The 56050-nt window shown below is 53.2% G+C and carries 61 protein-coding genes, 3 tRNA genes and 1 pseudogene (2 of these 65 running past the window's edge); 47 read left to right on the forward strand and 18 right to left on the reverse strand.

The features are described from left to right. On the reverse strand, positions 1-409 hold the beginning of the coding sequence (epmB, locus tag ACLJRH_RS14035; RefSeq protein WP_023136357.1) for an EF-P beta-lysylation protein EpmB. The gene continues 620 nt to the left of window position 1, outside the view; 409 of the gene's 1029 nt are visible here — the first part of the coding sequence; it begins with the start codon at positions 407-409; its stop codon lies off the left edge, out of view. Positions 410-449: 40 nt separating this feature from the next. Here epmB and efp point away from each other — a divergent pair, with 40 nt between their 5' ends. From efp to ecnB, 3 genes are all read left to right on the forward strand, one after another. Further along, positions 450-1016 carry an elongation factor P gene (gene efp, locus ACLJRH_RS14040; RefSeq protein ID WP_000257282.1) on the forward strand — a complete coding sequence of 189 codons (567 nt, stop codon included), beginning with the start codon at positions 450-452 and terminating at the stop codon, positions 1014-1016. A gap of 60 nt (positions 1017-1076) precedes the next feature. Then, complete coding sequence (locus ACLJRH_RS14045) at positions 1077-1211, forward strand: entericidin A/B family lipoprotein (protein WP_000977686.1); 135 nt, start codon at positions 1077-1079, stop codon at positions 1209-1211. A gap of 107 nt (positions 1212-1318) precedes the next feature. Then, positions 1319-1465, forward strand: coding sequence for a lipoprotein toxin entericidin B (gene ecnB / locus ACLJRH_RS14050; RefSeq protein WP_000239598.1), 147 nt, complete (start codon positions 1319-1321; stop codon positions 1463-1465). A gap of 30 nt (positions 1466-1495) precedes the next feature. On the opposite strand, the gene ACLJRH_RS14055 is transcribed toward ecnB, so the two are convergent. After that, entirely contained in the window at positions 1496-2083 is a 588-nt protein-coding gene (locus tag ACLJRH_RS14055; protein WP_000912959.1) for a helix-turn-helix transcriptional regulator, read from the reverse strand. Between the two features lie 256 nt (positions 2084-2339). Between ACLJRH_RS14055 and sugE the strand changes: the two genes are divergently transcribed. Continuing rightward, on the forward strand, positions 2340-2657 hold the full coding sequence (sugE, locus tag ACLJRH_RS14060; protein ID WP_000118469.1) for a quaternary ammonium compound efflux SMR transporter SugE: 318 nt from the start codon (positions 2340-2342) through the stop codon (positions 2655-2657). 16 nt (positions 2658-2673) lie between these two features. On the opposite strand, the gene ACLJRH_RS14065 is transcribed toward sugE, so the two are convergent. The 5 genes from ACLJRH_RS14065 to frdA all read right to left on the reverse strand — a co-directional run bounded on the left by ACLJRH_RS14065 (position 2674) and on the right by frdA (position 6611). Next, the gene (locus tag ACLJRH_RS14065; protein WP_001221670.1) at positions 2674-3207 is read right to left on the reverse strand and encodes a lipocalin family protein; all 534 of its coding nucleotides are present in this window, start codon (positions 3205-3207) and stop codon (positions 2674-2676) included. 110 nt (positions 3208-3317) lie between these two features. Then, positions 3318-3677, reverse strand: coding sequence for a fumarate reductase subunit FrdD (gene frdD, locus ACLJRH_RS14070; RefSeq protein ID WP_000609650.1), 360 nt, complete (start codon positions 3675-3677; stop codon positions 3318-3320). 10 nt (positions 3678-3687) lie between these two features. Continuing rightward, positions 3688-4083, reverse strand: a complete 396-nt coding sequence (gene frdC / locus ACLJRH_RS14075; RefSeq protein WP_000208749.1) for a fumarate reductase subunit FrdC — start codon at positions 4081-4083, stop codon at positions 3688-3690. Positions 4084-4093: 10 nt separating this feature from the next. Beyond that, entirely contained in the window at positions 4094-4828 is a 735-nt protein-coding gene (gene frdB / locus ACLJRH_RS14080; protein ID WP_000829509.1) for a fumarate reductase iron-sulfur protein, read from the reverse strand. Next, on the reverse strand, positions 4821-6611 hold the full coding sequence (frdA, locus tag ACLJRH_RS14085) for a fumarate reductase (quinol) flavoprotein subunit (RefSeq protein ID WP_001192952.1): 1791 nt from the start codon (positions 6609-6611) through the stop codon (positions 4821-4823). The genes frdB and frdA overlap by 8 nt, the downstream gene beginning before the upstream one ends. A 322-nt stretch (positions 6612-6933) precedes the next feature. Between frdA and epmA the strand changes: the two genes are divergently transcribed. Then, complete coding sequence (gene epmA / locus ACLJRH_RS14090; RefSeq protein WP_000004797.1) at positions 6934-7911, forward strand: elongation factor P--(R)-beta-lysine ligase; 978 nt, start codon at positions 6934-6936, stop codon at positions 7909-7911. A gap of 225 nt (positions 7912-8136) precedes the next feature. Then, positions 8137-9639, forward strand: coding sequence for a glutamate/gamma-aminobutyrate family transporter YjeM (gene yjeM, locus ACLJRH_RS14095; protein WP_000149872.1), 1503 nt, complete (start codon positions 8137-8139; stop codon positions 9637-9639). 61 nt (positions 9640-9700) lie between these two features. Here the strand turns inward: yjeM and mscM are convergent, their stop codons facing one another. From mscM to rsgA, 3 genes are all read right to left on the reverse strand, one after another. After that, positions 9701-13027 carry a miniconductance mechanosensitive channel MscM gene (gene mscM, locus ACLJRH_RS14100; RefSeq protein ID WP_001236755.1) on the reverse strand — a complete coding sequence of 1109 codons (3327 nt, stop codon included), beginning with the start codon at positions 13025-13027 and terminating at the stop codon, positions 9701-9703. A gap of 18 nt (positions 13028-13045) precedes the next feature. Then, positions 13046-14014, reverse strand: a complete 969-nt coding sequence (gene asd, locus ACLJRH_RS14105; protein WP_000934949.1) for an archaetidylserine decarboxylase — start codon at positions 14012-14014, stop codon at positions 13046-13048. Positions 14015-14105: 91 nt separating this feature from the next. Then, entirely contained in the window at positions 14106-15158 is a 1053-nt protein-coding gene (rsgA, locus tag ACLJRH_RS14110) for a small ribosomal subunit biogenesis GTPase RsgA (RefSeq protein WP_000041988.1), read from the reverse strand. A gap of 106 nt (positions 15159-15264) precedes the next feature. Here rsgA and orn point away from each other — a divergent pair, with 106 nt between their 5' ends. Beyond that, positions 15265-15810, forward strand: coding sequence for an oligoribonuclease (gene orn, locus ACLJRH_RS14115; protein WP_001271546.1), 546 nt, complete (start codon positions 15265-15267; stop codon positions 15808-15810). A 61-nt stretch (positions 15811-15871) separates the two neighbouring features. On the opposite strand, the gene ACLJRH_RS14120 is transcribed toward orn, so the two are convergent. Further along, on the reverse strand, positions 15872-16612 hold the full coding sequence (locus ACLJRH_RS14120; RefSeq protein ID WP_001527435.1) for an arginine ABC transporter substrate-binding protein: 741 nt from the start codon (positions 16610-16612) through the stop codon (positions 15872-15874). A 275-nt stretch (positions 16613-16887) separates the two neighbouring features. On the opposite strand from ACLJRH_RS14120, the gene ACLJRH_RS14125 reads away from it, so the two are divergent. The 3 genes from ACLJRH_RS14125 to ACLJRH_RS14135 all read left to right on the forward strand — a co-directional run bounded on the left by ACLJRH_RS14125 (position 16888) and on the right by ACLJRH_RS14135 (position 17425). Then, a tRNA-Gly gene (locus ACLJRH_RS14125) sits at positions 16888-16963 on the forward strand. Between the two features lie 155 nt (positions 16964-17118). Continuing rightward, positions 17119-17194, forward strand: a tRNA-Gly gene (locus tag ACLJRH_RS14130). A 155-nt stretch (positions 17195-17349) separates the two neighbouring features. After that, a tRNA-Gly gene (locus tag ACLJRH_RS14135) sits at positions 17350-17425 on the forward strand. A 269-nt stretch (positions 17426-17694) separates the two neighbouring features. On the opposite strand, the gene queG is transcribed toward ACLJRH_RS14135, so the two are convergent. Then, positions 17695-18834 carry a tRNA epoxyqueuosine(34) reductase QueG gene (gene queG / locus ACLJRH_RS14140; RefSeq protein WP_001670426.1) on the reverse strand — a complete coding sequence of 380 codons (1140 nt, stop codon included), beginning with the start codon at positions 18832-18834 and terminating at the stop codon, positions 17695-17697. On the opposite strand from queG, the gene nnr reads away from it, so the two are divergent. The 22 genes and pseudogenes from nnr to ACLJRH_RS14250 all read left to right on the forward strand — a co-directional run bounded on the left by nnr (position 18833) and on the right by ACLJRH_RS14250 (position 40880). Beyond that, positions 18833-20380, forward strand: a complete 1548-nt coding sequence (gene nnr / locus ACLJRH_RS14145; protein WP_000968674.1) for a bifunctional ADP-dependent NAD(P)H-hydrate dehydratase/NAD(P)H-hydrate epimerase — start codon at positions 18833-18835, stop codon at positions 20378-20380. The genes queG and nnr overlap by 2 nt on opposite strands. After that, positions 20352-20813 carry a tRNA (adenosine(37)-N6)-threonylcarbamoyltransferase complex ATPase subunit type 1 TsaE gene (gene tsaE, locus ACLJRH_RS14150; RefSeq protein ID WP_000981984.1) on the forward strand — a complete coding sequence of 154 codons (462 nt, stop codon included), beginning with the start codon at positions 20352-20354 and terminating at the stop codon, positions 20811-20813. The genes nnr and tsaE overlap by 29 nt, the downstream gene beginning before the upstream one ends. A 16-nt stretch (positions 20814-20829) precedes the next feature. Beyond that, complete coding sequence (gene amiB / locus ACLJRH_RS14155) at positions 20830-22149, forward strand: N-acetylmuramoyl-L-alanine amidase AmiB (protein WP_000640362.1); 1320 nt, start codon at positions 20830-20832, stop codon at positions 22147-22149. A 9-nt stretch (positions 22150-22158) separates the two neighbouring features. Continuing rightward, positions 22159-24015, forward strand: coding sequence for a DNA mismatch repair endonuclease MutL (mutL, locus tag ACLJRH_RS14160; RefSeq protein ID WP_001122562.1), 1857 nt, complete (start codon positions 22159-22161; stop codon positions 24013-24015). After that, positions 24008-24958, forward strand: coding sequence for a tRNA (adenosine(37)-N6)-dimethylallyltransferase MiaA (miaA, locus tag ACLJRH_RS14165; protein ID WP_001000734.1), 951 nt, complete (start codon positions 24008-24010; stop codon positions 24956-24958). Before mutL ends, miaA begins: the two co-directional genes overlap by 8 nt. A gap of 82 nt (positions 24959-25040) precedes the next feature. After that, the gene (hfq, locus tag ACLJRH_RS14170; protein ID WP_001051875.1) at positions 25041-25349 is read left to right on the forward strand and encodes an RNA chaperone Hfq; all 309 of its coding nucleotides are present in this window, start codon (positions 25041-25043) and stop codon (positions 25347-25349) included. Positions 25350-25420: 71 nt separating this feature from the next. Then, complete coding sequence (gene hflX, locus ACLJRH_RS14175; protein WP_000460338.1) at positions 25421-26701, forward strand: ribosome rescue GTPase HflX; 1281 nt, start codon at positions 25421-25423, stop codon at positions 26699-26701. A gap of 214 nt (positions 26702-26915) precedes the next feature. Beyond that, on the forward strand, positions 26916-28175 hold the full coding sequence (gene hflK, locus ACLJRH_RS14180; RefSeq protein ID WP_000312505.1) for an FtsH protease activity modulator HflK: 1260 nt from the start codon (positions 26916-26918) through the stop codon (positions 28173-28175). 2 nt (positions 28176-28177) lie between these two features. Further along, positions 28178-29182, forward strand: a complete 1005-nt coding sequence (hflC, locus tag ACLJRH_RS14185) for a protease modulator HflC (RefSeq protein ID WP_001232417.1) — start codon at positions 28178-28180, stop codon at positions 29180-29182. A gap of 78 nt (positions 29183-29260) precedes the next feature. After that, positions 29261-29458 (forward strand): DUF2065 domain-containing protein, encoded by a 198-nt coding sequence (locus ACLJRH_RS14190; protein WP_001089290.1) that lies wholly within the window; start codon positions 29261-29263, stop codon positions 29456-29458. Between the two features lie 102 nt (positions 29459-29560). Continuing rightward, the gene (gene purA, locus ACLJRH_RS14195; RefSeq protein WP_000527976.1) at positions 29561-30859 is read left to right on the forward strand and encodes an adenylosuccinate synthase; all 1299 of its coding nucleotides are present in this window, start codon (positions 29561-29563) and stop codon (positions 30857-30859) included. Between the two features lie 219 nt (positions 30860-31078). Next, positions 31079-31504 carry a nitric oxide-sensing transcriptional repressor NsrR gene (gene nsrR / locus ACLJRH_RS14200; protein WP_001177632.1) on the forward strand — a complete coding sequence of 142 codons (426 nt, stop codon included), beginning with the start codon at positions 31079-31081 and terminating at the stop codon, positions 31502-31504. Positions 31505-31541: 37 nt separating this feature from the next. Continuing rightward, positions 31542-33980, forward strand: coding sequence for a ribonuclease R (gene rnr / locus ACLJRH_RS14205; protein WP_023136356.1), 2439 nt, complete (start codon positions 31542-31544; stop codon positions 33978-33980). A 90-nt stretch (positions 33981-34070) separates the two neighbouring features. Then, on the forward strand, positions 34071-34802 hold the full coding sequence (rlmB, locus tag ACLJRH_RS14210; RefSeq protein WP_001293274.1) for a 23S rRNA (guanosine(2251)-2'-O)-methyltransferase RlmB: 732 nt from the start codon (positions 34071-34073) through the stop codon (positions 34800-34802). A gap of 131 nt (positions 34803-34933) precedes the next feature. Beyond that, positions 34934-35338, forward strand: a complete 405-nt coding sequence (locus tag ACLJRH_RS14215; protein WP_001527172.1) for a YjfI family protein — start codon at positions 34934-34936, stop codon at positions 35336-35338. Between the two features lie 14 nt (positions 35339-35352). Then, positions 35353-36051, forward strand: a complete 699-nt coding sequence (locus tag ACLJRH_RS14220; protein ID WP_000511981.1) for a PspA/IM30 family protein — start codon at positions 35353-35355, stop codon at positions 36049-36051. Beyond that, positions 36051-36138: pseudogene (locus ACLJRH_RS14225) on the forward strand (hypothetical protein); the annotation flags it as partial. The gene ACLJRH_RS14220 and the pseudogene ACLJRH_RS14225, both read left to right, overlap by 1 nt. Before the next feature lie 121 nt (positions 36139-36259). Further along, on the forward strand, positions 36260-36943 hold the full coding sequence (locus ACLJRH_RS14230; protein WP_000090294.1) for a YjfK family protein: 684 nt from the start codon (positions 36260-36262) through the stop codon (positions 36941-36943). Between the two features lie 17 nt (positions 36944-36960). Next, the gene (locus ACLJRH_RS14235; RefSeq protein WP_000547736.1) at positions 36961-37359 is read left to right on the forward strand and encodes a DUF350 domain-containing protein; all 399 of its coding nucleotides are present in this window, start codon (positions 36961-36963) and stop codon (positions 37357-37359) included. Between the two features lie 9 nt (positions 37360-37368). Then, the gene (locus tag ACLJRH_RS14240) at positions 37369-38007 is read left to right on the forward strand and encodes a DUF1190 domain-containing protein (RefSeq protein ID WP_023136355.1); all 639 of its coding nucleotides are present in this window, start codon (positions 37369-37371) and stop codon (positions 38005-38007) included. A gap of 2 nt (positions 38008-38009) precedes the next feature. After that, positions 38010-39173: a glutathionylspermidine synthase family protein gene (locus ACLJRH_RS14245; RefSeq protein WP_000943947.1), complete on the forward strand. Its 1164-nt coding sequence runs from the start codon at positions 38010-38012 to the stop codon at positions 39171-39173. Between the two features lie 84 nt (positions 39174-39257). Continuing rightward, positions 39258-40880: an isovaleryl-CoA dehydrogenase gene (locus ACLJRH_RS14250; protein WP_023136353.1), complete on the forward strand. Its 1623-nt coding sequence runs from the start codon at positions 39258-39260 to the stop codon at positions 40878-40880. Between the two features lie 44 nt (positions 40881-40924). Here ACLJRH_RS14250 and yjfN read toward each other — a convergent pair whose 3' ends face one another. Both yjfN and bsmA read right to left on the reverse strand, forming a co-directional pair. Next, on the reverse strand, positions 40925-41200 hold the full coding sequence (yjfN, locus tag ACLJRH_RS14255; protein WP_001518964.1) for a DUF1471 family protease activator YjfN: 276 nt from the start codon (positions 41198-41200) through the stop codon (positions 40925-40927). A 130-nt stretch (positions 41201-41330) separates the two neighbouring features. Beyond that, positions 41331-41660 (reverse strand): biofilm peroxide resistance protein BsmA, encoded by a 330-nt coding sequence (gene bsmA, locus ACLJRH_RS14260; protein ID WP_000586836.1) that lies wholly within the window; start codon positions 41658-41660, stop codon positions 41331-41333. Between the two features lie 183 nt (positions 41661-41843). On the opposite strand from bsmA, the gene yjfP reads away from it, so the two are divergent. Beyond that, entirely contained in the window at positions 41844-42593 is a 750-nt protein-coding gene (gene yjfP, locus ACLJRH_RS14265) for an esterase (protein WP_023136352.1), read from the forward strand. Here the strand turns inward: yjfP and ulaR are convergent. Together ulaR and ulaG are read right to left on the reverse strand one after the other, a co-directional pair. Then, the gene (ulaR, locus tag ACLJRH_RS14270; protein WP_000133618.1) at positions 42590-43345 is read right to left on the reverse strand and encodes an HTH-type transcriptional regulator UlaR; all 756 of its coding nucleotides are present in this window, start codon (positions 43343-43345) and stop codon (positions 42590-42592) included. The two genes, yjfP and ulaR, sit on opposite strands and share 4 nt — an antisense overlap. A 104-nt stretch (positions 43346-43449) precedes the next feature. Further along, positions 43450-44514, reverse strand: coding sequence for an L-ascorbate 6-phosphate lactonase (gene ulaG, locus ACLJRH_RS14275; RefSeq protein ID WP_000049161.1), 1065 nt, complete (start codon positions 44512-44514; stop codon positions 43450-43452). 362 nt (positions 44515-44876) lie between these two features. On the opposite strand from ulaG, the gene ulaA reads away from it, so the two are divergent. From ulaA to ACLJRH_RS14310, 7 genes are all read left to right on the forward strand, one after another. Then, the gene (ulaA, locus tag ACLJRH_RS14280; protein WP_000404876.1) at positions 44877-46274 is read left to right on the forward strand and encodes a PTS ascorbate transporter subunit IIC; all 1398 of its coding nucleotides are present in this window, start codon (positions 44877-44879) and stop codon (positions 46272-46274) included. Positions 46275-46289: 15 nt separating this feature from the next. After that, on the forward strand, positions 46290-46595 hold the full coding sequence (ulaB, locus tag ACLJRH_RS14285; RefSeq protein WP_000218358.1) for a PTS ascorbate transporter subunit IIB: 306 nt from the start codon (positions 46290-46292) through the stop codon (positions 46593-46595). Positions 46596-46604: 9 nt separating this feature from the next. Next, positions 46605-47069 carry a PTS ascorbate transporter subunit IIA gene (ulaC, locus tag ACLJRH_RS14290; RefSeq protein ID WP_000776531.1) on the forward strand — a complete coding sequence of 155 codons (465 nt, stop codon included), beginning with the start codon at positions 46605-46607 and terminating at the stop codon, positions 47067-47069. A gap of 13 nt (positions 47070-47082) precedes the next feature. Then, on the forward strand, positions 47083-47733 hold the full coding sequence (gene ulaD, locus ACLJRH_RS14295; protein WP_000056761.1) for a 3-keto-L-gulonate-6-phosphate decarboxylase UlaD: 651 nt from the start codon (positions 47083-47085) through the stop codon (positions 47731-47733). A gap of 9 nt (positions 47734-47742) precedes the next feature. Then, positions 47743-48597, forward strand: coding sequence for an L-ribulose-5-phosphate 3-epimerase UlaE (ulaE, locus tag ACLJRH_RS14300; protein WP_023136351.1), 855 nt, complete (start codon positions 47743-47745; stop codon positions 48595-48597). Continuing rightward, a complete protein-coding gene (locus ACLJRH_RS14305; RefSeq protein WP_001609814.1) occupies positions 48597-49283 on the forward strand; it encodes an L-ribulose-5-phosphate 4-epimerase in 687 nt (228 codons plus the stop codon). Before ulaE ends, ACLJRH_RS14305 begins: the two co-directional genes overlap by 1 nt. A gap of 87 nt (positions 49284-49370) precedes the next feature. Continuing rightward, complete coding sequence (locus ACLJRH_RS14310; RefSeq protein ID WP_000026293.1) at positions 49371-49928, forward strand: YagU family protein; 558 nt, start codon at positions 49371-49373, stop codon at positions 49926-49928. Between the two features lie 52 nt (positions 49929-49980). Here the strand turns inward: ACLJRH_RS14310 and yjfY are convergent, their stop codons facing one another. Then, entirely contained in the window at positions 49981-50256 is a 276-nt protein-coding gene (yjfY, locus tag ACLJRH_RS14315) for a DUF1471 family protein YjfY (protein WP_000466077.1), read from the reverse strand. A gap of 386 nt (positions 50257-50642) precedes the next feature. Here yjfY and rpsF point away from each other — a divergent pair, with 386 nt between their 5' ends. The 5 genes from rpsF (at position 50643) to ACLJRH_RS14340 (ending at position 53156) form a co-directional block, all read left to right on the forward strand. After that, positions 50643-51038, forward strand: coding sequence for a 30S ribosomal protein S6 (gene rpsF, locus ACLJRH_RS14320; RefSeq protein ID WP_001216673.1), 396 nt, complete (start codon positions 50643-50645; stop codon positions 51036-51038). Positions 51039-51044: 6 nt separating this feature from the next. After that, the gene (gene priB / locus ACLJRH_RS14325) at positions 51045-51359 is read left to right on the forward strand and encodes a primosomal replication protein N (protein ID WP_001519453.1); all 315 of its coding nucleotides are present in this window, start codon (positions 51045-51047) and stop codon (positions 51357-51359) included. Between the two features lie 4 nt (positions 51360-51363). Further along, complete coding sequence (gene rpsR, locus ACLJRH_RS14330; protein ID WP_000135199.1) at positions 51364-51591, forward strand: 30S ribosomal protein S18; 228 nt, start codon at positions 51364-51366, stop codon at positions 51589-51591. 41 nt (positions 51592-51632) lie between these two features. After that, positions 51633-52082: a 50S ribosomal protein L9 gene (gene rplI, locus ACLJRH_RS14335; protein WP_001196065.1), complete on the forward strand. Its 450-nt coding sequence runs from the start codon at positions 51633-51635 to the stop codon at positions 52080-52082. Between the two features lie 147 nt (positions 52083-52229). After that, entirely contained in the window at positions 52230-53156 is a 927-nt protein-coding gene (locus ACLJRH_RS14340) for a DMT family transporter (RefSeq protein ID WP_000381075.1), read from the forward strand. Positions 53157-53205: 49 nt separating this feature from the next. Here the strand turns inward: ACLJRH_RS14340 and ACLJRH_RS14345 are convergent, their stop codons facing one another. Next, on the reverse strand, positions 53206-53841 hold the full coding sequence (locus ACLJRH_RS14345) for an OapA family protein (protein ID WP_023136350.1): 636 nt from the start codon (positions 53839-53841) through the stop codon (positions 53206-53208). A 219-nt stretch (positions 53842-54060) separates the two neighbouring features. Between ACLJRH_RS14345 and fklB the strand changes: the two genes are divergently transcribed. Both fklB and cycA read left to right on the forward strand, forming a co-directional pair. Continuing rightward, positions 54061-54681: an FKBP-type peptidyl-prolyl cis-trans isomerase gene (fklB, locus tag ACLJRH_RS14350; protein WP_000235164.1), complete on the forward strand. Its 621-nt coding sequence runs from the start codon at positions 54061-54063 to the stop codon at positions 54679-54681. 295 nt (positions 54682-54976) lie between these two features. Continuing rightward, positions 54977-56050, forward strand: partial view of a D-serine/D-alanine/glycine transporter gene (gene cycA, locus ACLJRH_RS14355; RefSeq protein WP_023136349.1) — the 5' portion only. It continues 336 nt past the right edge of the window; 1074 of the gene's 1410 nt are visible here — the first part of the coding sequence; it begins with the start codon at positions 54977-54979; its stop codon lies off the right edge, out of view.

The following is a 56050-nucleotide window of genomic DNA, read 5'->3' on the forward strand; positions in this document are numbered from 1 at the left end:
TCTCCGCATACGGGAAGTGACGACGGAAACAGTAGCGGCAATTTACCGCACATCCGCCTTTTACCAGCAATAGCGCCCGGTTTTGGTATTTATGCAATAATCCTGGCACCACGCTGTGTTGCTCTTCCAGCGGGTCGGTGGAGAAACCGGGGGCGACAATAAATTCATCCCGGGACGTCAGCACTTGACGTAACAGAGGATCGTCAGGGTTGCCCTTCTCCATGCGCGCAATAAAAGCGCGCGGCACGCGGAGGGCAAACAAGCGCCTGGCGTCCTGTCCTGCCCGGAGGTTTTCATCAGCTTCAATCTGTAAAAGATGCAGCAGTTCGTCGGGATTGGTCACAACATCGGCAAGTTGCGCTAACCAATCTTCTCGCAATGGGGTATTTAGGGTTACAATATGCGCCATTTTGTGGCTTAGCTACCAGTTAACAATTTCAGAGGGCCTTATGGCGACTTACTATAGCAACGATTTTCGTTCCGGTCTTAAAATCATGTTGGATGGCGAACCTTATGCGGTTGAATCCAGTGAATTCGTGAAACCGGGTAAAGGCCAGGCGTTTGCCCGCGTTAAGCTGCGCCGTCTGCTGACCGGCACGCGCGTTGAGAAAACCTTCAAATCGACCGATTCCGCTGAAGGCGCGGATGTAGTCGATATGAACCTGACTTACCTGTACAACGACGGTGAGTTCTGGCATTTCATGAACAACGAAACCTTCGAGCAGCTGTCTGCAGATGCCAAGGCTATCGGCGACAACGCAAAATGGCTGTTGGATCAGGCGGAATGCATCGTGACCCTGTGGAACGGTCAGCCTATCTCTGTCACTCCGCCGAACTTTGTTGAACTGGAAATTGTTGATACCGACCCAGGTCTGAAGGGCGATACCGCAGGTACTGGCGGCAAACCAGCCACGCTGTCTACTGGCGCAGTGGTTAAAGTTCCGCTGTTCGTGCAGATTGGCGAAGTGATCAAAGTCGATACCCGTTCCGGCGAATACGTATCCCGCGTAAAATAATTTACGTTATCGGGAAAAATGGTGCAGCGTATGCTGCGCCATCCTATTTTTCGCGCCTCAATGATGAAACGCTTTATCGGCCTTGTCGCGCTGGTTCTTCTTACCGGCACATTATTAACGGCATGTAATACCGCCCGCGGCTTCGGCGAAGATATTCAGCATCTTGGCCACGCCATCTCCCGCGCAGCCAGCTAATCGCTTCTCGTCTTCCTAAAATTAGTCGATCGCCCGTCATTTTCTGGGATGTTGTCTATTATTAAGTTGCTATACACAAACAACATTGGCTAGAAAAGGAAGACATTATGGTTAAAAAGACAATTGCAGCGATCTTTTCTGTTTTGGTACTTTCCACTGTATTAACTGCTTGTAATACCACGCGCGGCGTGGGCGAGGACATCTCGGACGGTGGTAGTGCGATCTCTGGCGCTGCAACCAGAGCTCAGCAGTAATCATCAACGGTACGGCATGGCGTCGTACCGTTAATCGATTTTCTCCGGAAGCATAAGAAAGGGAGAATACCGGTTATCCATATGAAGTTTCATACGGATATTACGCTTATAGGTGTAAACCGTTTTCCCGTGAATGCCAAGCGCATACGCAATCTCTTTATTGCTGGTGCCTTCCGTCCACATCGCGAGTACCTTTTCCTCCTGCGGAGAGAGCAATGGCGTGGCGCTTTCCGGCGCTTCCTGCAGTGGATGAGTATATAGCGCTCCTTTAATTCGTTGTGCAAGCTCATGTAAAGGCGTGTGTTTAGATAACACCGCATGACTGGCATATTGTGGTCTGTACGGCATATTCCCTGACTGTAATAATACCAACGGCGTCATCCTGCAGGCGGCAAAAAATGCATTGATAGGCTGTTCGGGTAAGGCATCGTTGAGAAAACCATATAAATCAGCGATAACCAGATGGGGCTTCCATTGCAGAATATGTTCTTTCGCCAGTATAAGGTTATTCATCCCGGATACCAGCAGTGAAGAACTGAGCACATCAGTGTGATTAAGCCAGGCCTCCATGCCCGTACGGGTAAAGTGGCATCGGTCTATCACTAAAATTTTCAACATAGTTTTTTGCACCCGGAAGTAGATAAAGCACTTTCTTTCCCAGAAGGCGTTCCATCATAGAGAACTCCTGTGGGCGCTAAATGCGAAAACTACGCGGCTTAAAAGGGCCAATTCCCGCCTTTAGACGGAAAAAAATAAAAAGGTTGAAATTCATTTTCTCTCAGGCAAAAATGGCTTTTCATCCGTATACGTTACAGGACGACCTGTAAACGCTATTCTCACCGGGGACGGCCCCATTAATTATCTGGAGCCTGCTATGTCCTGGATCATTCTATTAATCGCTGGTTTACTTGAAGTGGTATGGGCTGTCGGCCTGAAGTATACCCACGGTTTTTCTCGTCTGACCCCCAGTATTATCACCATTACGGCCATGGTTATCAGTATGGCGTTACTTTCCTGGGCAATGAAAACGCTGCCCGTTGGAACGGCGTACGCCATCTGGACCGGCATCGGCGCCGTCGGGGCGGCAATCACCGGTATCCTTCTGCTGGGCGAGTCTGCCTCACCGGCGCGTTTGCTCAGTCTTGGCTTGATCGTCGCGGGTATCATTGGGCTAAAACTCAGTGCGCATTAATTCGTCGCTGACATTGCTACGAACCTGATTGTTTTACCCAAATTAATTTATTGACGTCAAACCCCTCCCGGGTCGCGACGGCCAGCATTTGCTGTTTTATTTCCTCAGAAAGCGTTGGCGTGCGAGAGAGTATCCACAGATAGTCGCGATCCGGGCCGCACACCAACGCATGACGGTATTCCCGGTCAAGCGCAATCACGTTATAGCCGCCGTAGAACGGGCCGAAAAAAGAGACCTTGAGCGCGGCGCGGTTTGGACTACCGGTAAAATACGCTTTGCCTTCTGTTTTTTGCCACATTCCCCGATCCGGGTTATAGCCTTTATTGATGACATTAATCCCGCCATCGTCACGCAGACTATAGGTGGCCGTGACTTGTTCCAGTCCACGTTCAAATCGATGATCGAGGCGTGCGATCTCATACCAGGTGCCGAGGTAACGTTTGGCATCAAAGTTATTTACCACGGTAACGCCTTTAGGCGGAGTAGGCGAACTACAGGCGACGACCAGAAATGCGGCCGTAACTGCAGCAACGACGGGCAGAATGCGCATAAGATTTTCCTTCCAGTGTTTTTTCTAAGTGTAGAACCTGGCGGGAAAATGAGAGGCAGGAAAAGAAAAAACGCCCTCTTATCGGGTAGATAAGAGGGCGTCGTGGCAACTTAGAGAGTGATAACGCCAATCGCCGTCACAACGGTCAGGATTGCCGCCAGACCGTAAAAGACCCATTTGCCCGCGGGCACGTGGATTTTCAGGTCATGCATCGCGTGGTGCATACGGTGTAGGCCACACCATAGCGGCAGCACAATCATCAGGAACAGAAAAACGCGACCAATAAAGCTTTGGGCGAACGTCAGTACGCGCTCAAAACTCAGGGCATCGCCCGGAAATAGCCCCAGCGGCAGCATGATGCCAACCAGTAGCACGATCACCGGCGCGATGATCGCGCCCCACATACCGCCTGCGCCAAACAGTCCCCAGAATACGGGTTCATCAGAACGTTTTGGGTTTGGATTAATCATCCGGGACTCCTTACCAGAACAGGGCAACATACAGAATGACTACGGTGACTACCGCAGTGACCACCCAAAGCCCTTTGATGATTGGCTCTGGCCCCATTTTTTCGTCTTTTACAATGATATTGGCCGCCTTCGGCGCCAGTTCAAACCAGGTTTTGGTGTGCAGCAGCGCGGCCGCCAGGGTGATCAGGTTTAAGATCACTACCACCGGGTTTTGTAAAAAGCCGACGAATCCCATCCAGGATTCCGCGCCGTGTTTGAGCGCAAACAGACCGAAAATCAGTTCAATACTGAACCAGACTGCCGGCACTGCTGTGCCTTCGCGCAGCATATAAAAGCGATAAAACGGCAGTTTTTTCCACCAGGTGGACGTCATCGGCCGCACATAGGGTTTGCGTTTAGTCGTCATGTTGCACTCCTTAGCGTGGTTTCAGGGTGGCGATAAGAAAGTCTTTCGAGCTTTCCACTTTACCCTGCTGAATGGCCGCAGCCGGATCGACATGTTTTGGACAGACTTCGGAGCAGTAGCCCACGAAAGTACAGGTCCATACGCCGTTCGGACTGTTCAACTGCGCCATACGCTCCTTCTTACCGTGATCGCGGCTATCTTCGTTATAGCGATGCGCCAGCGTAATCGCAGCCGGTCCGATAAACTCAGGATTCAGACCGAACTGCGGGCACGCGGCGTAGCACAGACCACAGTTGATGCAACCGGAGAACTGGTGATACTTCGCCATTTGCGCCGGGGTCTGGACATTCGGCCCCTGATCTGGCGTGCGAGAGTTGCCAATAATGTACGGTTTGATCGCTTCCAGGCTTTCGATAAAGTGCGTCATATCGACAACCAGATCGCGCTCAATCGGGAAGTTCGCCAGCGCTTCCACCTTCATACCGTTGGTGTAATCGCGCAGGAAGGTTTTACACGCCAGTTTAGGGACGTTGTTGACCATCATGCCGCAAGAGCCGCAGATCGCCATACGGCAGGACCAGCGGTAGCTCAGGTCTGGCGACAGGTTATCTTTGATGTAGCCCAACGCGTCCAGTAGCGATGTTGTTTCATCATAAGGAACTTCATAGAAAGCACTGTGCGGCGCGGTATCGGTTTCCGGGTTATAGCGCACCACCTCAACTTTCAGGTTTTTCATCTCAGCCATTCGCCTTCTCCTTCTTATCGGCTGCTTCCGCTTCACCGCCGTAAACACGTTTGGCTGGCGGCAGGGTGGTGATTTTCACGTCGCTGTATTCCAGACGGGTCGTGCCATCAGCATCGCGGAAGGCGAGGGTGTGCTTGAGGAAGTTCACATCGTCGCGCTCGGTACAGCCTTCATCCAGACGCTGATGCGCGCCGCGGGACTCTTTACGCGCCAGCGCAGAGTGCGCCATACATTCCGCCACGTTCAGACCATGACCCAGTTCGATGGTATACAGCAGGTCAGTGTTGAACACGCTGGAGGTATCGGAGATACGTACGCGCTTGAAACGTTCCTGAAGCTCGGCCAGTTTATCAATGGTTTTCTGCATCAGTTCCGGGGTACGGTAAATACCACAACCTTCTTCCATAGACAGACCCATCTCATCGCGGATCTTCGACCAGTTTTCGTTGCCTTCCTGGTTCACCAGATTTTTCAGACGTTGTTCAATATCGGCAACTTGGGCGTCGAGCGCGGCGCTATTTGCGGCGCCTGCCGTCGCAGCGCGTTCCATTGCTTGTTCGCCAGCCAGACGACCAAATACCACCAGTTCCGCCAGTGAGTTGGAACCGAGGCGGTTCGCGCCATGCAGGCCAACAGAGGAGCATTCGCCAACGGCAAACAGCCCTTTGACACGGCTTTCACAGTTTTGGTCGGTTTCAATGCCGCCCATGGTGTAGTGCGCGGTCGGACGTACTGGAATCGGTTCTTTAACCGGATCGACGCCGACATAGGCTTTCGCCAGTTCGCAAATGAACGGCAGACGTTCATGCAGTTTCTTCTCGCCGAGATGACGCAGGTCGAGGTGAACCACATCGCCGCGCGGCGTGGAGATGGTGTTGCCTTTACGCCATTCGTGCCAGAAAGCCTGGGATACTTTGTCGCGTGGCCCCAGTTCCATATATTTGTTTTTCGGCTCGCCCAGCGGCGTTTCGGGGCCCATGCCGTAGTCTTGCAGGTAACGGTAGCCATTTTTATTGACCAGAATACCGCCTTCGCCGCGGCAACCTTCGGTCATCAGGATACCGGAACCTGGCAGGCCGGTCGGGTGATACTGAACGAATTCCATATCACGCAGCGGAACGCCGTGGCTCAGCGCCATGCCCATCCCGTCGCCGGTGACGATGCCGCCGTTGGTGTTATAGCGGTATACGCGGCCTGCGCCGCCTGTCGCCATGACCACGGCGTTGGCGCGGATTTGCACCAGCGTGCCTTCCATCATGTTCATTGCCACCAGGCCGCGCGCATGGTTGTCATCAACCAGAATATCCAGCACAAAATGTTCGTCAAAGCGCTGGATTTGTGGGAACTGCAGGGAAGTCTGGAACAGGGTATGCAGCATATGGAAGCCGGTTTTATCCGCGGCGAACCAGGTACGCTCGATTTTCATACCACCGAAGCGACGCACGTTAACGCTACCGTCCGGACGGCGGCTCCACGGGCAGCCCCATTGCTCCAGCTGCGTCATCTCAGTGGGACAATGGTGGACAAAGTAATCCACGACATCCTGCTCACACAGCCAGTCTCCGCCTGCTACCGTATCGTGAAAATGGTAGTCAAAGCTGTCATGATCCTGGGCGACAGCGGCTGAACCCCCTTCGGCAGCGACGGTGTGGCTGCGCATCGGGTACACTTTTGAGATCAGTGCGATTTTAGCATTGGGATTCGCCTGTGCGGCAGCAATTGCAGCACGTAATCCCGCGCCACCGGCGCCTATAATGGCAAGATCGGCTTGAAAGGTTTGCACGACATTCCTCCAGATTATTGTAATTTCACCCTCGCGCAGCCAGATAAAGCCTCTGGGTTCTGCGAAGTATGAATGCGTTTCCACTGCTCCTTTATGGGTACAACAGTATAGTCTCAGGGATGTGAGGGAAATTTGACGTGTTCGATTTTTTTAGCGTATCAGAGGGATGAATTATCATTGATTTTGATTAATTTAATTACTAAACCATCTGAAATCACTTTTTTTACCCTCCAGAAGGCACCCGATACGCCTGCGCAAAATTTGTTTCGCCCGCGCGTTGCGAGTAGACTTCGTGACCTTGTCTTAAACTGGAGAAAGAATCATGAGCGAAACGGCAACCTGGCAGCCGAGCGCGTCCATCCCCAATTTATTAAAACGTGCGGCGATTATGGCGGAAATCCGTCGTTTCTTTGCCGATCGTGGAGTGCTTGAGGTTGAGACGCCCTGCATGAGTCAGGCGACGGTCACAGACATTCATCTGTTCCCGTTCGAAACGCGTTTCGTCGGACCTGGCCATTCCCAGGGGATGAACCTCTATTTAATGACCAGTCCGGAATACCATATGAAACGCCTGCTGGCGGCAGGGTGCGGCCCGGTTTTCCAGCTATGCCGCAGTTTCCGTAATGAAGAGATGGGACGACATCATAATCCGGAATTCACTATGCTGGAGTGGTATCGCCCGCATTACGATATGTACCGCCTGATGAATGAAGTGGATGATTTGCTTCAGCAAGTGCTGGATTGTCAACCTGCGGAAAGTCTCTCCTATCAACAGGCGTTTCAGCGCCATCTGGAGATTGACCCGTTATCAGCAGATAAAACGCAACTGCGTGAGGCGGCGGCAAAGCTTGATTTAAGCAATATCGCTGATACGGAAGAAGACCGTGATACGTTGCTGCAACTGCTGTTCACGATGGGGGTTGAGCCGCATATAGGTAAAGAAAAGCCGACCTTTATTTATCACTTTCCGGCAAGTCAGGCATCGCTGGCACAAATCAGTACCGAGGATCATCGCGTCGCCGAGCGCTTTGAGGTGTACTACAAAGGTATTGAGCTGGCGAATGGTTTCCACGAACTGACGGACGCACGTGAGCAACAACAGCGCTTTGAACAGGACAATCGTAAGCGCGCCGCGCGCGGTCTGCCGCAGCAGCCGATTGACCAAAATCTACTGGATGCGCTGGCCGCCGGTCTACCGGATTGTTCCGGCGTGGCGCTGGGTGTTGATCGTCTGGTGATGCTGGCGCTGGGAGCAGAAAGTCTGGCGGACGTGATTGCTTTTACGGTCGATCGGGCGTAAATCTGAAATTCACTCTTTCGCGAGATAAAATGGCGCAATAAGCGCCATTTTGTAGCATATTTTTTCAATTATCCTCTGTTTGCCACAACATAAGGCTGGAACTTTGATACCATTTAGGTATCAATCCTGTGTTGATTTTTTTATCGCTGACCTTTGTAAAAAAGAAGGCGGCGTCAATCGGTGAGCGGCGTCTGGCAAACGCGCTCGAGCGTAAGGGATGGTTGAATGACCCACACGATAAAAAAGATGAGCCTTATTGGGCTTATCCTGATGATTTTTACTTCTGTTTTTGGTTTTGCGAATAGCCCGTCGGCGTTTTATTTAATGGGGTATAGCGCAATCCCGTGGTATATATTTTCTGCCTTGCTGTTTTTTATTCCATTCGCCTTAATGATGGCTGAAATGGGTTCCGCTTATCGCAAAGAAGAGGGCGGGATCTATTCGTGGATGAATAATAGCGTGGGGCCACGTTACGCGTTTATTGGCACGTTTATGTGGTTTTCATCGTATGTCATATGGATGGTAAGTACGGCGGCAAAAATTTGGGTACCGTTTTCTACTTTTGTTTTTGGCGCCGATATGACGCAGCACTGGCGTATTGCAGGGCTTGAGCCTACGCAGGTTGTCGGGCTGCTCGCCGTCGGCTGGATGATTCTGGTGACGTGTGTCGCCGCCAGAGGGATCAATAAAATTGCGCGAATTACGGCGGTCGGAGGTATTGCCGTAATGTGTCTTAATTTAGTTTTATTGTTAGTGAGTGTCGCTATTTTGTTATTAAATGGTGGGCATTTTGCACAAGAAATTAATTTTACCTCGTCACCGAATCCGGGTTATCACTCCGGCCTGGCAATGTTGTCATTTGTGGTATTTGCTATTTTTGCTTACGGCGGTATTGAGGCTGTCGGCGGACTGGTGGATAAAACCGAGAAACCGGAAAAGAATTTTGCGAAAGGTATTGTTTTCGCGGCTATTGTGATTTCAATTGGTTATTCTTTGGCGATCTTTTTATGGGGCGTCAGCACTAACTGGCAACAGATATTAAGTAATAGCGCCGTTAACTTAGGGAATATCACCTACATTCTGATGTCGAGTTTAGGCACGACATTAGGTAACGCGTTAAACCTTTCTCCGGACGCAGCGATGACGGTGGGCGTCTGGTTTGCGCGTATCACCGGCCTTTCTATGTTTCTGGCTTATACCGGCGCGTTTTTTACGTTGAGCTATTCACCGCTGAAAGCCATTATTCAGGGGACGCCAAAAGCGTTGTGGCCCGCGCCGATGACGACACTGAACGCTAACGGTATGCCGGCGACCGCTATGTGGCTACAGTGCGTGCTGGTGAGTCTGTTTATTTTGCTGGTCTCTTTTGGCGGTGACACCGCATCGGCGTTTTATAACAAACTCACGCTGATGGCGAACGTCTCAATGACCTTGCCATACCTGTTCCTTGCGCTGGCATTTCCCTTCTTTAAAGCGCGTCAGGATCTGGAGCGGCCATTTGTTCTCTTTAAAACCAAAGCCTCTACCCTGGTCGCGACGGGTGTTGTGGTGCTGGTGGTGACGTTTGCCAACGTCTTTACCATCATCCAGCCGGTGATTGAAGCTGGGGACTGGGACAGCGCCTTGTGGATGATCGGCGGCCCGATCTTTTTCTCGCTGCTGGCGATGGCGATTTATCAGAATTACAGCAGCCGCATGAGCGCCGATCCGGAGTGGGCGGCGGAGTAAAGGCCGTATGCCGGATAAGACCCGACGGGTCGCATCCGGCATTTCTTGCCTGGATCATGCGCTACAAACTGCCCGCCGGGCGGCTGGTTTTACCCGCTGACGTTAACGTTCTCCCCGTTTGTTTACCGCCGAGACTCTCCAGACGCATCTGGAACGGCGGGAACGGCATATCAATACCGTGCTCGCGGAAGCCCGCCAGAATCAATTGGTGGATCTCATGGCGTAATGGCATACGGTGTCCCATTTCCGCGGCATAGATACGCAGTTCGAAAATTTGAATACCCTGCTGGAGATCCACCAGAAAGATTTCAGGCGGCGGGTTGTCCAGCACCAAAGAACAGCGCTGCGCCGCCGTCAGCAGAATTTGCGTCACCTCTTCGCTATTGGCATCCGCTGGCGCCGGGATGGTTAACACCACGCGCGTAACGGAGTCAGACAGCGACCAGTTGATAAACTGTTCGGTGATAAAGGCTTTATTCGGCACGATAATCTCTTTACGATCCCAGTCGCTGATGGTGGTGGCGCGGGTATTGATTTTGGTCACGCTGCCGGTGAGATCGCGAATGGTCACCGTATCGCCGATACGAATCGGCTTTTCAAACAAAATAATCAGGCCGGAGATAAAGTTAGCGAAAATTTCTTGCAGGCCAAAACCAAGCCCAACGCCGAGCGCGGCCACCAGCCATTGTAGCTTCGACCACTCAATGCCGATCATCGAGAAACCGACCAGCCCGCCAATCAGCATTAACAAATATTTGGTGATGGTCGTGATGGCGTAACCGGTACCAGGCGTTAAATCGAGATGCTGTAATAACGCCAGTTCCAGCAGCGCAGGCAGATTACGCACCAACTGCGTGGTTATGATAAAGACCAGAATCGCAATGAGCACCGCCCCGAGGGTAATCGGCTCCAGGCTTTCCACGCCTTGCACCGTAGAGGTGACATCCCACAGCGAAATATTCTCCAGGAAGCCGAATGCCGAGTGAATTTCCGACCACAGTACAATTACCGATAGTAGGGCGATAAGCATCAGAATTGAGCGGACCAGACGCAGCGACTGAGCGCTAATAGCGTCAAGATCGATTTCACTTTCATCGATGTCGACCGCGCCTTCCAGGCTGGAGGAATGCGCCGGTTCTTCTTCGCCGCGCGCGCGCTGCGCCAGCATTTCCGCCCGACGATGTTTGGCGCGGTCAAAAGCCAGTCGGCGTCGTTGGATCAGCATCCAGCGGCGAATGACGTGATAAATGACCAGCAACAGGAACCAGATGGCGACCGAGGTTTCCAGTCTCGCCAGTAGCGCCTGCGCCGTGGCCAGATAACCCACTGCCGCTGCCAGAATCGCGATAAGCGGCGCGCCCATCAACATATTCCACAGCAGGCTGTTGACCATGTTGTCGCCGTTGCCTTCTTTATCAAGATAGAGCGGGATGCCCGCTTTTTTCAGACTCAGCGTGACCAGCGCCAGCGCGCCGCATATCAGGATGAAGCAAAGGCGGCCCAACGAGCCGGAAAACTCCCGATCGTTAAGATTATCAAACATGATCACTGCCATGATGAGCGGCACGATCAGCCCAATGCTCATCAGGTAGTAGCGCATCGCTTTCGCTACCCGGTTTCGCGGCCAGCCAAAATGCGCCACAAACAGGCCATTAGGGCGGGCAAACGCGGCGCAAATCATGACTACCCACAACAGCGGTACTGTCGCCGTCACGCCATCGCCGATGGCGACGGCCAGCGGATACGGCCAGGCTTCCTGTAGACCATAGCCGAGCGTCGCCCACAAGACCGGCAGCGGCGAGGCGACCAGAATCGACCAGAACACCGTTCGCAGCGTCAGCGAGAAGTGATCCTGGGTGACTTTCCCGACGCGCGAGGCCGAGCGCTCAAGGAACCGGTTGAAGTGTTGGCGTGAATAGAGGCTAAACCCGACCAGCGCCAGCGCGCCGAATAACGGCAGTAGCGTCTCTTTGCTGGTCAGCATCATGATGCTGGCTTTACCTAACTGATTAAACGTATCTAATGAGATAAGCCGGCGTAAATCCTGAACCAAATCAACAGGCCAGGAGAGCGATAGCGGGCTAACGTCAGCGGTCCAGAACAGATAACGGTGGGTCGCTTCATTAACCTCTTTAAGCGCATCCTCCAGTTGGCTGTTGGAGACTTTCAGTTTGGTCAGCTCCAGGATCAGCGTGTCGCCGCCCTGTAACAAAGAGTTGAGCAGCTCGCGCTGAGTGCGAAGCTGGGCGTCAAGGATCTGGTTTTGCTCGGCGGTCAGCGGCTGTCCATTGGCCTGACGTATTTGCCGTAGCTGCGGCTGCTTATTGAGTAACTCTTCATAGCGCATACGGTGGACGCGTAGCTGCGCCATTTCCGTATCAAGCTGCTGCGGCTTAGGCATCTCTGGCAGACGGGCGACCTGCGCGCGCAGCGCTTCGCCAAGCATGTTGGACACGCCAAGCCATTGCGACTGCTCCCGCAGCGTATTGAGCGCCTGGCGCACCTGTAACGTTTGGCTGGTGGCCTGTCGCTGCTGCGAGGCGACCAGATCCATCCGCTGCGCTTGTTGATTGAGCGCCTGTGACAGCTCGCGGTTGACTTTAAATTGTTCGACGATGCCTTCCGGCAAACCGGCGCTGTTTTCCGCCAGCAGCTCAGTGCTTTCCAGCGCGCGTTCCGCTTCACGTTGACGCAGGCTATTGAGCTGATTGCGCAGCGCCTGAAGATACGCATCCAGTTGCTGACTCTGTTTTTCCGCCAGCTCGGAACGCAGACGAGCCAGTTCCTGCCGGTTGTTGGCGGACAGTTGCGCCAACTCCAGTTCGTCGACTAACGCTTTTAGTTTGGCGGACTCCGCCTGCATACTGAGACTTTGCGCCTGGCTAAGCGCGGCACTTCCGCCTGCGGCGCCGAGCCGTCGCTCAATCTCATTAAGCTGGCGGCGGGCATCGTTTTGCTGTTGGGGAAGCTGGCTGAGCGAGTCGGCGATCTCCCTGACGCGCTCCTGCTCCTGTTGCGCCTCGCGGGTTTTATCCAGTAGCTGGCTGCTAACCTGCAAGATCTCCTGATTTAACGCTTCGGTGGACATCTCTGGCGGTACGCTGCGAGGCTCATCGCGCAGATTATTCAACTGGGCGCGCAAGGTGGCGGATAGCTTAGGGAAATTATCAATAACGTGTTGATATTGTTTCGCGCGCTCAAGCGAGCCTTTTCGCTCTTCAAGCGCGTTTAAAGCAGTCTGGAGCGCCTCAACGGCTTCCGGCTGAGCGGGCTTCGCCGCTTTTGCCTGCTCCAGTTCCTGCGTGATTTGTTTGGCGTCGGGGGCCGTTGCGGCGAACGCCCCCGTGCTGAGGCACCAGGCCATCAGAAAAGCGATAATCAGGCGCACGTCAGCATTCTCTCTTGATTAGGTGTCGTCTTTTTTATTGTCAACCAGCGGGCTGGCGTCGTGTTCGGCTTTAATTTCTTCTGCCGGCAGCGGAGCAGGTTCTACCTCCGGCGCGACGAATGTTTCGGTCGACGTCGCCAGCGGTTGGCCAATTTTGGTAACGGACAGGCTTGCCAGCGACGCGATCAGATTCACTTTCCCCGGCGCAAATAAGTTGATGACCGTGGAACCCAGTTTAAAGCGCCCCATCTCCTGGCCTTTCAACAAGGCGACAGACCCTTCATGTTCGCCTTCTGGCCAGGTCCAGCGCTTGATGATGCCTTCGCGCGGCGGGGTAATGGTCCCCGCCCAGACGGTTTCGATACTGCCGACAATAGTTGCGCCGACCAGAATCTGCGCCATAGGACCGAACTCGGTATCAAACAGACAGATAACGCGCTCGTTGCGGGCAAACAGGTTGGGGACGTTTTGCGCGGTCAGATGGTTAACGGAGAACAGATCGCCCGGTACGTAGATCATTTCACGCAGGATGCCGTTGCATGGCATATGCACGCGATGGTAGTCGCGAGGGGAGAGGTAAGTGGTCACAAACGTGCCGTTGCGAAACTTATCCGCCATCAGGTAGTTACCCGCCAGCAACGCTTCAAGGCTGTAATTATGGCCTTTGGCCTGCAAAATTTTATCTTCTTCGATACGACCTAACTGGCTTATCACGCCGTCGGCAGGCATAACCAGGATGTTAGGATCGGTATTGAGCGGACGCACGTCATCACGCAGCGGACGAACAAAGAAATCATTGAACGTACGATAGCTGGCGGTATCCGGTTTTTGCGCCTCGGTCATATCAACTTTGTAATACTTTACGAAGAGATCGATAACCAGTTTTGTCAGCCATCCTGCTCGTTTGCTTGCGCCCCAGCCCGCCAGGCGAGTGAGCCATAGTTTCGGCAGAATGTATTGTAGCGAAAGTTTAAATGAGTTTAACAAGGTAGCCTCCAGGCCATTGTTGTTCCTGAACCGGCAGTTATACCGGTATCCTGAAAAAAGGGGACGATTCTAACGACGCCTAGCGTATCTGTCAGTCGTCCGTATCAGAAAAGTTTTTACGCGTTTTTACCTGCGCCATACTTTCAAGAATTCGGTGATAATTTTCGAAACGGGTTTCCGCAATAGCGCCGTTCTCTACCGCTTCGCGAATGGCGCAGCCTGGATCGGCGTCATGCTTGCAGTCCCGGTATTTGCAATGTCCCAAATAGTCATGAAATTCGACAAAGCCCTGGGTGATTTGTTCCGGCTCCAGATGCCATAAGCCGAACTCGCGCACGCCGGGGGAATCAATGACATCGCCGCCATGCGGGAAATGATACAGACGAGCAGCGGTAGTGGTATGTTGACCCAGACCGGAGACATTCGACACATCGTTCGTCAGAATCTCGTTCTGTAAGCCGAGCAGAGCGTTTAGCAGACTGGATTTTCCGACGCCGGACTGCCCGGCAAAAATACTGATGCGACCGGTTAACGCCTCTTCCAGCGGTTTCAGACCATCCTGCGTATGGCTGGAGACCATCAACACGCGATAGCCGATATTGCGGTAGATATCCATCTGCTCATTAACGAAGTCCATACCTTCGTCGTCCAGCAGATCAATTTTATTGAGTACGATAAGCGGCTCAACCTGTAGGGTTTCACAGCCGACCAGATAGCGATCGATGATATTCAGCGACAGCTCCGGCAAAATCGCGGAGACGATAACGATTTGGTCAATGTTGGCGGCAATAGGCTTCACGCCGTCGTAGAAGTCCGGGCGCGTCAATACCGAGGTGCGCTCATGCACCGCTTCAACGATGCCTTTTACGTTGACGCCCTCTGCGGCGGCTTTGCCCGGACGCCAGACGACGCGATCGCCCGTCACCAGCGAACGGATAGTGCGGCGGATATTGCAACGGTGAACCTCGCCGTCAGCAGACTCCACATCGGCATGCATACCAAAACGGCTAATGACGATGCCTTCTGCAGGCTCGCCAAACAGGTTGTCATCGTAGTCGGCTTTCTCCACGGACGTTTTTAAACGACGCTGGTGATTGGCGTTCACACGGCGCTGCTGGCCTTTGGAGAGTTTATTTTTGCTCAATCGTACTGGCTCCTGGTCGCCCATAGTGGGCAAAACATCTATGATACACGCAATTGTAGATGAATATAGTCACAGTGAATGTGACCTCTGAAGGGTGGAAAATAGCATGAGTGCCGATGAAAACAACCTGATTTGGATCGATCTGGAGATGACAGGTCTGGACCCCGAGCGCGATCGCATTATTGAGATAGCCACGCTGGTAACGGATGCCAGCCTGAATATTCTGGCGGAAGGGCCGACGATTGCGGTACATCAATCCGATGCGCAACTGGCGTTAATGGATGACTGGAACGTGCGCACCCATACCGGCAGCGGTCTGGTAGATCGCGTTAAGGCAAGTACGATGGGCGAACGAGACGCTGAACTGGCGACGATTGAATTTCTGAAAACGTGGGTGCCTGCGGGTAAGTCGCCGATTTGCGGTAACAGTATCGGTCAGGATCGTCGTTTTCTGTTTAAATATATGCCGGAACTGGAGGCTTACTTCCACTATCGCTATCTGGATGTCAGTACGCTCAAGGAACTGGCGCGCCGCTGGAAGCCGGAGATTCTGGCCGGCTTTACCAAGCAGGGCACGCACCAGGCGATGGATGATATTCGCGAGTCGGTGGCGGAGCTGGCTTACTACCGCGAGCATTTCATTAAGCTGTGAGGCGTAACATGCCGGATGGCAACGCCAGAGCGTCTCATCCGGCAGCTCTCCCGCCACTGAATTACTGCGTAAACCATTTCTCTTGCATTTGCGCATATTCCGGCGACGCTTTCACCTTGTCGAGCGCGGCATTAATTTCTTGCAATAGCGCGTCGTTGCCTTTGCGTACCGCAATGCCTAACCCTTTTCCGTAGTAGTCAGGATCGTTGGCGCGTTCATCCATGATGGCATAATCCGGATTGTTTTTTAGCCACTTACCAATCGCGGCGACATCGCCAAACACGCCCTCAAGACGGTTGTTTTTCAGATCGGTAAAGGCGTTTAGATAGCTGTCATAGGCGACAGGCGTGATGGCTTGTTGTTTATCCTGCAAATAGCGCTGATGCGTTGTACCGTTTTCCAGACCGACTTTTTTGCCTTTCAGATCGGCAAAAGTGTGATAAGCCCCTTTACGCGTGACGACTACCGCCGATAAACCTTCGTAATAGGGTTGGCTAAAGGAGACCTGCTGCTCACGTTTGGGCGTCATATCCATACCGGCGATCACCGCATCAAACTTTTTGAAGCGTAGGCCGGGGATCAGACTATCAAAGCTCTGGTTAGTGAATGAGCACTCCGCTTGCATCTCTTTGCAGACCGCGTTGGCGACATCAATATCGAAACCAACAATTTTATTATCGGCATCGACAAACTCATAGGGCGCATAGGTGGCGGAGGTGCCAAAATGTAATGTTCTGGCGGAAACGGAAGCGGCGTGAACGGAGAGGCTGGCTAACAGCATGACAATAAGTTTTTTTTTCATCTTGATCCCTGATATCAATTGGATGTTGTGGTCACCGTGCTATTCTTTTTTTGGCGCAGGGTGCTATTCTGATTCTGTGCCTTTAGGCGTGGCGTGAAAAGTTTTTTGTTGCATAGCGCACGCTTTGCTCGTTTTTTGTCTTGTTTGGTGATTTAATCAGCATTCAAACAAAAATCGCGAAAAAATGCGTTCAGGGGCTTGCAGCTAAATGGATTTCTCGTATAATGCGCCTCCCGTAACGACGCAGAAATGCGAATTACGACAGCAACAAATTTGCGGGAATAGCTCAGTTGGTAGAGCACGACCTTGCCAAGGTCGGGGTCGCGAGTTCGAGTCTCGTTTCCCGCTCCAAATTTGAAAGTACTTGTTAAGTACAGACCACCAATCGCAGGATTTCGAATTGCGACAAGGCGGCAACTGAATGAGTCCTCAGGAGCTTACTGAAGTAAGTGACTCAGGCGAGTGAAGGCAGCCAACGCAGTAGCGGTTCGAAAGACGAAGATTATGCGGGAATAGCTCAGTTGGTAGAGCACGACCTTGCCAAGGTCGGGGTCGCGAGTTCGAGTCTCGTTTCCCGCTCCAAATTTGAAAGTACTTGTTAAGTACAGACCACCAATCGCAGGATTTCGAATTGCGACAAGGCGGCAACTGAATGAGTCCTCAGGAGCTTACTGAAGTAAGTGACTCAGGCGAGTGAAGGCAGCCAACGCAGTAGCGGTTCGAAAGACGAAGATTATGCGGGAATAGCTCAGTTGGTAGAGCACGACCTTGCCAAGGTCGGGGTCGCGAGTTCGAGTCTCGTTTCCCGCTCCAATTCTTATCTACAGTGAAATTATCCACAACGAATATCGCGTTGGGGCACGTTTTGTTCCGCTTTCGTCAGATCCTTGTAAACAGACTTATCCACAGGACGGCCCATTACTCCTGGAATGCAAAAAATCATACCTGACGCGTAGAATTTCTATACTTTACTGAAAAGTATAGAAAAAATAAGATTTCAAAACGTTAGCGTTATTGTCTGTTCCTTTTTTCCCTCTTGAATCGCAATGTGTTTTTATTTTTATACACAGCCTGTGAATAATTCAGGCATCGCGCACCAGCCCTTTTTCAATCACCCTGACCAGACGCTGTTTTTTCGGTAGCTGCACTTCAATGATGCAGGCGTTGCGCTTTTCAATTTGTTGCGCAATCGCCCATTCGATATGCTCATCAAGAAGTGGATGCTCACCCTTGCGGCTTTCCAGCGCCGTAATGACGGCATTACTCCACGGCGCATTCCCCAGCGCGACGGCAACATTGCGCAGCCAGCGTAAATGGCCAATGCGCCGAATCGCAGAACCTTCAGTGACTTTCAGAAACTGCGCTTCGCTCCAGCTAAACAACTCAAGCAAATCTGGGTTATGCAGCGCCTTGCGTGGGCTAAAATCTGCCTCGTCGGTCAACTGAGAGTAACGATTCCACGGACAGATAAGCTGGCAGTCATCGCAGCCGTAAATACGGTTGCCTATCAGTGGACGAAATGCTTCCGGAATAGCGCCTTCCAGCTCAATGGTGAGATAAGAAATACAGCGCCGCGCGTCCACCGTATACGGTTCGACAATCGCCCCGGTCGGGCAAATGGTCATACAGGCGACGCATTTTCCGCAACCTTCCTCGACCGGCTGGTCGACCGGAAGCGGTAAATCAATCAGCAGTTCCCCCAGGAAAAAGAATGAGCCCGCCTCCCGATTAAGGATAAGTGAGTGCTTACCCGTCCAGCCAAGTCCGGCTTTTTCCGCTAATGGGCGTTCAAGAATAGGCGCAGAGTCGACAAACGGTCTAAAATTCAGCGAACCGCAGTACTGCTGGATCTGCTCGCCCAGTTTTTTAAGGCGGCTGCGTAATAGCTTGTGATAATCACGCCCCAGCGCATATCGGCTAACGTAGCCCAGCGTGGGATCCTTCAACGTACTGGCAAACGCGGCGTTGGCGGGCAGATAGTTCATGCGCACGCTGATGACACGTAGCGTACCGGGTAAGAGTTCATGAGGCCGGGCGCGCATCATACCGTGGCGCGCCATCCATGCCATCTCGCCGTGGTATTGTTTGTCCAGCCACGCCTGCAGCGCAGGTTCGGATGCGCGCAGATCGGTATCAGTAATACCGACCTGCTGAAAGCCCAGCTCCAGCCCCCACTGCTTAATATTTTGCGCTAACTGATTGAGATCGAGGGGCTTTGACATGATGGACCATAACATGAAGAAAAACCCTGTAAGTATACCACACTCCATTTGGCCCGCCGATGACATCAAACGGCTGGAACGCGATGCGGCGGATGCCTTCGGACTCACACTCTATGAATTGATGCTGCGCGCTGGCGACGCGGCATTTCGGGTAGCCCGTGACAGTTATCCTGACACCCGACACTGGCTGGTGTTGTGTGGTCATGGCAACAACGGCGGCGATGGTTACGTTGTGGCGCGACTAGCGCAAGCGGCGGGCATTAGCGTAACGTTGCTGGCGCAGGAGAGCGACAAACCGTTGCCTGAAGAAGCGGCGCAGGCGCGCGATGCCTGGCTGAATGCCGGCGGCATTATCCATGCTGCCGATATTATCTGGCCGGAAGCGACGGATCTGATTATCGACGCGCTGCTTGGCACCGGCATAGCCCAGGCGCCGCGCGACCCGGTAGCCGGTCTGATTGAACAGGCGAACGCTCATCCTGCGCCGGTTGTCGCCGTCGATATCCCGTCAGGTCTGCTGGCGCAAACGGGCGCCACGCCTGGCGCGGTGATAAGCGCCGCGCATACGGTCACGTTTATCGCCCTGAAACCAGGCCTGCTGACCGGCAAAGCGCGTGACGTTACCGGCATATTGCATTATGACGCGTTGGGACTGGAAGGCTGGCTGGCGAGCCAGACGCCGCCGCTCCGGCGTTTTGACGCGACGCAGTTGGGGCAATGGCTAACGCCGCGTCGACCGACCTCGCATAAGGGCGATCATGGTCGTCTGGCGATTATCGGCGGCGACCAGGGAACAGCGGGCGCAATTCGGATGGCTGGCGAGGCGGCGCTGCGTACGGGAGCTGGCTTGGTCAGAGTACTGACCCGCGGTGAAAACATCGCGCCGTTGCTGACGGCCCGCCCGGAACTGATGGTACATGAACTCACGCCTCAGTCGCTGGAAGAGAGCCTGGCCTGGGCTGACGTTGTGGTGATCGGCCCGGGGCTTGGGCAGCAGGAATGGGGCAAAAAAGCCTTACAGAAAGTAGAAAACGTCCGTAAACCTATGCTGTGGGATGCGGATGCGTTGAACCTACTGGCAATCAATCCTGATAAACGTCACAATCGCGTGATTACGCCGCATCCGGGAGAGGCGGCCCGCCTGTTAGGATGTTCTGTGGCAGAAATTGAAAGTGATCGCTTACTTTCAGCACAGCGTCTGGTAAAACGGTACGGAGGCGTGGTCGTGTTAAAAGGCGCAGGAACGATTATCGCCGCTGAACACCACCCTCTGGCTATCATTGACGCTGGTAATGCGGGGATGGCGAGCGGCGGGATGGGCGATGTCCTGTCCGGCATCATCGGCGCATTGCTCGGACAGAAGTTTACCCCGTATGATGCGGCATGTGTGGGATGTGTGGCTCACGGCGCGGCGGCGGACTTACTGGCAGCGCGTTATGGCGCTCGCGGCATGTTGGCGACCGATCTTTTTACTACGCTGCGGCGTATTGTTAACCCTGATGTGATTGACGTAAACCATGATGAATCGAGTAATTCCGCTACCTGACGAACAGGCGACGCTAGACCTGGGGCAACGGGTAGCCAACGCCTGTGATGGCGCGACCGTTATTTATCTGTATGGCGATTTAGGTGCCGGTAAAACGACGTTTAGCCGGGGATTTTTACAGGCGTTAGGCCATAACGGTAATGTAAAAAGCCCCACCTATACGCTGGTAGAGCCTTATGCGCTTGATAACATGATGGTATATCACTTCGACTTGTACCGTCTTGCGGACCCGGAGGAGCTGGAGTTTATGGGCATTCGCGATTATTTCGCCAACGACGCCATTTGTCTGGTGGAGTGGCCGCAACAAGGTAAAGGCGTTCTCCCCGACCCGGACGTCGAAATCCATATTGATTACCAGGCGCAGGGGCGTGAGGCTCGCGTAAGCGCGGTATCCTCATCGGGTCATTCGTTACTGGCGCGTTTAGCCGATTAGCTATAAAGGTGGCGGGATGATTTATCGCATCAAAAATGCCGTAATAGCAGCCTTAATCCTGCTGTGCGCGCAGGCGGGCGCCGCCAGTCTCTCTGATATTCAGGTGTCCAACGGCGAGCAGCAGGCGCGCATTACGCTGAGTTTTATCGGCGAGCCGGAATATGCTTACTCACAGGACGGTAAACGTACCGTGGCGCTGGATATCAGGCAGACCGGCGTGATTCAGGGGCTGCCGCTTCAGTTTAGCGGTAACAATCTGGTGAAAACGATCCGTGCCGGAACGCCGAAAGATGCGCAATCTTTACGGTTGCTTGTCGATCTGACGGAAAATGGTAAAACCGAGGCTGTGAAGCGGCAAAACGGCGGCAACTATACGGTCATTTTCACCATTAATGCCGATGTTCCGCCGCCACCGCCGCCTGTCGTCGCGAAACGGGTTGAAAGCGCGCCCCGCCCGACGGAGCCGGCCCGTAATCCGTTTAAATCTTCTGATGATCGCCTGACCGGCGTAACCAGCAGCAATACCGTTACGCGGCCTGCGGCGCGCGCGTCGGCAGGCGCTGGCGATAAAGTGGTGATTGCTATTGATGCCGGACATGGAGGCCAGGACCCCGGTGCGATAGGCCCGGGCGGTACGCGCGAGAAAAATGTCACCATCGCCATCGCGCGTAAGTTACGCACATTGCTGAATAACGATCCGATGTTTAAAGGCGTGCTGACGCGTGACGGCGACTATTTTATTTCGGTGATGGGGCGGTCTGACGTGGCGCGTAAGCAAAACGCCAACTTCCTTGTCTCTATTCATGCGGATGCCGCGCCAAATCGCGACGCCACCGGCGCCTCCGTCTGGGTATTGTCCAATCGTCGCGCGAATAGCGAAATGGCAAACTGGCTTGAGCAGCATGAGAAGCAATCCGAACTGTTAGGCGGCGCTGGCGATGTGCTGGCGAACAGTCAGTCAGACCCTTACCTGAGCCAGGCGGTACTGGATTTGCAATTCGGTCATTCGCAGCGGGTAGGGTATGATGTGGCGACGAACGTGCTAAGCCAACTGGATGGTGTGGGGTCGCTGCATAAACGTCGCCCGGAACACGCGAGCCTGGGCGTGTTGCGTTCGCCGGATATCCCGTCCATTTTGGTGGAGACGGGCTTTATCAGTAATCACGGCGAAGAGCGATTGCTGGCGAGCGACCGCTATCAGCAGCAGATTGCTGACGCTATATACCGGGGGTTGCGTAAGTACTTTGCAGCGCATCCGATCCAGTCTGCGCCGCAGGGCGGCCCAGGCCAGACGGCCAGTACCAACCAGCCTGGCGCCATAACCGCCGCGAATTAAGGAGATTTCATGCCGATTCAGGTTCTGCCGCCGCAGCTTGCGAACCAAATCGCCGCTGGCGAAGTGGTGGAACGCCCTGCGTCGGTTGTTAAAGAGCTGGTAGAGAATAGTCTGGATGCAGGCGCCACCCGCGTTGATATCGACATCGAGCGTGGCGGCGCGAAGCTTATTCGTATTCGCGACAATGGCTGCGGCATTAAAAAAGAGGAGCTGGCGCTGGCGCTGGCCCGTCATGCCACCAGTAAGATCGCCTCGCTTGACGATCTGGAAGCGATTATCAGTCTGGGATTTCGCGGCGAAGCGCTGGCCAGTATCAGTTCGGTCTCGCGTTTGACGCTAACGTCGCGCACGGCGGAGCAGGCGGAAGCCTGGCAGGCGTATGCGGAAGGGCGTGACATGGACGTAACGGTAAAACCCGCCGCGCACCCGGTCGGCACCACCCTGGAAGTTCTGGATCTCTTTTATAATACGCCCGCCCGGCGCAAATTCATGCGTACCGAAAAAACGGAATTTAATCACATTGATGAGATCATCCGTCGTATTGCATTGGCCCGTTTTGACGTCACGCTTAACCTGTCGCACAACGGCAAATTGGTACGGCAGTATCGCGCTGTCGCAAAGGACGGGCAAAAAGAGCGCCGGTTAGGCGCCATCTGCGGGACGCCGTTTCTCGAACAGGCACTGGCGATCGAGTGGCAGCATGGCGATCTGACCCTGCGCGGCTGGGTCGCCGATCCGAATCACACCACCACGGCGTTAACGGAGATCCAGTACTGCTATGTGAATGGCCGCATGATGCGCGACCGCTTGATCAACCATGCCATTCGCCAGGCCTGTGAAGATAAACTGGGCGCGGACCAACAGCCTGCGTTTGTGTTGTATCTGGAGATTGACCCGCATCAGGTGGATGTCAATGTTCATCCCGCCAAGCACGAAGTGCGTTTTCATCAATCCCGGCTGGTGCACGACTTCATCTATCAAGGGGTGCTGAGCGTTCTGCAACAGCAGACGGAAACGACGCTGCCGCTGGAGGAGATTGCGCCAGCGCCGCGGCATGTCCCGGAAAACCGTATCGCCGCCGGGCGCAACCATTTTGCTGTACCCGCCGAGCCAACTGCGGCGCGCGAGTCCGCGACACCGCGTTATTCCGGCGGCGCATCGGGCGGCAACGGCGGGCGTCAGTCCGCAGGTAGTTGGCCGCACGCGCAGCCAGGTTATCAGAAGCAGCAGGGCGAGGTTTATCGCGCGCTTTTACAGACGCCGACGACGAGCCCCGCGCCGGAGCCGGTTGCGCCTGCGCTTGACGGACATAGCCAGAGTTTTGGTCGCGTACTGACGATAGTCGGCGGTGACTGCGCGTTGCTGGAACACGCGGGGACTATCCAGCTCTTGTCGCTGCCGGTTGCGGAGCGTTGGCTGCGTCAGGCGCAGCTTACACCGGGTCAAAGTCCGGTTTGCGCGCAGCCGTTGCTGATTCCGCTGCGTTTAAAAGTGAGCGCCGATGAAAAAGCCGCACTGCAACAAGCCCAATCTTTGTTGGGAGAGTTGGGTATTGAATTTCAGTCAGATGCGCAGCATGTGACCATTCGGGCGGTGCCTTTACCCTTACGACAACAAAATTTACAAATCTTGATTCCTGAACTGATAGGCTACCTGGCGCAACAGACCACATTTGCAACGGTCAATATTGCACAATGGATAGCGCGTAATGTGCAGAGCGAACATCCGCAGTGGTCAATGGCGCAGGCCATATCGCTGCTGGCGGATGTTGAGCGGCTATGTCCGCAGCTGGTAAAAGCGCCGCCGGGTGGCCTGTTACAACCTGTTGATTTACATTCGGCGATGAACGCCCTGAAGCATGAATGATGTAAGCAAGGCGAGCCTGCCTAAGGCGATATTTTTGATGGGGCCGACGGCCTCCGGCAAAACGGCGCTGGCGATAGAACTGCGTAAAGTTTTGCCAGTAGAGTTGATAAGCGTTGATTCCGCCCTCATTTATCGGGGAATGGATATTGGCACGGCTAAGCCGAATGCCGATGAGCTGAAAGCGGCGCCGCATCGACTGTTAGATATACGCGACCCGTCGCAGGCGTATTCGGCGGCGGATTTTCGCCGCGACGCGTTAGCGCAAATGGCGGAGATCACCGCTGCGGGGCGTATCCCGCTGTTAGTGGGCGGTACCATGCTGTATTTTAAGGCATTGCTGGAAGGGTTATCGCCGCTGCCTTCAGCAGATCCGGAAGTCAGATCCCGGATAGAGCAGCAAGCAGCGGAGCTTGGATGGGAGGCGTTGCATCAGCAACTTCAGGAGATAGATCCGGTTGCCGCCGCGCGAATTCATCCAAATGATCCGCAAAGACTTTCCCGGGCACTGGAAGTTTTTTTCATTTCGGGTAAAACTTTAACGGAGCTAACGCAAACGTCAGGAGACGCGCTACCGTACCAGGTGCATCAGTTCGCTATCGCCCCGGCGAGCCGTGAACTGCTCCATCAGCGCATTGAACTGCGTTTTCATCAGATGTTGGCTTCAGGTTTTGAAGCAGAAGTCCGGGCGCTTTTTGCCCGAGGAGATTTGCATACGGACTTGCCTTCCATCCGTTGTGTGGGATACCGCCAGATGTGGTCATACATTGAGGGCGAAATCTCATATGATGAAATGGTTTATAGAGGTGTTTGCGCCACGAGACAGTTGGCGAAGCGCCAGATGACCTGGTTGCGCGGTTGGGAAGGGGTGCGCTGGCTTGACAGTGAGAATCCCGATCGGGCGCGAAAAGAAGTATTACAGGTTGTTGGTGCTATCGCAGACTGAATGTGTACAATTGAGACGTATCGTGCGCAATTTTTCAGAATCGAAAGGTTCAAAGTACAAATAAGCATATAAGGAAAAGAGAATGGCTAAGGGGCAATCTTTACAAGATCCGTTCCTGAACGCATTGCGTCGGGAACGTGTTCCAGTTTCTATTTATTTGGTGAATGGTATTAAGCTGCAAGGTCAAATCGAGTCCTTTGATCAGTTCGTGATCCTGTTGAAGAACACGGTCAGCCAGATGGTTTATAAGCACGCGATTTCTACTGTTGTCCCGTCTCGCCCGGTTTCCCATCACAGCAACAATGCCGGTGGCGGCGCCAGCAATAACTACCATCACGGTAGCAACGCGCAGGGTTCTACTGCGCAACAGGACAGCGAAGAGACTGAATAAGTTCACGCGCTGTTTATCCATGTCGGGGGCGTCGGATAATCGCCCCCGCTGGTTATTAAGAGGGTTTACGCTTGTTTGACCGTTATGATGCCGGTGAGCAGGCGGTACTGGTACACATCTATTTTTCGCAAGACAAAGATATGGAAGACCTCCAGGAGTTTGAATCTCTGGTCTCTTCCGCCGGTGTCGAAGCAATGCAGGTGATTACCGGTAGCCGTAAAGCACCGCACCCGAAGTACTTTGTAGGTGAAGGTAAGGCAGTTGAAATTGCGGAAGCCGTGAAAGCGACTGGCGCAGCGGTCGTATTGTTTGATCATGCATTGAGTCCAGCCCAGGAGCGAAACCTGGAGCGTTTGTGCGAGTGCCGGGTTATCGATCGCACCGGTCTTATCTTAGATATTTTTGCCCAACGTGCGCGTACCCATGAAGGTAAGTTGCAGGTTGAGCTGGCGCAGCTACGCCATCTGGCTACGCGTCTGGTGCGTGGCTGGACCCACCTTGAACGTCAGAAAGGCGGGATTGGTTTGCGCGGTCCGGGTGAAACCCAGCTCGAAACCGACCGTCGTTTACTGCGTAATCGCATTGTGCAGATTCAGTCGCGCCTGGAGAAAGTTGAGAAGCAACGTGAGCAGGGGCGGCAGTCGCGCATCAAGGCCGACGTTCCGACGGTATCGCTGGTGGGCTATACCAACGCCGGAAAATCCACCCTTTTTAATCAGATCACTGAAGCGCGGGTCTATGCGGCAGATCAGCTATTTGCGACGCTGGACCCCACGTTACGTCGTATTGATGTAGCGGATGTCGGTGAAACCGTTCTGGCGGATACGGTAGGCTTTATCCGCCATTTACCGCACGATCTGGTGGCTGCCTTTAAAGCTACCCTGCAGGAGACGCGTCAGGCGACGCTGCTGCTGCATGTGGTCGATGCGGCGGATGTTCGTGTGCAGGAAAACATCGAGGCGGTAAACACCGTTCTTGAAGAGATTGACGCTCACGAAATCCCCACCTTAATGGTGATGAACAAAATCGATATGCTGGACGACTTTGAACCGCGTATCGACAGAGATGAAGAGAATAAACCCATCCGCGTTTGGCTTTCAGCGCAAAGCGGCGTGGGAATACCACAGCTTTTTCAGGCTTTGACGGAGCGTCTTTCCGGCGAGGTGGCGCAGCATACGCTGCGTTTGCCGCCGCAGGAAGGGCGTCTGAGAAGCCGGTTTTATCAGCTTCAGGCAATAGAAAAAGAGTGGATGGAGGAAGACGGTAGCGTCAGTCTGCAGGTACGAATGCCGATTGTCGACTGGCGTCGCCTCTGTAAACAAGAACCGGCGTTGATCGAATACGTGATCTAGACGCGAAGTCATTCAGGTCGTATTGAAGCGGTAGCTGAGAGAATTTCAGGAGCTCACAACGAAGTGACCTGGGGTAAAAAAGCCGCCACTCAGGACGCAGTCTGAAAGATGATGTCTGTAACGGCGGTTCGTCTGAAGCATGGAGTAATTTCGCCTTATCCTCTGAGGTCGAAAGACAACGGGGATCACCGCATAACAAATATGGAGCACAAACATGGCGTGGAATCAGCCCGGTAATAACGGACAGGACCGCGACCCGTGGGGAAGCAGCAAACCTGGCAGCAACTCTGGGGGAAATGGAAACAAAGGTGGCCGCGATCAGGGACCTCCCGATCTGGATGATATCTTCCGTAAGCTGAGTAAAAAACTCGGTGGTTTTGGGGGCGGTAAAGGCACCGGTTCCGGCGGCGGTAGCTCATCGCAAGGCCCGCGTCCGCAACTGGGAGGCCGTATTGTCGCCATCGCCGCGGCGGCAGTAGTCATTATCTGGGCGGCCAGCGGTTTTTATACCATTAAAGAAGCCGAGCGCGGCGTTGTGACGCGTTTTGGTAAATTCAGCCATCTGGTAGAGCCAGGTCTGAACTGGAAGCCGACATTTATTGACGACGTCACGCCGGTGAACGTCGAAGCGGTGCGCGAACTGGCGGCGTCAGGCGTGATGCTGACGTCTGATGAAAACGTCGTGCGCGTTGAAATGAACGTGCAATACCGCGTCACCGATCCGCAGAAATATCTGTTTAGCGTGACCAGCCCGGACGATAGCCTGCGTCAGGCCACCGACAGCGCGCTGCGTGGCGTCATTGGTAAATACACGATGGATCGCATCCTGACCGAAGGTCGTACCGTTATTCGTAGCGATACCCAACGCGAGCTGGAAGAGACTATCAAACCGTACAACATGGGGATTACCCTGCTGGACGTGAACTTCCAGGCTGCGCGTCCGCCGGAAGAGGTGAAAGCCGCCTTTGACGACGCGATTGCCGCACGTGAAAACGAGCAGCAGTACATTCGTGAAGCGGAAGCGTATACCAACGAAGTTCAGCCGCGCGCCAACGGTCAGGCGCAGCGTATTCTGGAAGAGGCACGCGCCTATAAAACCCAGACTATCCTGGAAGCACAGGGGGAAGTCGCCCGGTTTGCGAAGATTTTGCCGGAATATAAAGCCGCGCCGCAGATTACACGCGAGCGTCTGTATATTGAAACGATGGAAAAAGTGCTGAGCCATACCCGTAAAGTACTGGTTAACGACAAGAGCGGTAATTTAATGGTGCTGCCGTTAGATCAGATGCTGAAAGGCGGGAATGCGCCGGCGGCAAAGAGCGACAATAGCGCCAGCAACCTGCTGCGCCTGCCGCCGTCCACAAAGTCTAACGCCAGCGGAGCAAGCAACACGTCGTCCTCAAATCAGGGCGATATTATGGACCAACGCCGCGCGAATGCGCAGCGTAACGACTACCAGCGTCAGGGGGAATAACGATGCGTAAGTCAGTTATTGCGATTATCATCATCGTGCTGGTAGTGCTCTACATGTCCGTCTTTGTGGTCAAAGAGGGCGAGCGCGGCATTACGCTGCGTTTTGGTAAAGTTCTGCGTGACGATGAGAACAAACCGCTGGTTTACGCGCCGGGTCTGCACTTTAAGATCCCGTTTATTGAATCAGTGAAAATGCTTGATGCGCGTATCCAGACGATGGATAACCAGGCCGATCGCTTTGTGACTAAAGAGAAGAAAGACCTGATTGTCGACTCCTACATCAAATGGCGTATCAGCGACTTTAGCCGTTACTATCTGGCGACCGGCGGCGGCGATATTTCGCAAGCCGAAGTGCTGTTAAAACGTAAATTCTCGGACCGTTTGCGTTCTGAGATTGGTCGCCTGGACGTAAAAGACATCGTGACCGATTCTCGTGGTCGTCTGACTCTGGAAGTGCGCGACGCGCTGAACTCCGGTTCAGCCGGTACCGATGATGAAGTGGCGACCCCGGCGGCGGATGACGCGATTGCCGAAGCGGCGGAACGCGTCACGGCGGAAACCAAAGGTAAAGTACCGGTCATCAACCCGAACAGTATGGCGGCGTTGGGTATCGAAGTGGTCGATGTGCGTATTAAGCAGATCAACCTGCCGACCGAGGTTTCTGAGGCGATTTACAACCGTATGCGCGCCGAGCGTGAAGCGGTCGCGCGTCGTCATCGCTCACAAGGTCAGGAAGAAGCGGAAAAACTGCGTGCGGCTGCTGACTATGAGGTGACGAAAACTCTGGCGGAAGCCGAGCGTCAGGGGCGTATCATGCGTGGTGAAGGTGATGCTGAAGCCGCGAAGCTGTTTGCCGACGCGTTCAGTCAGGACCCTGATTTCTACGCGTTCATTCGTAGTCTGCGCGCTTACGAGAAGAGCTTCGAAGGTAATCAGGACGTGATGGTACTGAGCCCGGACAGCGATTTCTTCCGCTACATGAAGACACCGAGTTCGACGACACGCTAAAATAGCGTCAGCGGTTTTAGACCAGCAAAACCACCGCATCCAAAGGATGCCGGTGGTTTTCTTTTATAAGGGCGATAAATGAATTCAACAATCTGGTTGGCGCTTGCTCTGGTATTAGTCCTCGAAGGGCTGGGACCGATGCTGTATCCCGGCGCATGGAAAAAAATGGTTTCGGCACTGGCGCAACTGCCGGAAAATGTTTTACGTCGTTTTGGCGGCGGACTTGTGGTCGCGGGAGTTGTGGTCTACTACATGTTGAGGAAAACGATTGGCTGAACAAAAAGTGGTCGGATTTGCCGCAGATTGAGTGCAAAAAGTGCTGTATATCTGAAAAAGCGATGGTAGAATCCATTTTTAAGCAAACGGTGATTTTGAAAAATGGGTAACAACGTCGTCGTACTGGGCACCCAATGGGGTGACGAAGGTAAAGGAAAGATCGTCGATCTTCTGACTGAACGGGCTAAATATGTTGTACGCTACCAGGGCGGTCACAACGCAGGCCATACTCTCGTAATCAACGGTGAAAAAACCGTTCTCCATCTTATTCCATCAGGTATTCTTCGCGAGAATGTAACCAGCATCATCGGTAACGGTGTTGTGCTGTCTCCGAGCGCGCTGATGAAAGAGATGAAAGAACTGGAAGACCGTGGCATCCCCGTTCGTGAGCGTCTGCTGCTGTCTGAAGCCTGTCCGCTGATCCTTGATTATCACGTTGCGCTGGATAACGCGCGTGAGAAAGCGCGTGGCGCGAAAGCGATCGGCACCACCGGTCGTGGAATCGGGCCTGCTTATGAAGATAAAGTGGCACGTCGCGGTCTGCGTGTTGGTGACCTTTTCGACAAAGAAACCTTCGCTGAAAAACTGAAAGAAGTGATGGAATATCACAACTTCCAGTTGGTTAACTACTACAAAGTTGAAGCGGTTGATTACCAGAAAGTTCTGGATGATACGATGGCTGTTGCCGACATCCTGACTTCTATGGTTGTTGACGTTTCGGACCTGCTCGACCAGGCGCGTCAGCGTGGCGATTTCGTCATGTTTGAAGGTGCGCAGGGTACCCTGCTGGATATCGACCACGGTACTTATCCGTATGTAACTTCTTCTAACACCACTGCAGGTGGCGTGGCGACCGGTTCCGGCCTGGGCCCGCGTTATGTTGATTACGTTCTGGGTATCCTCAAAGCTTACTCCACTCGTGTAGGTGCAGGTCCGTTCCCGACTGAGCTGTTTGATGAAACCGGCGAGTTCCTCTGCAAGCAGGGTAACGAATACGGCGCCACTACCGGCCGTCGTCGTCGTACCGGCTGGCTGGACACCGTTGCCGTTCGTCGTGCGGTACAGCTGAACTCCCTGTCTGGCTTCTGCCTGACCAAACTGGACGTGCTGGATGGCCTGAAAGAGGTGAAACTCTGCGTGGCTTACCGTATGCCGGATGGTCGCGAAGTGACTACCACTCCGCTGGCAGCTGACGACTGGAAAGGTGTAGAGCCGATTTACGAAACCATGCCGGGCTGGTCTGAATCCACCTTCGGCGTGAAAGATCGTAGCGGTCTGCCGCAGGCGGCACTGAACTACATCAAGCGTATCGAAGAACTGACCGGCGTGCCGATTGATATTATTTCTACCGGCCCCGATCGTACTGAGACGATGATTCTGCGCGATCCGTTCGACGCGTAATTGATGGATGATGCCCGGTAACGCTACGCTTACCGGGTCTATGATGAGTACGCATTTGTTGGCCGGATAAGATGCTTTGCATCACCCTTCGGCTCAAATGCGTCATTGTTCCCCGCTTTTTTCCTTCCTGAACCGAAATAAATTAGCAGCCTGACAGGTGGCTGGTTTATCATCAATACAGATAAGTTATATCCCGTTTTCCCTTTTCCTGAGGTTGATGTGCAGTTAACGAGTTTCACCGATTACGGCTTACGTGCGCTAATCTATATGGCGTCGTTACCAGATGGACGAATGACCAGCATTTCTGAGGTGACAGAAGTCTACGGCGTGTCCCGTAATCATATGGTCAAAATTATCAATCAGCTTAGCCGGGCGGGCTTTGTCACCGCCGTTCGGGGAAAAAATGGCGGTATCCGCCTGGGTAAACCGGCTAATACTATTTGTATTGGCGATGTGGTGCGTGAGCTGGAACCCTTATCACTGGTCAACTGTAGCAGCGAATTTTGCCACATCACCCCTGCCTGTCGTCTGAAACAGGCGCTTTCTAAGGCCGTGCAGAGTTTTCTCAAGGAGCTGGATAACTACACGCTTGCCGATTTGGTTGAAGAGAATCAACCGCTTTATAAATTATTACTGGTGGAGTGAAGTAAACTTCATTAGAGATGACAATGGAGGAACCTCAATGTCACAAGATCCTTTCCAGGAACGCGAAGCAGAAAAATACGCGAATCCTATCCCGAGCCGGGAATTTATCCTCGAACATTTAACGAAACGTGAAAAACCGGCCAGTCGCGAAGAACTGGCCGTAGAACTGAATATTGAAGGCGAAGAGCAGCTTGAAGCCTTGCGTCGCCGCCTGCGCGCGATGGAGCGCGACGGACAACTGGTCTTTACCCGCCGCCAGTGCTATGCGCTGCCGGAACGCCTCGACCTGCTGAAAGGCACCGTGATCGGTCATCGTGATGGTTACGGTTTCTTACGTGTCGAAGGCCGCAAAGACGATCTGTATCTTTCCAGCGAGCAAATGAAAACCTGTATTCATGGCGATCAGGTGCTGGCGCAGCCGCTGGGCGCCGATCGTAAAGGTCGCCGCGAAGCGCGTATCGTCCGTGTACTGGTACCGAAAACCAGTCAGATAGTCGGGCGTTATTTCACCGATGCGGGCGTCGGCTTTGTAGTGCCGGACGACAGCCGTCTCAGCTTCGACATTCTTATCCCGCCAGAAGACGTCATGGGCGCGCGGATGGGGTTCGTGGTCGTGGTTGAACTGACCCAACGTCCAACTCGCCGTACTAAAGCGGTAGGGAAAATCGTCGAAGTGCTGGGCGACAATATGGGCACCGGTATGGCGGTTGATATGGCGCTGCGTACCCATGAAATACCTTACATCTGGCCGCAGGCGGTAGAGCAGCAGGTCGCCGGGCTGAAAGAAGAGGTGCCGGAAGAGGCGAAAGTCGGTCGTGTCGATCTGCGCGATTTGCCGCTGGTCACGATTGATGGCGAAGATGCCCGTGACTTTGACGACGCGGTTTACTGTGAGAAAAAACGCGGCGGCGGCTGGCGTTTGTGGGTCGCTATTGCTGACGTGAGCTATTATGTACGGCCGCCAACGCCGTTGGATCGCGAGGCGCGCAATCGCGGCACGTCGGTTTACTTCCCGTCACAGGTTGTCCCAATGTTGCCGGAGGTGCTCTCCAACGGCCTGTGTTCGCTAAACCCGCAGGTTGACAGGCTGTGTATGGTCTGTGAAATGACCATCTCGGCGAAAGGTCGGCTGACCGGCTACAAATTCTATGAAGCGGTGATGAGCTCCCATGCGCGTCTGACCTATACCAAAGTCTGGCATATGCTGCAGGGCGATCAGGATCTGCGTGAACAATATGCGCCGCTGGTGAAGCATATTGAAGAGCTGCACAACCTCTACAAAGTGCTGGATAAAGCGCGTGAAGAGCGCGGGGGGATCTCGTTTGAGAGCGAAGAGGCGAAGTTTATCTTTAACGCCGATCGTCGCATTGAGCGTATCGAACAGACCCAGCGTAATGACGCGCATAAGCTTATCGAAGAGTGCATGATCATGGCGAATATCTCGGCGGCGCGCTTTGTCGAAAAAGCTAAAGAGCCGGCGTTATTCCGTATTCATGATAAGCCCACCACCGAAGCGATCATCTCATTCCGCTCCGTACTGGCGGAGCTGGGGTTGGAGCTGCCGGGCGGAAACAAACCGGAACCGCGCGATTATGCCGAACTGCTTGAATCGATTGCCGACCGGCCGGACGCCGAAATGCTGCAAACTATGCTGCTGCGTTCAATGAAGCAGGCGATTTACGATCCGGAAAACCGCGGGCACTTTGGCCTGGCGTTGCAGTCTTATGCACACTTTACCTCGCCGATTCGCCGCTATCCGGATCTTTCTTTGCACCGCGCCATTAAGTACCTGCTGGCGAAAGAGCAAGGGAACAAGGGCAACACCACAGAAACGGGCGGTTATCACTACTCGATGGAAGAGATGTTGCAGCTCGGCCAGCACTGTTCGATGGCGGAACGCCGCGCTGATGAAGCGACGCGTGATGTCTCCGATTGGCTGAAATGTGACTTTATGCTGGATCAGGTAGGCAACGTCTTTAAGGGCGTGATTGCCAGCGTCACCGGTTTCGGCTTCTTTGTCCGTCTTGATGAACTGTTTATCGATGGGCTGGTACACGTTTCCTCACTGGATAACGATTACTATCGCTTCGATCAGGTAGGGCAACGTCTGATTGGCGAGTCCGGCGGGCAGACATATCGCCTGGGCGACCGGGTCGAGGTACGTGTCGAAGCGGTGAATATGGACGAACGGAAAATTGACTTTAGCCTGATCTCCAGCGAGCGCGCACCGCGTAACGTCGGCAAAACGGCGCGTGAAAAAGCGAAAAAAGGTGAAAGTAAAAACGCCGGTAAACGTCGTCAGGTAGGTAAGAAAGTTAACTTCGAGCCTGATAGCGCCTTCCGCGGCGAGAAAAAAGCGAAGCCGAAAGCAGCGAAGAAAGACGCGAGAAAAGCAAAAAAGCCATCGGCTAAAACGCAGAAAATAGCCGCAGCGACCAAAGCGAAGCGTGCGGCGAAGAAAAAAGCGGCAGAGTGAGCAACACCCTCTTCAAACAGAAGAGGGTGAATTATCTGTAGGCCGGGCAAGCGTAGCGCCCCCGGCAAAACGTAAACAATGAGTACATTAATGAGCGAAATGATTTACGGCATCCACGCAGTGCAGGCCCTGCTGGAGCGCGCCCCTGAACGTTTTCAGGAAGTCTTTATTTTAAAAGGCCGTGAAGATAAACGTCTGTTGCCGCTGATCCACGCCCTTGAGTCCCAGGGCGTGGTTATCCAGCTGGCAAACCGCCAATATCTCGACGAGAAAAGCGACGGTGCCGTGCATCAGGGTATTATCGCTCGCGTGAAACCAGGCCGGCAGTATCAGGAAAACGATCTGCCGGATCTGATCGCATTACACGATCGCCCCTTTTTGTTGATCCTCGATGGCGTCACCGATCCGCATAATCTTGGCGCCTGTTTGCGCAGCGCCGATGCCGCAGGCGTACATGCGGTAATCGTGCCGAAAGACCGCTCCGCGCAACTTAACGCGACGGCGAAGAAAGTCGCTTGCGGCGCAGCGGAAAGCGTGCCGTTGATCCGCGTCACCAACCTGGCGCGCACGATGCGCATGTTGCAGGAAGAGAATATCTGGATTGTCGGGACGGCGGGCGAGGCTGACCATACGCTGTATCAGAGCAAAATGCCTGGCCGCATGGCGTTGGTCATGGGCGCAGAAGGTGAAGGTATGCGTCGTCTGACCCGTGAGCACTGCGATGAGCTGATCAGCATTCCTATGGCCGGTAGCGTGTCGTCGCTGAATGTCTCTGTTGCGACCGGGATTTGTCTGTTTGAAGCCGTTCGCCAGCGCACCTGACGCTAATAGTATTTTTTAAGAAAAAACCATCCATAATCGGATGGTTTTTTTTTATCTTTGGCTGGTAATATATAAAACAAAACCTACCCTGTAATTTCCTTTATTTATAAAAAAGAGATAGAGATAATAATATGGCATGGACTCCACGGACGCTGGCGGATGCATTAAACAACATCGCTGAATTAAATATTGATATAGAAAATAATGAATCTTCATTAATAATAAAAATGAATGATTATGGCGATTTACCACTGGCGGTTTTATTTACCTCGCAACAAATAGTTATCGAGACTTATATCTGTCCGGTAAATACGATTAGAGATACCGCGGAATTTAATCTTTTCTTGCTGAGAAATCAGAAGATTTTACCGCTGTCTTCGGTCGGTATTACCCAGGTAAAACAGGAGGAATATTATGTCGCTTTTGGCGCGTTGTCGTTAAATTCGTCGCTTGCCGACGTGACGCTGGAAATCACCACGCTTGTAGAAAATGCGTTGGATATCGCTGAAATAACACAAGTCTATTCACAGGAATAATACAGGCGGCTTACATGGGAATTTTAAAAAGTTTGTTCACGTTAGGTAAATCATTCGTTGCTCAGGCAGAAGAGGCCATTGATGAAGCACAGGGTGTACGTATGCTGGAGCAGCATATTCGCGACGCAAAAGCCGAGCTGGATAAAGCGGGTAAATCCAGAGTGGATTTATTGGCGCGGGTGAAACTAAGCCATGACAAGCTGAATGATTTACGTGAGCGTAAAGCCAGCCTTGAAACGCGGGCGTTGGCGGCAATGAGTAAGAATGTCGACGCCGCTTTACTCAACGAAGTGGCGGAAGAAATAGCCCGTCTGGAAAATGCCATTCTTGCCGAAGAACAGGTGCTGACTAATCTGGAAGCCTCTCGTGATGCGGTGGAGAAGGCCGTAACGGCGACAGGCCAGCGGATTGCGCAGTTTGAGCAGCAACTTGAAGTGGTTAAGGCGACAGAAGCCATGCAGCGCGCCCAGCAGGCGGTGACGACCTCGACCGTCGGAGCCGCGTCGAATGTGTCTACGGCGGCGGAGTCGCTTAAACGTTTACAAACGCGTCAGGCTGAACGCCAGGCCCGGCTGGATGCCGCCGCGCAGCTGGAAAAAGTCGCCGATGGACGCGACCTGGATGAAAAACTGGCGCAGGCCGGCATTGGCGCAACCAATAAAAGCAATGCTCAGGATGTGTTGGCGCGTTTACAGCGTCAACAAGGCGAATAATGCTCTTTACGTGGATGGTCAAAACCTGCCAGCGTCATTTGTCCAGACTGACCTGGCCTGTTTATCGGGCAGTATCTGCTTTGTTATCGGTAGCGCGAAAGCGCGCTACCGTGCTGAGCTCGTCGCTTTCATACGAGACGGCACATGAATGCGCGATCTCAAATGGCATTATGCCTAACGACAATCGCATTCTGGCTGAAGAGGTCGCATGGCAAGAGATAGAGGTTCCCCTATGATGCAATTTTTTCAGCGTTTGCTCGGTAAAACAAGCGCGCCAGCGCCGATTCGCGGACCATTAGGATTACATCTTAACGCCGGTTTCACGCTGGATACGCTGGCATTCCGGCTACTGGAGTCGTCGTTGCTGGTGGAGCTACCGGGTGAAAAATACACTGTCGCGGCAGCGAGTCGCATAGATTTAGGCGGCGGCAGTCAGATTTTTCGCTACTACACCTCTGGCGATGAGTTTCTACAAATTAACACCACTGGCGGCACGGATGTTGACGACATTGATGACATCAAACTTTTTGTATATGAGGAAAGTTTCGGTATTAACGAGGAACGTCACTGGCGTTCAGCCATTGCGCCAGCGGCAATAGGGCCGATGACGCTCAACTGGCAAGAACGGCGCTGGCAGCGCTTTTTTAACCATGAAGAGCCGGGCAATATTGAACCTGTCTACATGCTGGAAAAGGTTGAAAATCAGCAGGCAGAGAAATGGGACGTTCACAATTTTACGATGGGCTTCCAGCGCCAGGTGACGGATGACGCCTGGGAGTATCTTCTATTGAACGGGGAAGAATCATTTAACGAACGCGGTGAGCCTGAATGGGTGTTTTCGCGCGCGCTCGGCGTGGATATCCCGCTCACCTCACTGACGGTTATTGGTTAAGCACATACAGGACAATTATGCATATACTGGACGCATTACTGGCTTTCTGCGCCTATTTTTTTATTGGCGCGGCAATGGTCATCGCATTTCTTTTTATTTACTCAAAGATAACGCCGCATAATGAATGGCAGTTGATAAAAAATAACAATACTGCGGCATCGCTGGCCTTTAGCGGTACGTTGCTGGGCTATGTCATCCCCTTATCCAGCGCGGCGATAAACTCGGTCAGCATCCCGGACTATTTTGCCTGGGGCGGCATTGCGCTGGTGATTCAACTGCTGATTTATGGCTGCGTAAGGTTATACATGCCTACGCTGAGCGAAAAAATTATTCATCACAACGTGGCGGCGGGGCTATTTATGGGAACCGCAGCGCTGGCTGGCGGTATTTTTAACGCTGCCTGTATGACATGGTAACGGAAGATCATGGCAAAAAAACGAAAATCCAGAAGAACATCCGGCGTAGGCCATTCGGCAATAAGACGGATAGCCGAACCGGTTAATCCCTTTGAGCGGCAACGAAATCGCTACACGCCAAAATGCCTGACGCTGGCGATTATGGGCGGAGCGGCCTTTTTTCTCCTGAAAGGGTGCGGTGATGGCGGCAATACTGACAACGACGGCGATGGGACGTTTTACGCCACGGTGAACGACTGTATTGACGATGGCAATAGCGCCAGCGTTTGCGCTGACGGCTGGAATAATGCGAAAACAGAATTTTACGCGAATGTGCCTAAGCAATTGACGCAGGAGAGCTGTCAGTCGCAGTTTGGCGATTGCTACTTTGATAGCACCGATCGGAGTTGGGTTCCGGTATTAAGCGGCTTTTTGCTCAGCCGCGCGATTCGTCAAAACCGTGACGAACAATACATCTATAGCAGCGGCGGTTCATCCTACGCCTCCCGTCCCGTCTGGCGCACCACGTCCGGCGATTATGCGTGGCGCAGCGGTACAGGGAAAAGCGATACCGCGACCAGCCCTGGTTATACGACACGGAAAGCGTCCACCGTCTCCCGCGGCGGCTATGGCCGTTCTTCCAGCGCCCGCGGGCACTGGGGAGGCTAACCATGCTACGACATAACGTACCGGTACGCCGGGATCTGGATAAGATCGCCTGCGATCACGGTTTTGACTTTCATGTTATCGATAACGAAATTTACTGGGATGAAAGCCGGGCCTACCGTTTTACATTACGGCAAATTGAAGAACAGATCGAAAAACCGACCGCAGAGCTTCATCAGATGTGTCTGGAGGTTGTCGAGCGGGCCGTCCGGGATGAGCAGATCATGCAGCAGTTGGCGATCCCGCCATTGTACTGGGATGTCATCGCCGAAAGTTGGCGCAGCCGCGATCCTTCGCTTTACGGACGGATGGATTTCGTCTGGTGCGGCAAAGATCCGGTTAAATTGCTGGAATACAACGCGGATACGCCGACATCGCTCTATGAATCCTCCTACTTTCAATGGCTATGGCTGGAGGATGCTCGTCGTAGCGGCGCCATTCCGCGTGATGCCGATCAATACAACGCGATACAGGAGCGGCTGATCGCCCGCTTCAGCGAGCTGTACAGTCGGGAACCGCTCTACTTTTGCTGTTGTGAAGATACCGACGAAGATCGCACGACGGTGCTGTACCTTCAGGATTGCGCGCAGCAGGCGGGCCAGGAAACGCGATTTATCTATATTGAAGAACTGGGGCTTGGTGTAGGCGGCGTGCTGACCGATCTGGACGATAATGTGATTCGCCGCGCCTTTAAGCTCTACCCGCTGGAGTGGATGATGCGCGATGACAACGGCCCGCTGTTGCGAAAACGGCGTGAGCAATGGATTGAGCCATTGTGGAAAAGTATTCTGAGTAACAAAGGGCTGTTGCCGTTATTGTGGCGCTTTTTCCCTGGCCATCCGAATCTGCTACCGGCCTGGTTTGAGGGCGAAAAATCGCTCGCAGCGCCAGGTGAAAGCAGCGTGCGGAAGCCGATTTATTCACGTGAAGGCGGCAACGTCACGATTTTCGACGAGCGGCAAAATGTTATCGATCATGCCGACGGCGACTACGCTGACGAGCCGATGATTTACCAGGCGTTTCAGCCTTTGCCGCGCTTTGGCGATAGCTATACGCTGATTGGCAGTTGGATCATTGACGATGAAGCCGCCGGGATGGGGATTCGCGAGGACAATACGCTAATTACCAAAGACACTTCCCGTTTCGTCCCACATTATATTGCCGGTTAATCATACTTTTGTGATCTTGCTCCGGCGTCAATGGCGCAGTCATGACCATACTTGACTTCAGCGCCATTGAAGGAGGGAGACACCATGTCCTGGCAAACACATACCGTCTTTAATCAACCTGCTCCGCTCAATAACAGTAACTTATTCCTGTCTGATGGCGCGCTGTGTGAAGCGGTTTCCCGGGAAGGCGCGGGATGGGATAGCGATCTTCTCGCCAGCATTGGCCAACAACTGGGAACGGCGGAATCACTGGAACTGGGTCGTTTGGCGAATGCGTATCCTCCTGAGTTGCTGCGTTACGATCCCCAGGGGCAACGTCTGGATGACGTTCGCTTTCATCCCGCCTGGCACCTGTTGATGCAGGGGCTTTGCGCTAATCGGGTACATAACCTGGCCTGGGAGGAGGAGGCAAGGGCGGGAAGTTTTGTCGCCCGGGCGGCGCGTTTTGTATTACATGCTCAGGTAGAAGCGGGAACACTCTGTCCTGTCACGATGACCTTTGCCGCGACGCCGTTGCTATTGCAGATGCTTCCCGCCACTTTCCATGACTGGCTGGCGGCGCTGCGCAGCGATCGCTACGATTCGCATTTGCTGCCGGGCGGGCAAAAACGGGGCCTGCTCATCGGCATGGGAATGACGGAAAAGCAGGGCGGATCGGACGTACTCAGTAATACGACCCACGCGGAGCGGCTGGCGGATGATTCATATCGGCTGGTGGGACATAAATGGTTTTTCTCTGTGCCGCAAAGTGATGCGCACCTCGTGCTGGCGCAGGCAAAAGGAGGATTATCCTGTTTCTTTGTGCCGCGTTTCCTGCCAGACGGGCAACGGAACTCTGTTCGTCTTGAACGCCTGAAAGATAAACTCGGTAATCGATCTAATGCCAGCGCCGAAGTCGAGTTTCAGGATGCCGTCGGCTGGCGTCTGGGAGAAGAGGGCGACGGGATTCGGCATATCTTAAAGATGGGCGGTATGACGCGTCTTGACTGCGCGCTCGGGAGTCATGGCTTAATGCGGCGTGCGTTTTCAGTCGCGATTTACCATGCTCATCAGCGTCAGGCTTTTGGTAAGCCGCTGATCGAACAACCGTTGATGCGACAAACCTTAAGTCGTATGGCGCTATGCCTGGAGGGGCAGACGGCGCTTTTGTTTCGGCTGGCGCGCGCCTGGGAGCAACGTCGCGAGGCGAAAGAGGCATTATGGGCGCGATTATTCACGCCAGCGGCGAAATTCGCCATCTGTAAGCAGGGAATCCCTTTTGTGGCTGAGGCGATGGAGGTTCTCGGCGGGATGGGGTATTGCGAAGAGAGCGAACTCCCTCGCCTGTACCGTGAAATGCCGGTGAACAGTATCTGGGAAGGTTCCGGCAATATCATGTGTCTGGATGTACTTCGGGTGCTGACAAAACAACACGGCGTCTATGACGTATTGAGTGAAGCTTTTGCGGAAGTCAAAGGTCAGGATCGCCATTACGACCGCGCGGTACGTCAGCTACAGCAACGTTTACGCAAACCGGACGAAGCAATGGGCAGAGAGATTACGCAGCAGCTTTTCCTGCTGGGATGCGGAGCGGAAATGCTGCGTCATGCCTCGCCGCCGCTGGCGCAAGCGTGGTGTCAGATGATGCTGGATACACGCGGCGAAATGCCGCTGCCTGCCCAGGTGCAAAATGATTTACTGTTAAGGGCGACCGGGGGACTGCGGTAACGTTTGGCCTGTGGTACATGCCATCCGGCGCGAGCCACGCGGCATCAGGCATAGAGTATCGCCTGTACGCGCCAGTTATCCGACTGTTGTTCTTCATACATTTGAATAATTCTGTACCAGGACGCACCCTGTTCATCGGCTTTCAGGGCGATAATCCGCTCTACATCCTGTGGGTTTCCTGCAACATTACTGACCGAGATCAGGCCGATTTCATTCAGACCCGTTACGCAGTCAGCACTGGCGAATTCGGCAGACTGTGCCGTCGTACTCACCAGTCCGGCAGAAAGCAGCAGTGAGGATAAGGCAAGTTCTTGTTTCATCGTCAGCTCCTTATTACATACCCCGCATTTAACAGGACGCTCCATCACGGTAAACCTGTTTGTGTATTGTGCACAGGTAAACGCATAGGGACGCAAAGCAATGTAAAACTGACTAAAAATCAATCTACTGTTATTGACGATACAAAATGGCTTGTGAATACCACTGGCCGGTTACAACCGTTTCATCAACCATTAAGATAACGTAATAATCGGCTTTCGCAGCGACGGCTTTCGCTCTGATTTCATCTATTGCATCATCCGGGGAGCCCCGAACCAGCGCGCTTACGGTCCCCATCCGCTGTAGTCCTTGCGTTTGATCGCGACGGATTTCCTGCGGGTGATCGGCGACAGGCGGCGCAGGTTGCGGCGTACCCTGCAGCACGCTACACGCGCTTAATAACAGCGCTGCTATCAATGAAGCAAACCGACGCATAACTCTATCTCGTTTCCTGATAATCATAGTGTAATGCCTTATTGATTTCCCTTTAGGGGGAATGTTCCCGAAGTGTTACCTGTCACGCGATTTTCGAATGAAAACGTTGCGAAAGCGTAACCCAGTTCTCAAACATTATGAATTATTGCGCTATCCATAAACTTGCGTTAAGTATTTCTCCGTGGCATACCGGATAGAAAGGAGAGAATAATGATAGCGATTGAAACACGACAATTAGCCGGAGGCGTCGTACTACATGCCTTCCCGGAAGGGAAACGCGCCGTGCCGCTTCCCTGTGTGGTGTTCTATCATGGCTTCACCTCCTCCAGCCTGGTTTATAGTTATTTTGCCGTTGCCCTGGCACAGGCAGGATTCCGGGTAGTCATGCCGGATGCGCCGGAGCATGGCGCTCGCTTCGGCGGCGACTCACAGGGACGGATACGCCGATTCTGGCAGATTCTGCACCAAAACATGCAGGAATTTACGACGTTACGTGCGGCGATTCAGGCGGAAAATTGGCTACTTGACGGGCGGTTAGCGGTGGGCGGCGCATCCATGGGCGGTATGACGGCGCTGGGCATTATGACGCGTCACCGGGAGGTAAAATGCGGGGCCAGTTTAATGGGGTCGGGCTATTTTACCGGGCTCGCCCGGACGCTTTTCCCGCCGTTATCCCCGCAGAACCCGGCACAGCAGGCGGAATTCGACAATATCATCGCGCCGCTACGTGAATGGGAAGTCACACATCAGTTAGAGCGACTGGCCGACAGGCCGCTTCTGTTGTGGCATGGTCAGGAGGATGACGTGGTGCCTGCTATCGAAACCTTCCGGCTCCAGCAGGCACTCGCCGCGGCGAAGCTGGATAAGCATGTGACCTGTTTATGGGCCGCAGGCGTGCGGCATCGCATTACGCCAGAAGCGTTGTCGGCGACGGTAGCGTTTTTCCGACAGTATCTTTAAACGCGGAGTATGCTTACACCCTGGGCTTCAAGCTGTTGCAAAACCTGCGGATTGGCATTTTTGCCGGTAATCAGCATAGCGATCTGATCGGCGCGGCTGAACAGCATTCCCGCGCGCTCGCCAATTTTACTGCTATCGACCAGCGCGACCAGTTTCCCGACGACGCTGAGCATTTTTTGTTCCGCCATGGCGGTTAGCATATCGGTCTTGTACAGGCCATCCGCGGTTAAGCCCTTTCCGCTGGTAAACATCCAGTGGCCAGCATAGAGACTGTTTTCACTTCCCTGCGGGCTCAGGGTAATCGACTGGCTTTTGTTGTACTGACCCCCCATGATAATCACGCTGTCATGCTCTTGATCGATCAGATAATTCGCCAGCGGCAGATAGTTGGTAATGATCTGTACCGGCTTCCCGCACATTTCACGCCCCAGCAGGAAAGCGGTGGAGCCGCAGTTAATCACTACGCTTTCACCCGGGTTCACCAGCTGCGACGCCGCTTTCGCGATGCGTACTTTTTCATCGTGGTTTTGCGCCTGGTGCAGATTCATCGGCGTCCAGCGGGGCCGCTGTTGGGTAATGGCCTCTGCGCCGTTGCGCACTTTTTTAAGTTTCCCGCTTTCGTCGAGCTTGTTGATGTCGCGGCGCGCTGTCGCCGGGGAGATCCCCAGACGCTCAATCACGTTTTCGACGGTAACAAAGCCCAACTGTGCCAGCATATCCAGCAGTATTTGATGTCTTTGTGCTTCAGTCATGAGCTATTCCGATACAAATTGATTTGAAAAGATGATATTTGAAATAGCCTGGAAATACTAAAGTAAATGGAAAAAATGCCGGGTAATCCCGGCATGATATCGACTCACAGGAAGGATTTGAACGGTAGATCGGGTTCAATGGTAAAGCAATCGTCAAACCCACGCGGATAGTGGTATTCGAAATTGTCTTTATCCAGCGGCCAGGTAAACTTGCCGCCAACCTGCCAGATAAACGGTTTAAAACCATACTTCAGGCGATCTTTCTTCATTTCCCATAGCACGCGGATCTCTTGCGGATCGGCCTGGAAGTTCGACCAGATATCGTGATGGAACGGGATCACCACTTTGGTATTCAGCGATTCCGCCATGCGTAAAATATCCGCGCTGGTCATTTTGTCCGTAATACCGCGCGGGTTTTCACCGTAAGAACCGAGCGCGACATCAATTTGATGTTCGTTGCCGTGTTTCGCGTAGTAGTTGGAATAGTGAGAATCGCCGCTGTGATAGAGATTGCCGCCCGGCGTTTTAAACAGATAGTTAACCGCGCGTACATCCATGCCGTCCGGCAGTACGCCAGCGGCTTTCTGATCGGCGGGCAGGGTGATTAATGCGGTACGGTCAAAGGCATCAAGCGCATGAATTTCAATATCTTTCACTTTCACGACATCGCCCGGTTTTACCACGATGCAGCGTTCTTTAGGCACGCCCCAGCCAACCCATAAATCCACGCAGGTCTGCGGGCCGATAAACGGAACATCATCGGCGCAATTCTGCATTACGGCAGCCGCGACATTGACGTCAATGTGATCGTTATGGTCGTGGGTCGCTAGTACGGCGTCAATTTGACGGATAGCGAAAGGATCGAGAACAAACGGCGTGGTGCGCAGGTTAGGCTGTAATTTTTTGACGCCAGCCATACGCTGCATCTGATGGCCGGTTTTCATCAACGGATTACCGTGGCTCTGTTTACCGGTACCGCACCAGAAATCGACGCATACGTTAGTGCCGCCTTCAGATTTTAGCCAGATACCGGTACAGCCCAGCCACCACATAGCGAACGTACCCGGCGCGACCTGCTCTTGCTCAATCTCTTCGTTCAGCCAGCTTCCCCACTCCGGAAACGTGCTCAGAATCCATGATTCACGCGTGATGCTTTGTACTTTACTCATCGCATTTACCTTCATGTTTGTTCAAAATGGTTCAAAACGTGATTTGTTTTGATTAATCCTGACACTATTTTCTCAAGAAGGCAATGGGCTATTTTTTGACTTTTGAGTAGAGGAGAACGCAGCCAGAAGAAAATTTAATCTTTTCTGGCGTCATGGCGATGTATTCATCTTTATGATTTTACTTATTTTAATGAAGAAATGAGTTATTTATAAGTAAACCATGTATTAAGTGTGCTAATTATTTGCGCGCTACGTCACATTTAATCAAATTCAATCTTGTTGTGATTACTTTTGAAAATTACAGTGGAGGGACATTATTCTGAGCGCCTGTGACTCAGCAACCTTGTCTACCGGAGATCGTTATGGAGATCCTCTACAACATCTTTACCATTTTTTTTAATCAGGTAATGACCAATGCCCCGCTATTACTGGGTATTGTGACCTGCCTGGGCTATATCCTGCTGCGTAAAAGCGTCAGCGTGATCATCAAAGGGACGATCAAAACCATCATTGGCTTCATGCTGCTACAGGCCGGGTCCGGCATTCTGACCAGCACCTTTAAACCGGTGGTGGCGAAAATGTCTGAGGTTTACGGCATCAACGGCGCGATTTCCGATACCTATGCTTCGATGATGGCAACGATCGAACGGATGGGTGATGCGTATAGTTGGGTAGGCTACGCGGTGTTGCTCGCGCTGGCGCTGAATATTTGTTACGTCTTGTTGCGACGCATTACCGGTATTCGCACCATCATGTTGACCGGGCACATCATGTTCCAGCAGGCGGGGCTGATTGCGGTCTCTTTCTATATCTTCGGCTATTCCATGTGGACCACCATTATCTGCACGGCGATACTGGTTTCCCTGTACTGGGGTATTACCTCCAACATGATGTATAAGCCGACTCAGGAAGTGACCGATGGCTGTGGTTTCTCCATCGGTCACCAGCAGCAGTTTGCTTCCTGGATTGCCTATAAAGTCGCGCCGTTCCTGGGCAAAAAAGAGGAAAGCGTTGAAGACCTCAAACTGCCGGGCTGGCTGAACATTTTCCACGACAACATCGTCTCCACGGCGATTGTAATGACCATCTTCTTTGGTGCCATTCTGCTCTCCTTCGGTATCGACACCGTGCAGGCGATGGCGGGCAAAGTGCACTGGACGGTCTACATCCTGCAAACCGGTTTCTCCTTTGCGGTGGCGATCTTCATCATCACTCAGGGCGTGCGCATGTTTGTGGCAGAACTCTCTGAGGCCTTTAACGGTATCTCCCAGCGTCTGATTCCGGGCGCAGTACTGGCGATTGACTGTGCGGCTATTTATAGCTTCGCGCCGAACGCGGTGGTCTGGGGCTTTATGTGGGGCACCATTGGTCAGCTGATTGCGGTTGGCATCCTGGTTGCCTGCGGCTCCTCGATCCTGATTATTCCTGGCTTTATCCCGATGTTCTTCTCTAACGCCACTATCGGCGTGTTCGCTAACCACTTCGGCGGCTGGCGTGCGGCGCTGAAAATTTGTCTGGTGATGGGGATGATTGAAATCTTTGGTTGCGTCTGGGCGGTGAAACTCACCGGTATGAGTGCCTGGATGGGTATGGCGGACTGGTCGATTCTGGCACCGCCGATGATGCAGGGCTTCTTCTCCCTCGGTATCGCCTTTATGGCCGTCATCATTGTAATTGCACTGGCTTATATGTTCTTCGCTGGCCGCGCACTGCGCGCAGAAGAAGATGCAGAAAAACAACTGGCAGAACAGTCTGCTTAATAAGGAGTTTTGATTATGACCGTACGTATTCTGGCTGTGTGTGGCAACGGACAAGGCAGTTCCATGATCATGAAAATGAAAGTGGACCAGTTTTTAACCCAATCAAACATTGACCACACGGTAAACAGCTGCGCGGTTGGCGAGTACAAAAGCGAGTTGAGCGGCGCGGATATCATCATCGCTTCTACCCATATTGCAGGCGAAATCAGCGTGACCGGCAACAAATATGTGGTTGGCGTGCGCAACATGCTCTCTCCAGCTGACTTCGGCCCGAAACTGCTGGAAGTGATCAAAGAACATTTCCCGCAAGACGTGAAGTAAGGATGCAACATGAAATTACGTGATTCACTGGCGGAGAATAATTCTATCCGCCTGCAGGCTGAAGCGAATACCTGGCAGGAAGCCGTCAAGATCGGCGTCGATTTACTGGTGGCTGCCGACGTGGTGGAGCCGCGCTATTACCAGGCCATTCTCGATGGCGTTGAGCAGTTTGGCCCCTATTTTGTGATTGCCCCCGGCCTGGCGATGCCGCATGGCCGCCCGGAAGAAGGGGTCAAGAAAACCGGTTTTTCTCTGGTGACGCTGAAAAAGCCGCTGGAGTTCAACCACGAAGATAACGACCCGGTCGATATTCTGATCACCATGGCGGCGGTCGATGCCAACACTCACCAGGAAGTGGGCATCATGCAGATCGTTAATCTGTTTGAAGACGAAGCCAATTTCGACCGTTTACGCGCCTGCCGTACCGCGCAGGAAGTCCTGGATCTCATTGACCGCACCAACGCGGCAGCTTAAGAAGGAATTGAAAATGTCATTACCAATGTTGCAGGTCGCGCTGGACAACCAGACTATGGATAGCGCCTATGAAACCACCCGCCTGATTGCCGAAGAAGTCGATATCATTGAAGTGGGCACCATTCTGTGCGTGGGCGAAGGCGTGCGCGCCGTTCGCGACCTGAAAGCGCTCTATCCGCACAAAATTGTGCTGGCGGACGCCAAAATTGCCGATGCCGGTAAAATCCTCTCCCGTATGTGTTTCGAAGCCAACGCGGACTGGGTAACGGTCATTTGCTGCGCCGACATCAACACCGCGAAAGGCGCGCTGGATGTGGCGAAAGAGTTCAACGGCGATGTGCAGATCGAGCTGACCGGTTACTGGACCTGGGAACAGGCGCAGCAGTGGCGCGATGCAGGCATTCAGCAAGTGGTTTATCACCGCAGCCGTGACGCGCAGGCCGCAGGCGTGGCGTGGGGCGAGGCGGATATTACCGCGATTAAGCGGCTGTCCGACATGGGCTTTAAAGTGACCGTGACCGGCGGGTTGGCGCTGGAAGACCTGCCGCTGTTCAAAGGCATTCCGATCCATGTCTTTATCGCGGGGCGCAGCATTCGCGATGCCGAATCGCCGGTAGAAGCCGCGCGTCAGTTTAAACGTTCCATCGCTCAACTGTGGGGCTAAGGAGCGGCTATGTTGTCGAAACAAATCCCGCTTGGCATCTATGAAAAAGCGCTCCCCGCCGGGGAGTGCTGGCTGGAGCGCCTGACGCTGGCAAAAGAACTGGGTTTCGATTTCGTCGAGATGTCGGTCGATGAAACCGATGAGCGTCTTTCGCGGCTTGACTGGAGCCGCGAGCAGCGTCTGGCGCTGGTGAGCGCGGTTGCTGAAACCGGCGTGCGCGTGCCGTCCATGTGTCTGAGCGCGCATCGTCGTTTTCCGCTCGGTAGCGAAGATGACGCGGTACGGACGCAGGGGCTGGAGATTATGCGTAAAGCGATTCAGTTTGCGCAGGACGTCGGGATTCGCGTCATTCAACTGGCGGGGTACGACGTTTACTATCAGCAGGCCAACGACGAAACGCGTTGCCGCTTCCGCGATGGGTTAAAAGAGAGCGTTGATATGGCCAGCCGCGCCCAGGTGACGCTGGCGATGGAGATCATGGACTACCCGCTGATGAATTCCATCAGTAAAGCGCTGGGCTATGCTCACTACCTCAATAACCCGTGGTTCCAGCTCTATCCGGATATCGGCAATCTGTCTGCCTGGGATAACGACGTACAGATGGAGCTACAGGCGGGAATCGGGCATATCGTCGCGGTACACGTCAAAGATACTAAACCCGGCGTGTTCAAAAATGTGCCGTTTGGCGAAGGCGTTGTCGATTTCGAACGCTGCTTCGAAACGCTCAAACAGAGTGGCTATTGCGGGCCCTATCTGATTGAGATGTGGAGCGAAACAGCAGAGAACCCGGCGGCAGAGGTAGCGAAAGCGCGTGACTGGGTGAAAGCGCGCATGGCCAGCGCCGGTCTGGTGGAGGCAGCCTAATGCAAAAACTCAAGCAGCAGGTATTTGACGCTAACATGGATTTGCCCCGTTATGGACTGGTGACGTTTACCTGGGGCAACGTCAGCGCTATCGATCGCGAACGCGGGCTGGTGGTAATTAAGCCAAGCGGTGTCGCCTATGAAACCATGAAGGTAGATGACATGGTGGTGGTGGATATGGATGGCAAAGTGGTGGAGGGAGGTTATCGTCCTTCTTCCGATACCGCTACCCATCTGGCGCTGTATCAACGCTATCCGTCGCTTGGCGGCGTCGTTCATACCCACTCCACCCACGCCACGGCATGGGCGCAGGCGGGGATGGCTATTCCAGCGCTCGGCACCACGCACGCGGACTATTTCTTTGGCGATATTCCTTGTACCAGAGCGTTAAGCGAAGAAGAAGTGCAGGGCGAGTACGAGCTGAACACCGGTAAGGTGATTATCGAAACGCTGGGCGAGGTGGAACCGCTGCATACGCCAGGCATTGTCGTGTATCAACACGGGCCGTTCGCCTGGGGGAAAGATGCGCATGATGCGGTACATAACGCGGTCGTCATGGAGGAAGTGGCGCGAATGGCGTGGATTGCGCGCGGTATTAACTCTGGCCTCAACCCCATCGACGATTATCTGATGAATAAACACTTCATGCGTAAGCATGGCCCGAATGCGTATTACGGGCAGAAGTAAAACAACGCTCCGGGATCCTATCCCTCAGGGATGTAATTGGTCAGATTCCGGAGCTTCTTTCATAACACTCTATAGAATCATACTACTGTGTCTATCAACGGATTGTTTGTTAAAACTGACCCACAGCGGCGTCGGTATGGAGTAGCTGCGTTAATTGGTTTTGCAGCGGGTATTATTTCAGCATTTGTAAAATGGGGCGCGGAAGTTCCTTTACCGCCGCGAACGTTTTCCGGCGGGCGCGATGAGTTTAATCCACCGTATATTTTTTTGCGGGATTATTTAGGCATTGACCCAACACAAACGGTTTATACCTTTTCTGAGCATGTTATTAACCCTGTGATGGTAACTCACATTATCTTTTCGCTGGTGTTCGCAATAGGTTACTGCGTCGTCGCGGAAATTTTCCCAAAAGTTAAATTATGGCAGGGGATACTGGCGGGGCTGATTGTTACGGTCGTCGTGCATGGCATATTCTGCCCGGCGCTGAACTTAACGCCTCCGCTTACACAACTTCCTTTTGACGAGTACGCTTCTGAAATTCTGGGACATGTATTTTGGTTTTGGGTGATTGAATTAATGCGCCGCGATCTGCGAAACCGCATAACGCATGAGCCGGATGCCGAATTGCCATTAACAACCCGATAAGCGAAAAAAATGCCCCCTGACCAGGGGGCAAAACTATGGCATTTTCCTGGTACTAGCGATAAATCACCGCGCTGGCATGCATGTTGCCGTTACTACCGGGCTCCCGTAACAAAATCGGGTGGTAGTACGTTGCGCCTCGCGCATCAGTTTCTTCTTTCAGCGCCTGGCGGGCCTCGCTTTCAGTCGCGAAATTATGGTTTATGTAAATCACGCCTAAGCTCTGTATATCGTCCATATTTCTGGCCTGACGATTATCAATTTCAATGGCTGCCATTGTATTTACGCTGAGCAAAAATCCAGCCAGAAGGGGGAAAATACGGAAGAACATAGTGACCTCCTCGGCGGCGGTTGCTGACCTGGCCCTGCCTCCTTTTTTGTGAACCTCTGATGTTATTTTAATCGCTACCAGCAGGAGCGATAGCGACCATTTCTGATGCAGTTGTTCAAAAAATTACCGCATTTCCCGCTGATGCCTGATAAATCGTCAACTCGCTAGCTGTTATGGTGGTTAACAGGTCGGTATCTCATCCTTAATCTTTTACATTTCAGAACTGATCGGCAGGCACATAAATAATCGAACTATTGCCTTGAGTTTCGCCGGGCGTGTCAGTATTATAACACGTCATTTTTCAGCCGACCTTTAACACGTTCCTTGCCTCCATGGGCCGCGGCTGACCCAGACAGGAGGCTGAATAATCCGTAAGGAGCAATTCGATGCGTCATTACGAAATCGTTTTTATGGTCCATCCTGACCAGAGCGAACAGGTTCCGGGTATGATCGAGCGTTACTCTGCTGCCATCACTGGCGCAGAAGGCAAGATCCACCGTCTGGAAGACTGGGGCCGCCGTCAGCTGGCTTACCCGATCAACAAACTGCACAAAGCGCACTATGTTCTGATGAACGTTGAAGCGCCGCAGGAAGTGATCGATGAGCTGGAAACTACCTTCCGCTTCAACGATGCCGTTATCCGCAGCATGGTTATGCGTACTAAGCACGCTGTTACCGAAGCTTCTCCGATGGTTAAAGCGAAAGACGAGCGCCGTGAGCGTCGCGATGATTTCGCTAACGAAACCGCAGATGATGCTGAAGCTGGGGATTCTGAAGAGTAATTTCTGATGACCAACCGTCTGGCGTTGTCCGGCACCGTGTGCAGGGCCCCCCTTCGAAAGGTCAGTCCATCAGGAATTCCGCATTGCCAGTTCGTGCTTGAGCATCGTTCTGTGCAAGAGGAAGCCGGCTTTCACCGGCAGGCGTGGTGCCAAATGCCCGTTATTGTTAGCGGACACGAAAACCAGGCCATTACTCACAGTATAACGGTCGGCAGCCGCATAACCGTTCAGGGGTTTATCTCTTGCCACAAGGCAAAGAACGGTCTGAGCAAAATGGTTCTGCATGCCGAGCAGATTGAATTGATAGATTCTGGAGACTAGCCATATGGCACGTTATTTCCGTCGTCGCAAGTTCTGCCGTTTCACCGCGGAAGGCGTTCAAGAGATCGACTATAAAGATATCGCTACGCTGAAAAACTACATCACCGAAAGCGGTAAGATTGTCCCAAGCCGTATCACCGGTACCCGTGCAAAATACCAGCGTCAGCTGGCTCGCGCTATCAAACGCGCTCGCTACCTGTCTCTGCTGCCGTACACTGATCGCCATCAGTAATCGGTCACGGTCCATTAATACGACTTTGAGAGGATAAGGTAATGCAAGTTATTCTGCTTGATAAAGTAGCAAACCTGGGTAGCCTGGGTGATCAGGTTAACGTTAAAGCGGGCTATGCTCGTAACTTCCTGGTACCACAGGGTAAAGCTGTTCCGGCTACCAAGAAAAACGTTGAATACTTCGAAGCACGTCGCGCTGAACTGGAAGCTAAACTGGCTGACGTTCTGGCTGCTGCAAATGCACGCGCAGAGAAAATCAACGCCCTGGAAACCGTTACTATCGCGTCTAAAGCAGGCGACGAAGGTAAACTGTTCGGTTCCATCGGTACTCGCGACATCGCTGACGCTGTGACTGCAGCTGGCGTTGACGTGGCTAAGAGCGAAGTTCGTCTGCCGAACGGCGTTCTGCGTACCACTGGCGAACACGAAGTGAACTTCCAGGTTCACAGCGAAGTATTCGCAAAAGTTATCATCAACGTGGTTGCTGAGTAATCAGGCATTCTCGTTTTTGCTAGCAACGAAACGTCGGCCCAGCGCCGACGTTTTGCTTTTTTAACCCCATCGCTTTTCGACTGGCTATCTCCCCCTCTTTTCGCGATAATCAAAAATAAAACATTATTTTAATTTCTTGGTGAAAGAATGGATACCCAACGCCAGGCCTCCCCGTTTGCCCGCAAAAACGTCGTTTATGTATGTGCCGCATTTTGTTGCCTGCTATGGGGCAGCGCTTATCCAGCCATCAAAAGCGGTTATGACCTCTTTCAGATAGCCACCGACGATATCCCTTCTAAAATTGTTTTTGCTGGTTATCGTTTTTTGTTTGCGGGTGGGTTGCTGCTACTGTTCGCGCTGCTTCAGCGTAAACCGATTGGTCGGTTTCGTCCGCGCCAGTTTGCTCAGTTAACGTTACTGGGGCTGACCCAGACGTCGCTACAATATCTCTTTTTCTATATCGGCCTTGCGTTCACCTCCGGCGTGAAAGGCTCAATCATGAACGCGACAGGCACATTCTTCAGCGTATTGCTGGCGCATTTTATTTATCAGAACGACCGATTGAGCTACAACAAAACGCTCGGCTGTATTCTGGGCTTTGCGGGCGTCATGGTGGTGAACGTCAGCAACGGCCTGGATTTCAGCTTTAATCTGCCGGGAGAAGGCTCCGTGGTGCTGGCGGCGTTTATTCTTTCTGCGGCCACATTGTATGGCAAACGTCTCTCGCAGACGGTCGATCCGATGGTCATGACTGGCTATCAATTGGGGATTGGCGGTCTGGTACTGGTCATTGGCGGCTACGTTTTTGGCGGTACGCTGACGATACATGGCTTCTCGTCGGTGGCGATTTTAGTCTACCTGACGTTGCTCTCGTCAGTCGCTTTTGCGCTATGGAGCATTTTACTCAAATATAATCGCGTGGGGATGATTGCGCCGTTTAACTTTCTGATCCCGGTTTCCGGCGCGGCTCTTTCGGCTATTTTCCTCGGCGAGAATATTCTGGAGTGGAAATACATGATTGCGCTGGTGCTGGTGTGTTCGGGGATCTGGTGGGTGAATAAGGTGAAGCGGTAATGCTTCACCTGAACGAATAGGGTATAGGCGGGGTAAGGCGTAGCCGGCGTTACTGTGCGCGAATAAAACTGCCGTCAGGCTGACGCGTAAACAGCACCTGTTGGCTGTTATCGCCATCTATCGTTAAACCTGTCACCACCCCGCTGGCATTCTGGCGAATTTTAATCATTTGACCATTTTTGAGATTACTCAGCGGCTTGCCAGCGCCTTCTACCTGCGCCATTGCATAAACGTCTGTTGGGGGCAGTCCGTGGTCACGGAACAGTTGCGCCAGAGTTTTACCAGGCTCTACCCGGTACGAGCGCCACTGTTGACCGATGCCGCTATCCTGCTGGAAAGGCTGCGTTTGCGGCTGGTTTTGTTCTTCCGGCTGGCCTTCCTGGATAGGTTCCGGCGCAACGGGCGCCACCTGATCCGGATCGTTTTGCGGCGCGACCAGCTGCGCCTGAAGCTGGGCCTCTGTCGGCGGCTGTGATTGCGATTGCAGATCCAATTGCGCTTCCCGCGTGACGACAGGTGAGTCGCTGGTCTCGCTGGCGGGCAGCAGGAAACCGATCACCAGCACGATAGCGGCAATGATAATGCCACGACGATGCATAGGCGGCAGCGGCTCCATGATGCGAAAATTATCCGGCGCGTGCCAGATTTTCGCCAGGGTTGGTTTTAATTCAAAGCGCCCGGGCATGGTTTACCTCCTGCTCCGCATCTCGTTCCTTAATCATAGAGTATAGATGGCTAACGCTATGATACTGGTAGTGCTATCCGCTTTCGTGACATCAATACGGATAATCTATTGTTTCTTTTTCCCTGCGATTTGTCATCCTCCCTGAGACAAAGTTTTACCAGAAGAAGCGTGGCTGTTATGCTGCCCGCTACTTTTTTGATATCCGATGAAGGAAAAATAATGGCCACCCCGACTTTTGACACTATTGAAGCGCAAGCGAGCTATGGCATTGGTTTGCAGGTAGGGCAGCAGCTTAGCGAATCCGGTCTTGAAGGGCTATTGCCTGAAGCGCTGGTTGCAGGTATTGCTGATGCGCTGGAAGGTAAACACCCGGCGGTTCCTGTTGATGTGGTGCATCGCGCGCTGCGTGAAATTCATGAGCGTGCGGACACGGTGCGTCGTGAGCGTTTCAAAGCGATGGCGGCTGAAGGCGTGAAATATCTGGAAGAAAACCGCGAAAAAGACGGTGTGAACAGTACTGAATCTGGTTTACAGTTCCGCGTTCTGACACAGGGCGAAGGCGCGATTCCGGCACGTACCGACCGCGTACGCGTGCATTACACCGGTAAGCTTATTGATGGCACCGTATTTGACAGCTCCGTCGCGCGCGGCGAACCGGCTGAATTCCCGGTAAATGGCGTGATCGCCGGCTGGATTGAAGCGCTGACTCTGATGCCAGTAGGTTCCAAATGGGAACTGACTATCCCACAAGAGCTGGCCTATGGCGAGCGTGGGGCCGGGGCATCTATTCCGCCATTCAGCACCCTGGTGTTTGAGGTGGAACTGCTGGAAATTCTCTAAGCGCTCCGGGTTTGCCGGATGACGACGTAAACGCCTTATCCGGCAACCCTGACTTCAGTAGATGCCAATATTTTATTTTGCAAATGGCGTCGTTACGTGTATTTTTGTGAGCTAATTCGCATTATCAAAGTGATATAACACTCATTTTAAACATAAAATTAACATTGTATTTGAATCTTAGTATTCATCCCGCCGATTCTTACCTAATATCGATGAGTCCTGATAACAGGATCGTCGTATCATAGACCAAAGGCCGTAGAGCCCGCACAACACAGACAGGTACAGGAAGAAAAACATGGTAGATCAGGTAAAAGTCGCAGCCGACGAACAGGCTCCGGCTGAACAGTCGCTACGGCGCAATCTTACAAACCGTCATATACAGCTTATCGCTATTGGCGGCGCTATTGGTACCGGTCTGTTTATGGGATCGGGTAAAACGATCAGTCTCGCCGGACCGTCGATCATTTTTGTGTATATGATCATCGGTTTTATGCTTTTTTTCGTGATGCGCGCCATGGGGGAATTGCTGCTCTCGAATCTGGAATATAAATCGTTTAGCGATTTTGCTTCCGACCTGCTTGGCCCCTGGGCGGGATATTTCACCGGCTGGACGTACTGGTTTTGCTGGGTAGTGACCGGTATGGCTGACGTGGTGGCGATTACCGCCTACGCGCAGTTCTGGTTTCCCGGCCTTTCCGATTGGGTCGCCTCGCTGGCGGTAGTGATCCTGCTGCTAAGCCTCAACCTCGCCACCGTTAAAATGTTTGGTGAAATGGAATTTTGGTTTGCCATGGTCAAAATCGTCGCCATTGTGGCGTTGATTGTGGTCGGGCTGGTGATGATTGCGATGCACTTTAAATCGCCGACAGGCGTTGAAGCGTCTTTCGCGCATCTGTGGAATGACGGCGGCTGGTTCCCGAAAGGTATTAGCGGGTTCTTTGCCGGTTTCCAGATTGCGGTGTTCGCCTTCGTGGGCATTGAGCTGGTCGGTACTACCGCCGCAGAAACTAAAGATCCGGAAAAATCGCTGCCGCGCGCGATTAACTCAATACCGATCCGTATCATCATGTTCTACGTCTTTGCGCTGATTGTCATTATGTCGGTGACGCCGTGGAGTTCCGTGGTGCCGGATAAGAGCCCGTTCGTTGAGCTGTTTGTACTGGTGGGTCTGCCTGCCGCCGCGAGCGTGATCAACTTTGTCGTGCTGACCTCGGCGGCGTCTTCCGCCAACAGCGGCGTCTTCTCGACCAGCCGTATGCTGTTTGGCCTGGCGCAAGAAGGCGTGGCGCCAAAAGCGTTCGCTAAGCTATCGAAACGCGCGGTACCGGCGAAAGGCCTGACCTTCTCCTGTATCTGCCTGCTGGGCGGC

Origin of the sequence: Salmonella sp. SAL04162 (assembly GCF_046551535.1) — a bacterium.
Classification (GTDB): Bacteria; Pseudomonadota; Gammaproteobacteria; order Enterobacterales; family Enterobacteriaceae; genus Salmonella; species Salmonella enterica.

Coding starts and splice junctions, on each gene's coding strand:
- ACLJRH_RS14345 (WP_023136350.1), bottom strand. CDS start 53,841: ATGCCCGGGCGCTTTGAATTAAAACCAACCCTGGCGAAAATCTGGCAC.
- orn (WP_001271546.1), top strand. CDS start 15,265: ATGAGTGCCGATGAAAACAACCTGATTTGGATCGATCTGGAGATGACA.
- yjeM (WP_000149872.1), top strand. CDS start 8,137: ATGACCCACACGATAAAAAAGATGAGCCTTATTGGGCTTATCCTGATG.
- rlmB (WP_001293274.1), top strand. CDS start 34,071: ATGAGCGAAATGATTTACGGCATCCACGCAGTGCAGGCCCTGCTGGAG.
- ACLJRH_RS14230 (WP_000090294.1), top strand. CDS start 36,260: ATGGCAAGAGATAGAGGTTCCCCTATGATGCAATTTTTTCAGCGTTTG.
- frdB (WP_000829509.1), bottom strand. CDS start 4,828: ATGGCTGAGATGAAAAACCTGAAAGTTGAGGTGGTGCGCTATAACCCG.
- ulaB (WP_000218358.1), top strand. CDS start 46,290: ATGACCGTACGTATTCTGGCTGTGTGTGGCAACGGACAAGGCAGTTCC.
- ACLJRH_RS14220 (WP_000511981.1), top strand. CDS start 35,353: ATGGGAATTTTAAAAAGTTTGTTCACGTTAGGTAAATCATTCGTTGCT.
- ACLJRH_RS14245 (WP_000943947.1), top strand. CDS start 38,010: ATGCTACGACATAACGTACCGGTACGCCGGGATCTGGATAAGATCGCC.
- hfq (WP_001051875.1), top strand. CDS start 25,041: ATGGCTAAGGGGCAATCTTTACAAGATCCGTTCCTGAACGCATTGCGT.
- fklB (WP_000235164.1), top strand. CDS start 54,061: ATGGCCACCCCGACTTTTGACACTATTGAAGCGCAAGCGAGCTATGGC.
- ACLJRH_RS14190 (WP_001089290.1), top strand. CDS start 29,261: ATGAATTCAACAATCTGGTTGGCGCTTGCTCTGGTATTAGTCCTCGAA.
- rpsF (WP_001216673.1), top strand. CDS start 50,643: ATGCGTCATTACGAAATCGTTTTTATGGTCCATCCTGACCAGAGCGAA.
- ulaE (WP_023136351.1), top strand. CDS start 47,743: ATGTTGTCGAAACAAATCCCGCTTGGCATCTATGAAAAAGCGCTCCCC.
- rnr (WP_023136356.1), top strand. CDS start 31,542: ATGTCACAAGATCCTTTCCAGGAACGCGAAGCAGAAAAATACGCGAAT.
- tsaE (WP_000981984.1), top strand. CDS start 20,352: ATGATGAATCGAGTAATTCCGCTACCTGACGAACAGGCGACGCTAGAC.
- ACLJRH_RS14120 (WP_001527435.1), bottom strand. CDS start 16,612: ATGAAAAAAAAACTTATTGTCATGCTGTTAGCCAGCCTCTCCGTTCAC.
- ACLJRH_RS14340 (WP_000381075.1), top strand. CDS start 52,230: ATGGATACCCAACGCCAGGCCTCCCCGTTTGCCCGCAAAAACGTCGTT.
- ecnB (WP_000239598.1), top strand. CDS start 1,319: ATGGTTAAAAAGACAATTGCAGCGATCTTTTCTGTTTTGGTACTTTCC.
- priB (WP_001519453.1), top strand. CDS start 51,045: ATGACCAACCGTCTGGCGTTGTCCGGCACCGTGTGCAGGGCCCCCCTT.
- ulaG (WP_000049161.1), bottom strand. CDS start 44,514: ATGAGTAAAGTACAAAGCATCACGCGTGAATCATGGATTCTGAGCACG.
- hflK (WP_000312505.1), top strand. CDS start 26,916: ATGGCGTGGAATCAGCCCGGTAATAACGGACAGGACCGCGACCCGTGG.
- rpsR (WP_000135199.1), top strand. CDS start 51,364: ATGGCACGTTATTTCCGTCGTCGCAAGTTCTGCCGTTTCACCGCGGAA.
- ACLJRH_RS14065 (WP_001221670.1), bottom strand. CDS start 3,207: ATGCGCATTCTGCCCGTCGTTGCTGCAGTTACGGCCGCATTTCTGGTC.
- mutL (WP_001122562.1), top strand. CDS start 22,159: ATGCCGATTCAGGTTCTGCCGCCGCAGCTTGCGAACCAAATCGCCGCT.
- miaA (WP_001000734.1), top strand. CDS start 24,008: ATGAATGATGTAAGCAAGGCGAGCCTGCCTAAGGCGATATTTTTGATG.
- yjfY (WP_000466077.1), bottom strand. CDS start 50,256: ATGTTCTTCCGTATTTTCCCCCTTCTGGCTGGATTTTTGCTCAGCGTA.
- hflC (WP_001232417.1), top strand. CDS start 28,178: ATGCGTAAGTCAGTTATTGCGATTATCATCATCGTGCTGGTAGTGCTC.
- frdC (WP_000208749.1), bottom strand. CDS start 4,083: ATGACGACTAAACGCAAACCCTATGTGCGGCCGATGACGTCCACCTGG.
- yjfN (WP_001518964.1), bottom strand. CDS start 41,200: ATGAAACAAGAACTTGCCTTATCCTCACTGCTGCTTTCTGCCGGACTG.
- ulaD (WP_000056761.1), top strand. CDS start 47,083: ATGTCATTACCAATGTTGCAGGTCGCGCTGGACAACCAGACTATGGAT.
- ACLJRH_RS14235 (WP_000547736.1), top strand. CDS start 36,961: ATGCATATACTGGACGCATTACTGGCTTTCTGCGCCTATTTTTTTATT.
- epmA (WP_000004797.1), top strand. CDS start 6,934: ATGAGCGAAACGGCAACCTGGCAGCCGAGCGCGTCCATCCCCAATTTA.
- ACLJRH_RS14250 (WP_023136353.1), top strand. CDS start 39,258: ATGTCCTGGCAAACACATACCGTCTTTAATCAACCTGCTCCGCTCAAT.
- ACLJRH_RS14055 (WP_000912959.1), bottom strand. CDS start 2,083: ATGTTGAAAATTTTAGTGATAGACCGATGCCACTTTACCCGTACGGGC.
- ACLJRH_RS14240 (WP_023136355.1), top strand. CDS start 37,369: ATGGCAAAAAAACGAAAATCCAGAAGAACATCCGGCGTAGGCCATTCG.
- purA (WP_000527976.1), top strand. CDS start 29,561: ATGGGTAACAACGTCGTCGTACTGGGCACCCAATGGGGTGACGAAGGT.
- ulaC (WP_000776531.1), top strand. CDS start 46,605: ATGAAATTACGTGATTCACTGGCGGAGAATAATTCTATCCGCCTGCAG.
- nnr (WP_000968674.1), top strand. CDS start 18,833: ATGATGGACCATAACATGAAGAAAAACCCTGTAAGTATACCACACTCC.
- ulaR (WP_000133618.1), bottom strand. CDS start 43,345: ATGACTGAAGCACAAAGACATCAAATACTGCTGGATATGCTGGCACAG.
- frdD (WP_000609650.1), bottom strand. CDS start 3,677: ATGATTAATCCAAACCCAAAACGTTCTGATGAACCCGTATTCTGGGGA.
- rplI (WP_001196065.1), top strand. CDS start 51,633: ATGCAAGTTATTCTGCTTGATAAAGTAGCAAACCTGGGTAGCCTGGGT.
- bsmA (WP_000586836.1), bottom strand. CDS start 41,660: ATGATTATCAGGAAACGAGATAGAGTTATGCGTCGGTTTGCTTCATTG.
- queG (WP_001670426.1), bottom strand. CDS start 18,834: ATGTCAAAGCCCCTCGATCTCAATCAGTTAGCGCAAAATATTAAGCAG.
- efp (WP_000257282.1), top strand. CDS start 450: ATGGCGACTTACTATAGCAACGATTTTCGTTCCGGTCTTAAAATCATG.
- ACLJRH_RS14045 (WP_000977686.1), top strand. CDS start 1,077: ATGATGAAACGCTTTATCGGCCTTGTCGCGCTGGTTCTTCTTACCGGC.
- amiB (WP_000640362.1), top strand. CDS start 20,830: ATGATTTATCGCATCAAAAATGCCGTAATAGCAGCCTTAATCCTGCTG.
- sugE (WP_000118469.1), top strand. CDS start 2,340: ATGTCCTGGATCATTCTATTAATCGCTGGTTTACTTGAAGTGGTATGG.
- yjfP (WP_023136352.1), top strand. CDS start 41,844: ATGATAGCGATTGAAACACGACAATTAGCCGGAGGCGTCGTACTACAT.
- ACLJRH_RS14215 (WP_001527172.1), top strand. CDS start 34,934: ATGGCATGGACTCCACGGACGCTGGCGGATGCATTAAACAACATCGCT.
- ulaA (WP_000404876.1), top strand. CDS start 44,877: ATGGAGATCCTCTACAACATCTTTACCATTTTTTTTAATCAGGTAATG.
- ACLJRH_RS14305 (WP_001609814.1), top strand. CDS start 48,597: ATGCAAAAACTCAAGCAGCAGGTATTTGACGCTAACATGGATTTGCCC.